Below are 57,671 nucleotides of genomic sequence, written 5' to 3'. Positions count from 1 at the left end.
GGGAGCACGCCCCAGGAGCGGGTGAGGGCCCTCGAAGCCGAGTTCAACCAACTCAACAGCAGCTTTCGACGCTGGCTGGATTCGCCGCTCGACTCGTTCAGCCTGAGCGCGGATGGCATTTCACAATGGCAGTCGCGCAACAATGTCTACCGGGCTATCAGAAGCTGCTGGCAACGCAGCGGCCCCCGCGATCTCGATGCCCAGGGCAACCCGAGTGGATGGAGCCTTGATCTGAGCAACATGCCTATGGGGCGGCACCTGGAAACCATGCCCAGGCTGGAGGCAAATTTCGAGCATGTCACCCGGCTGAAGTTGCCCGATACCGGATTGACCGATGCCAACGCCGGGTTTCTCGATCATTTTCCAAGACTGCGCTCCTTGAACATGAACAACAATGGGCTGACCCGACTGCCCACCGCTGTAGGCCGCATGCAATCGCTGACCGAGCTGTACCTGGCCAACAACCGGGTTGTGTTGACTGCAGAGGCCGTGGACAAGCTGCGCGATCTCATCCGTCTCGAATCCATTGACCTGCGCGGCAATCCTCTGGGCCAGGTTCCAGACATCGGTCGCATGCCTGTGCTGCACACGTTGATCCTGGGAGACACCGGCATCAACACCTGGCCCAGGGGCTTGTTTTCCTTGCCCCGGTTTAGGCACTTCTATCTGAGTCTGCAGCGCAATGTCATTGATTTTGTGCCTCAGGTGGTGCCCGGTTCCGTGGAAGCCGAGTTGCTGGCCAGAACGATCCTGAGCCGCGAGCCGCAGTGGATATCGGAAGAAAACCTGAATCAGCTCAGAGACTACATCCACTCCGTGGGCCTGGACCCTGATCGACCTTATCCATCCCGTGGCGTGCGCGACAGTCTCGACTGGGAGGAAGGCATGACGCGAGCGCAGTGGGTTGACCGACAGCCAATATGGAATCAGGTGGAGGATGAGATCGGTTCAGTGCCGTTTTTCGATCACATCAGATTGCTCACCAGATCCAGTCACTTCAAAAATGATCGGGCCTTCCGGGTGGATCTGACGGCCAAACTCTGGCGAATGCTGGAGGCCATGGAAAAGAACAGCGCACTGCGCAAGCAGATTTTCAGTATGGCGCGGGAACCGGTCAACTGCGTCGATGCCGGGGCGGCGCTGTTCAATGCCATGGGCCTTGAAGTATTGATTCACGAAGCCTACGAGTTGGCCAACCCGAGCCTGGTCGAAGCCGAACTGGTGTTGCTGGCCAGGGGAAAATCCCGTCTGGATGAGTTGAGCCGGATCGCCCATAGGGAAATTGCCCGGCGACTGGAGAACGGCGAGAGTTTCATGCGGATCGATGGGCAGGGTGAGGCCACTGGCAGCATCGACGAAGTCGAGACTCATCTGGCGTATATGACGGATCTCGCCAGCCGGCTGGATTTGCCGTGGCAGTCGCGGGACTTGCAATTCAGAGCGCTGTCGGGGGTCACCCAGGCGATGATCGATGACGCCTGCACCCGTGTGCTCGCGCTGGAGGAGGGCGATCTGCTGCGCGATTCGATCGTCGAACAGCCCTTCTGGGAGTCCTACATCCAGGGCTCCAATCGCACTGCGTTCAAGGCCATCAGGCGTCGGCTCGATGCGACGACAGAGTTTTACATGGCGCTGGAGAGACGGGCGACCGAGTCCCTTTCCGTGCAGGAAAAAGCGCAGTTGAAAGAAGAACTCAGGGTGCTCGCTGCGGAACTTGGCAAGCCGGAAAGCGAGATCGCCCCCGGACGCGTCATGACGACCGATGCGTATGAAATCGAGATGAATCTGCTCAATGCCCAAAAACTGACGTTGCTCAAGACGCTGACCCAACAGGCGATGGATCGGGCAAAACTGCAACGGGTCGAAATCCCCTTTACCCTGAAACCTTGACCGTTATCCCGGCATGAAGACTGACGATCTTCGTGTCGGCCCAATAACTCGTACATAAGGATATGTACCTTGCGAAATCAAAACGAAAGCCCTGAAAAAACGGCAGCGCCGTCACCGACTGCCGAACAACCAAGTGTTCACGCCGAGTTCATTGCCAAGGCCATCCCGGCCTGGCTTGTGAATGCCTCGCCCGCACGACGAGAAGCCGTGAAAAAGGCCCCGGTCGTTCTTCCCGATTGGTACCTGGCAGCCTCCCAGGGGCAGCGTCTGGTCTTGAACGCGCGGTTCGAGGCCAGTATCAAGTCCCAGAGCCTGCTTGATAAAACCATGTTGAATATGCAAGACATCAACGCCTTCGCCGAACCCTTGCTGGTCAGCGCGCTAAAGGACCGGTTCGCGGTGGAACTGGATGTCAACAAGACGTTTGTGCAACTGAAAAAGCCCCTGGAACTGGGCGTTTTCAAATACGAGGCCGGTACGTTCGAGGTGTTGACACTGCCGCTGCTGCAAGCGGCGATGCACAACTTCGAAGAGGATGAGTGTGGGGCCGGGCACTTTCACTCCTCTTCTGGTTTTGTTTCTGAATTGACGCCGGGCGTACTCGGCAAAGTGACCACCTCCCTGACGGTGGCGCAGTTTTTGACGCTGTGTCGGGAGCTGGATATCGGAGCGAAATACCAGGCTTACCTGAAGGACTTTCTGCAATCGCCAAATCCGGTGGCAGTGGCATTTCTGCGGCAACTGTTTGTGACCAGCCAAAAAGACGCGATGAGGGCTGCTGCCGAGATGGCCTTGCTGAAAAAGGACATCGAACCCAAGGATTACACAATGATCCTGTCGGTCATCGGCGGGGAGATGACCCCCCAAGTGGATGGCAAGCCGGTGTGGTTTCGTGACCTGGGACTGATGAAGAAAAAGATGACCGGCTGTGTGCTTTTTCTGATTGGTGAAAAATACAAATACTCCGATGAAATGATTCTCTACGTGCCCCACGATCCGGAGCATCCGTTGAAGCGCTACAAGGATCGTGAGATGGATGCGGAGCTCAAGCGCCAGTTCACGGCCAGGGATGCTGCACAGTCTCGGGACGACGGCTTGACCGAGTATCAACGATTTTTCAGCCAGTTCGTGGCTTATGCTGATCGCCCCTATTACTTCAGTCAGTTCACCCAGAAGGCTAAAGACGCACTGGCGGATCCGCTGGCCGCGCTGCGATCTCCCTGGCTGAAAGGGTTTGATGCGATCAATCCATTTTCTGTGCTTTACGCGCCCAGGGAACTGCCTCCGGAACAAGTGCCCAGACAGGAGCCGATTGAAGACCCCTACACACGTACCTCGAGTTTTGCCGAGCGAGGGTTGTGGGGCCCCAATGCTGATCTATGGGTGGACCTCTTTGATAAGAGCCGTGACAAGATCATGGCTGATGCCCGTCACTACGCTGTGCCTACCGCGCAAGTGGACGCCAATGTACGGGCACAGAAAATGGCGGTATTGCTGGAGGTCGGCATGCTGCTGTTGAACGGGGTATCCATGTTCGTCCCGGTGCAGGGTGAAGTCATGATGGGTGTCATGGCTGCTCAGCTCATGAGCGAGACGTTTGAAGGGGTGATCGAGTGGAGCGAGGGTGATCATCGCGCCGCCCTGGCGCACCTGGCCGACGTCGCAGAGAACCTTGCACTGATTGTCGCGATGCATGGCGCGAGCAAGGGCGTTGGCAAGCTCACAGCCGTCAAGCCCGAGCCTTTTGTCGAGGGTTTGCAGCCGGTGACATCGGCAACTGGCAAGCCACGTCTGTGGAAGCCTGACCTCGGGCCATACAGAGCCCCCCTCAAGCTGCCGGCGGGTTCAACGCCAAACGAGCTGGGCCTGCATCGTTACAAGGGGCAGGACATCCTGCCGCTGGGCGATGATCATTTTGTCGTCAAGCGGGATCAGGGCGTCGGGCAATTTCGTATCCGGCATCCGAACCGTACGGATGCCTATGCACCACGACTGGAACATAACGGTGCTGGTGCCTGGACCCACGAAGCCGAAGAACCCTTGAGCTGGGACGGGCCGATCCTGATGCGGCGCCTGGGCTATCGCGCGCAAGCGTTCACCGATGCGCAGCTGGAACAGATACGGGTCACCAGTGGTGTGGAGCCCGATCAACTGCGCCAGCTGCATGTCGAGCAAGGGCGGCCAGCGGCACAGCTGTCCGACACCCTCACACGTTTTCGAATCGACCGGGACATCGAAGTATTCAGGGAGCAGATCGCCAGCGAAAACCCCCAGGTATACGCCAAGGCCGATTTGGCCATGCAGTTCAGGGTCATGCGCAGTCAGGAACTATTGCCCGCTTCACCTGCGATCAAAGTCCTGGACAGTCAGTCACAGCTCATCTGGGAGGACCCGATAGCGCAGCGCGAAGGGGCGCGCAGGTTAACGTTCGTCGTGGGGGACCAGGAGGCAGCGAACGGCACCGTACTGACCTCGCTGCTGGACATGTTGAAGGCGCAGAGGGTCGACATCAAAAACGTTTCAGGGACATCGGATCTGACGCTGGATCAACGGGCCGTTGAGCTGCGCAAGGAAATCGCTCGCGCGGTACAGAATAAAAAACGCTCATTGTTCGAGTCTTTGTACCGCGCGCAGCAGGCGAGCGCGAGCAGTTCCGTGGCGCGGATCAAGGTCTTTTTCCCGCAGTTGCCCACTGTCGTCGTGGAACAGATTGTGGAGGAGGCGACTGAGGAAGATCTGCTGGCCTTGGGCAATTCAGGTCCCCTGCCTCGGCGTATTTATGAACAAGCCGAATGGGCCCGCCAGGATCTGCGTCTGGCCCATGCGTATGAGGGCCTCTACCTCGAGACTTCATCCGGTGTCGACAGCGAGCGCCTGGCGCTGCGCAGTCTTGAAGCGCTGCCGGGCTGGCCGAAGGGCGTGCGCTTCGAACTGCGCGAGTATGGTCCGCAAGGGACGTTACTGGACGTGATCGGTGCACCGCAAATACCGACACGCGCGGTACTGGTGGTTGATGAAAACACCCGGTTCGCCCAATCATCCTCTGCCAACCTTTATTCGTCTGTTTTGCAGGCCCTGACGGCAGAGGAGCGGCAGGCATTGGGCTACACGCTGGAGGAGGCCGAGCGATTGAAGCGGGCTGTGCAGCAGGCACCGCTGCCGCGGGAACAGTTCAGGGTGGTTCTTCAGAAGCGTCCATTGTTCAAACCGAGCGTCGAACCGGGCATGAAGTTGCTCGGTGGCGTAGGTCCGTTACTGCCTTCCGGGCAACAAGTGGCCAGCTTTTTCCGAACGCCGCGCGCGCGCGCGCTGAAGCTGTATCCCGATTTCAACGAAGCCGAGGTTGAGGCCTTCCTGCGCTCACTGGGGGACGACGTGCGAGGCGGTCTGACTCGACGTGAAGCCGAATACGCGACACTCAAGCAAGAGCTGAATAGCTGGGTTCAAGCCCGTGTCACGGCACAAAGCAATCCCGCTGTCGAGGGGCGAATCCCGGGTGGGCGAGAGCGTCAGGTCGCCAGCACTATCAAGCGCTGCTGGCGGCGACAGAGCGGAGCGGCGTTGACCATCGACTCCGCTGTAGAGCTGCCGCCCTTGAATGCCCAATTCAGTCATGTCGAGACACTGGCGCTGGCGAGTACAGGTGCAGGCAACCTCAATGCCTTTCTCAAGGGGTTCACCGGGCTCAAGACGCTAAAGCTGGAGCGAATGGCCCTGCTCAAAGACCTCCCCGAGGCGATCGGTGATATGAAAGGCCTGACCCGCCTGAGCCTCAGGGGCAGCCGGGTTCGATTCAATGAACACAATGCGGCAGTGCTCGGAAAATTGAGTGCACTTGAAGAGCTCGATTTGTTGAAAAACCCGTTGGGTCTCCCGCCGGACTTGAGCACGATGCCTCGACTGAGGAAGATCAGCCTCAATGGCACGGGCATCGATCTATGGCCGGAGGGAGCGCAAAGCCTGCCCGACCTGCAGGAGCTGGACCTGCGAAATAACCAGCTCACTGAAGTACCCCGGGCGATGCTCTCCATGGTGGGGGAGCCGCTTGAGGCGAACGCGAGAGTCAATCGTGTCACGCTTCTTGAGGGTAACCCGTTTACGCGTCAAGGCTGGGAGCAGCTCAAGGATTATCGGGAGCAGCTGCAAGCGCTGAGGCCTGACCTGTTGGAGGGCAGTCTTCCCGGTGCATTCAAAGTGCTCGACTCGATGAGCGCCAGAATTCGTCAACTGTACCCTGACTTCAACGAATTCGAGATTGCCGAATTTCTGCAAACCCATGGGAGCGAGGCAAGCTCCGAGCTGGCTCGCCTTGAGAGTGAGTATGAAACCTTGAATCGGCAGTTGTCGGCCTGGTCGTTTTCGGGAGGTGGCGCCCGTCAACGTTACATTCGCGCCGGTCAGGCTCCTGCCGGGCTGTCCGAGCGGGCAGACCGATACACCGCTGCTGACCGGATTCGCCGCTGCTGGAGGCGGCAAGCCCCGCAAAAGAATGCCAACGACGGAACCCCGATCGGTTTTGAACTTGATCTGAGTCGCCAGACACTTGATAGCGTTCCAGATATCGAGGCCGATTTCAGCCATGTGGGTTCGCTCAAACTCAACAACATGGGCTTGAGTGTGTCTCCAGAGGGCTTTCTTGCGCATTTCAGAGGCGTGCGTTGGCTGGATCTGTCGAATAACCGGCTGACCGCGATACCCCCGGCGCTGGATGAAATGCATGGGCTGACGCGCTTGTTTCTCCAGGACAACCGTATTCGGTTGACCCCCGAGACCGCCCAGTTGCTGGCGAGGCGCAGCACGCTCCGGTCGTTGAACCTGTCTCGGAACCCTTTGGGCATGCTGCCGGATTTCAGCGCGATAACGGACATGCGCTCGCTGGCGTTGAACACGATCGGCGTTGATAGCTGGCCAGTCGGCTTGGGTGAGCAGCCGTTGCTGGATGTTATCGATCTGAGAAACAACCAGATCACGACGATTCCGCAATCGGTCATTGCCCCGCCGGACGCGCAACTTGAGGAGGCGGCACGAATCAACAACTTCACTTACATTGGTGGCAATCCATTGTCGGAAGTCAGCCGGCGACAGCTTCGTGACTACTGGACGCGTCTTGAGCGAGAACGACCCGATGTTTCAGCGTTACGGCGACCGGGAGTCTTTGAGTACCAGGCCCGTGTGGCACCCGTGGATCGAGGTAGCGTCGGAGGGCGAAATCCGACAGCCCTGCAGCGCTGGACCACCGGCCTGGCCGCCGAGCGGATTCCGGCCAGACAAGCGCAATGGCAGACGCTGCTCGCGCAGGAGGGTTCCAACGGCTTCTTCCAGGTACTCAACGACCTTACCCCTGCCGCTTCCGGCCTCGCAGACCTTCAGCGGCGCGTGTGGGAGGTCATCGACGCCATTACCGAAGCCAACCCTGAATCCGAAGCCCTTCGTGATCAGATGTTCGAGTGGGCCGGGCGACCAGCCTGCTGTGACCGTGCAGCGTTGTCATTCAGCAATCTGGAAATCATGGCAATGGTGTACCGGGCCCGGACACTGGCCTTGGATGGGGATCAGGCTGCGACGCTCCTGAAATTGTCCCGAGGGCTGTTCCGCCTGGACGAGGTTGAGAAAATCGCCCTGGCGGATATCCAGCAACGCACCACCGCGATCAATGACATGCCGGGTTTGACGGCTGCCGAAAAGCTACGGCGGATCAGTGCTCTGGAAGAGGTCGAGATAAAACTGGCCTACCGTTTCGGCCTCAAGGACCGGCTCGAATTGCCGGGCCAGCCGCAGCAAGTCAGGTTCACAGGCCTTGGCAACGTTACCCCGGTGATGCTGGACAGGGCATACAACCAGGTCGTGGCACTGGACAGTTCACCTGAAGAGTTTCAGTCGCTGGTGGCGAAAGACTTCTGGAAGGACTTTGTGACGAACAAATACCGGGCGCAATTCGAAGCGCAACGCGAGCCCTATCAGGATCGCCTGGCCAATTTGCGAGAAAACCTGCAGGCAGGGGAATTATCAGAAGCGCAGTACAAGACGCAATCCGACGAACTGGACGCTCAACTCCAGATCGAAGAGGCGTCGCTGATCGAGAAATGCACTCGCGAGGAGTTGGCCAAGCACCCGCTCTGATGCCGTCATTAAACGAAGAACAAAGGCCTGGGTCTGCGCAAGCATCCAGGCCTTTTCCTTGCGTTGCTCAGTCGATCAGAACAGGAAGTAACGCTGGGCCATCGGCAACACATCCGCCGGCTCGCACCACAGCAAAATGCCGTCAGCCTTGACCTGATAAGTCTGCGGATCGACCTCGATGTCTGGCAGGTAATCGTTGTGGATCAAATCGGTTTTCTGCACCTTGCGACAACCTTTGACCACGGCGATTTTCTTCTTCAAGCCCAGGGCTTCAGCAAGCCCGGCCTCCTGCGCCGCCTGGCTGATAAAGGTCAGGCTGGTGGCGTGCAGGGATCCGCCATAACTGGCGAACATCGGCCGGTAGTGCACCGGTTGCGGCGTTGGAATCGAGGCGTTGGCATCACCCATCAGGCTGGCCGCGATAGCACCGCCCTTGAGGATCAGCGTGGGTTTGACCCCGAAGAACGCTGGACGCCAGAGCACCAGGTCGGCCCATTTACCCACTTCGATCGAGCCCACTTCATGGCTGATGCCATGGGTGATCGCCGGGTTGATGGTGTACTTGGCGATGTAGCGTTTGGCGCGGAAGTTGTCGTTGCCTTCGCCGTCCAGGGGCAGCGGGCCGCGCTGCTTTTTCATCTTGTCGGCAGTTTGCCAGGTGCGGGTGATCACCTCACCGACACGGCCCATGGCCTGGCTGTCGGAGCTGATCATCGAGAACGCGCCGAGGTCGTGGAGGATGTCTTCGGCGGCGATGGTTTCGCGGCGAATGCGGCTTTCGGCGAAGGCCACGTCTTCGGCAATGCTCGGGTCCAGGTGGTGACAGACCATCAGCATGTCGAGGTGTTCGTCGATAGTGTTGCGGGTGAACGGCCGGGTCGGGTTGGTAGAGCTCGGCAGCACGTTCGCGAAGCCGCAGGCCTTGATGATGTCCGGGGCATGGCCACCGCCCGCTCCTTCGGTGTGATAGGTGTGGATGGTACGACCCTTGAAAGCGGCGAGGGTGGTTTCCACGAAGCCCGACTCGTTGAGGGTGTCGGTGTGGATCGCCACCTGCACGTCGTACTGGTCGGCGACACTCAGGCAGTTGTCGATGCTTGCCGGGGTGGTGCCCCAGTCTTCGTGGAGCTTGAGGCCGATGGCGCCGGCCTTGACCTGTTCTATCAGCGGCTCGGGCAGGCTGGCGTTGCCCTTGCCGGTCAGGCCGATGTTCATCGGGAAGGCGTCGGCGGCCTGGAGCATGCGCGCCAGATGCCATGGCCCGGAGGTGCAGGTGGTGGCGTTGGTGCCGGTGGCAGGCCCGGTGCCGCCGCCGATCATGGTGGTGACACCGCTCATCAGCGCTTCTTCGATCTGCTGCGGGCAGATGAAGTGGATGTGCGTGTCGATGCCGCCGGCGGTGAGGATCATGCCTTCGCCGGCGATCACTTCGGTGCTGGCGCCGATGGCGATGTTGACGTCGGGCTGGATGTCCGGGTTGCCGGCTTTGCCGATGGCGGCGATGCGACCGTCCTTAAGGCCGACGTCCGCCTTGACGATGCCCCAGTGGTCGATGATCAGCGCGTTGGTGATCAGGGTATCGACGACTTCAGCGGCCAGTAACTGGCTCTGGCCCTGGCCGTCACGGATAACCTTGCCACCGCCGAACTTCACTTCTTCGCCGTAGGTGGTGAAGTCTTTTTCCACTTCGACCCATAGCTCGGTGTCGGCCAGGCGGACCTTGTCACCGACGGTGGGGCCGAACATGTCGGCGTAGGCTTGTTTTGAAATTTTCATGCGCTTGCCTTGGGATTCAATGGTTTTCGAGACCGCTCGCGTAGCTCGCTATCGCTGGCAAGCCAGCTCCTACAATTTCCGTTGAAATACGATCCCCTGTAGGAGCTGGCTTGCCAGCGAAGGGGCCGGTACAGGCTGCACATCACTTAAAGGTCGCCCATGATCCGTCCGGCAAAGCCGAACACCCGGCGATGCCCGGCCAGATCGACAAGCTCGACCTCGCGGCTCTGGCCCGGTTCAAAACGCACGGCGGTGCCGGCGGGGATGTTCAGGCGCATGCCGCGACTGCTGGCGCGGTCGAAGGTCAGGGCGTCGTTTGTTTCGAAAAAGTGGTAGTGCGAGCCAACCTGGATCGGCCGGTCGCCGCTGTTGGCCACTTTCAAGCTGACAGTACGGCGGCCGACGTTGAGTTCGATGTCGCCGGGCTGGATCTGGTATTCACCGGGAATCATCAATGGGCTCCCTGGAGAATCTTGTAATAGAGGGCGGTGGGCTTGTAGAGGCCGCTCGGATCGCAGGCGTAGTCGGGGATTTCGCCGGCGCGGGTGTAACCCAGTGCCTTGTAGAAATCCTCGGCAGGTGAGCCGGCCTCGGTATCAAGGTAGAGCATGCCGCGTTTGTGCTGCAGGGCCGCCTGTTCCAGTGCGCTCATCAATTGTTGGCCCAGGCCGCGGCGCCTGGCGTCCTCGCGCACCAGCAGTTTCTGCACCTCAGCGCGGTTCAGGCCATTGGCTTTCTGGCACAGGGTCAGCTGTACACTGGCCTGGACCTGCTCGTCCTTGACCACCACCCACAGCAGTACATTGCCCTTGTTCAGGTTCTCCTGGACTTCATCGAAATAGGCGCGGGCCTGCGTCGCGTCCAGATTCGCCATGAACCCGACACTGGCGCCATAGCCGACGGCGTCGAGGAGCAAATCGATCAAACCCTGACGATAGTGCGCAAAGCTTTCAATGTTGACGCGTCGCAGTTGGGCGGCGTTCATCAGGTGTTACTCCTTGTTGGCGGGCGGCGGTTCGGCGCCAGGATTGAGTGTCAGTTGCATGAAGGTCAGGTCCAGCCAGCGACCGAACTTGGTGCCGACTTGCGGCATCTGGCCGGTGGTCACGAAACCGACGCGTTCATGCAGACGAATGGAAGCGGCATTGCCGCTTTCGATGGCGGCGACCATCACATGTTTGTTGCAGTCTTTGGCGCGCTCGATCAGCACGTCCATCAATCGTGGGCCCAGGCCATTGCCGCGCTGGTCGCTGCGCACGTAGACCGAATGCTCGACGGTGTGGCGGAAACCATCGAACGGTCGCCAATCACCAAACGAAGCGTAGCCCAGCACGCTGTTCTCGCCGTCGACGATCACCAGGATCGGATAACCCTGGGATTGCCGGGCGCTGAACCAGGCCTGGCGGTTGCCGAGGTCCACGGCCTGTTCGTTCCAGATCGCCGTGGTGTTGAGCACCGCGTCGTTGTAGATGTCACGGATCGCCGGCAGGTCGGCATGCACCGCATCGCGGATGTGATAAGTCATGGCGCGTCCTCAGGCGATGGGTTGGTGAACGGTGACCAGCTTGGTGCCGTCGGGGAAGGTGGCTTCCACCTGGATCTCCGGGATCATTTCCGGGATGCCTTCCATCACTTGTTCGCGGCTGAGCAGGGTCGTGCCGAAGTGCATCAGCTCGGCCACGGTCTGGCCGTCACGGGCACCTTCGAGCAGCGCCGCGGAAATGTAGGCCATGGCCTCCGGATAATTGAGCTTCACGCCGCGGGCCAAACGCCGTTCGGCGACGAGGCCGGCGGTGAAGATCAGCAGCTTGTCTTTTTCGCGTGGGGTCAGGTCCATCGTTGGAGTCCATCTGGGCAGATAAAAATTCGGATCTGTAAATACATCACCTGTAGGAGCTGGCTTGCCAGCGAAGCTTTTGGCGACATTGAGTACGCCTTCGCTGGCAAGCCAGCTCCTGCAGGGGGAGCGGTGTTCAGGTGCTCCATATTCTGGGGGGGAGGGCTTCTCGGCCGAGCAGTGCAGGGCGCAATAACCGCCACAAATCAATCAGCCAGCCTCGCGCCAGCAGCGCTTCGCTGGCCAGGCAACGAGCAACCAGAAGCCCCGGCAACTGGGTCAAATCCCCGCGCACATCGTTGGGCAATGAACGGCATTGCTCCAGCAGATCGCTGTCAATTTCCCCGGTCACCAGCAGGGTGGCAAACACCGGTTGCCCATCCAGCCCGATCGGCGAGTCGAGCAAGCCATCACCACCGACAATGCGCTGGCGTTCGTGCCAGAGCAACTGGCCGTCGCGGCGGATATCCAGTTGCCCCTGGAAATGGCCGAGATCGAAACGCTCGCCACTGGCCGGGCGACCCAGCGCCACCACATCCCAATAAAACAGCCGCGCATCACCTTGCAGATCAATGGTCGTGCTGAGTTCGGCCCGGGCATCGCTGAAGATGATCGTCTCTTGTGGCAGCCATTCCAGTGTCGCGCCCTGGGCCACTTTCAGGTCAAGTTTCTGATAAGCCGGGCCTGCCGCGCGATACCACTTGGCCGCGCCGGGGCTGGTGATTTGCGCCCACGCCTCACGGCCGACACTGGCGCTGATGTCCAAGCGGTCGCCGCCGGCGATCCCGCCCGGCGGATGCACGATGATGTGCTGGCACACTTCGGGCCCTTCGGCATACAGGTGCTTCTGCACCCGCAGCGGGCCTTTGTGCCGTCGCTGGACCGGGCGTGTGCTGTCGCCGAAGCGGGCGTAGCCCAGCTCCAGCTCGGCATGCCAGCTCGGGGTAAACAGGGCAGTAGGTAGTGGTAGATTCATAGTTTCTGATTATCGTCAGGACGCCACAGATTAGATCGTAACCAGGCCGCGGACACCTTCGGCTTCCATGTTTTCGCCGCGGCCCTGCTGCACGATCTCGCCGCGGGACATCACCAGGTACTGATCGGCCAGTTCGGCGGCAAAGTCGTAGAACTGCTCCACCAGCAAAATCGCCATGTCACCGCGCGCCGCAAGTTTCTTGATCACTGCGCCGATTTCCTTGATCACCGACGGCTGGATGCCTTCGGTGGGCTCGTCGAGAATCAACAGGCGTGGGCGGCTGGCCAACGCCCGGCCAATCGCCAATTGCTGCTGTTGGCCGCCGGACAAGTCACCGCCGCGCCGTTGCTTCATCTGCAGCAGTACCGGAAACAGTTCGTAGATGAACGCCGGGACTTCCTTGGCCTCACCGCCGGGAAAGCGCGACAACCCCATCAGCAGGTTTTCCTCCACGGTCAGGCGGCCGAAGATCTCCCGGCCCTGGGGCACGTAGGCGATGCCGGCATGCACCCGCTGGTGCGGCTTGAACGCGGTGATCGGTTTGCCCTCCCAATTCACCGCGCCTTCCTTGGCCGGCAGCAGGCCCATCAGGCACTTGAGCAGGGTGGTCTTGCCCACGCCGTTACGGCCGAGCAGGCAGGTGACTTCGCCGACCTTCACGTCAAACGTCAGGCCGCGCAGGATGTGGCTACCGCCGTAGTATTGGTGCAGCTTGTCAACTTGCAGCATGTTCAAACTCTCCTCAAATCCCTGTAGGAGCTGGCTTGCCAGCGAAGGCGTACTGAATGACGCCAAAAGCTTCGCTGGCAAGCCAGCTCCTACAGGTTCGGTGTTCGCAAATCTCAGCGGCCGAGATACACGTCGATCACCCGTTCGTTGTCCTGCACCTGCTCCAGCGATCCCTCGGCCAGCACGCTGCCCTGGTGCAACACGGTGACGTGGTCGGCGATCGAGCCGACGAAGCCCATGTCGTGCTCCACCACCATCAGCGAGTGCTTGCCGGCCAGGGTCTTGAACAGTTCGGCGGTGAATTCGGTTTCGGCGTCGGTCATGCCGGCCACCGGTTCGTCGAGCAGCAGCAGTTGCGGGTCTTGCATCAACAGCATGCCGATTTCCAGGAACTGCTTCTGGCCGTGGGACAGCAAGCCAGCGGGACGATTGACCGAAGCGGTCAGGCGAATGGTGTCGAGCACCTCGGCGATCCGGTCTTTCTGTTCGCCACTCAAGCGCGCCCGCAGACTGGCCCACACCGACTTGTCGGTTTTCTGCGCCAGCTCCAGGTTCTCGAACACACTCAGGGCTTCGAACACGGTCGGTTTCTGGAATTTGCGGCCAATGCCGGCCTGGGCAATCTGCACTTCGCTCATCTGCGTCAGGTCCAGGGTTTCGCCGAACCAGGCCTTGCCGTGGCTGGGGCGGGTCTTGCCGGTGATCACGTCCATCAGCGTGGTCTTGCCCGCGCCGTTGGGGCCGATGATGCAGCGCAGTTCGCCGACGCCGATGTACAGGTTCAAGTCGTTCAGCGCCTTGAAACCATCGAAGCTGACGCTGATGTCTTCCAGGGTCAGGATGGTGCCATGGCGGGTGTTCAGGCCTTTGCCTGCACGCTGGCCGAGGCCGATGACATCGCGGCTGGTGCCGGCGTCCTTGTTCGGCTCCACGGGAAAAAACGCCGGTTCGAGCATGAATTCAGCGGTCGCAGTGACTCTCATTGTTCACCTCTTTTCTTCAGCAAACCGATCACGCCCTTGGGCAGGTACAGGGTCACGACGATGAACAGCGCGCCGAGGAAGAACAGCCAGTATTCCGGGAAGGCCACGGTGAACCAGCTCTTCATGCCGTTGACCACGCCGGCGCCGAGCAATGGACCAATCAAGGTGCCGCGACCGCCGAGGGCGACCCATACCGCTGCTTCAATCGAGTTGGTCGGCGACATTTCACTCGGGTTGATGATGCCCACTTGCGGCACGTACAACGCACCCGCCAGGCCGCACAACACCGCGCTCAACACCCACACGAACAGCTTGAATCCGCGCGGGTCGTAGCCGCAGAACATCAAGCGGTTTTCTGCGTCGCGCAATGCGGTCAGCACTCGACCAAACTTGCTCTGGGCCAGGCGCCAACCGATGTACAGGCTCGCCACCAGCAATAGCACCGTGGCGAAAAACAGTACTGCACGGGTGCCAGGTTCAGTAATGCCAAAGCCGAGAATCGTGCGGAAGTTGGTGAAGCCGTTATTGCCGCCAAACCCGGTTTCGTTGCGGAAAAACAGGAGCATGCCGGCGAAGGTCAGGGCCTGGGTCATGATCGAGAAATACACGCCCTTGATCCGCGAGCGGAAGGCGAAGAAACCGAACACCAGCGCGAGCAATCCCGGCGCCAATACGACAAGACACATGGCCCAGAGAAAGCTGCTGGTGCCGGTCCAGTACCAGGGCAATTCGCTCCACGACAGGAACGTCATGAAGGCCGGCAAGCCATCGCCGGAGGCCTGGCGCATCAGGTACATGCCCATGGCATAACCGCCGAGGGCGAAAAACAGCCCGTGACCCAGGGATAGCAAGCCGGCATACCCCCAGACCAGGTCCAGCGCCAGGGCAACGATGGCGTAGCAAAGGATCTTGCCCACCAGGGTCAGGGTGTAGGCGGAGACGTGCAGCGCACTGTCGGCGGGCAACAATGAGAGCAGCGGCAACGCCAGGAGCAAAACGAGGATCACCGCGCCAACGGCAATCGTGACTTTCGGGCCGGCTTTTTGTGTCGCGGTAACGAGCAGGGGCTGGTTCATCAGTCGATCACCCGTCCTTTGAGTGCGAAGAGGCCTTGCGGACGTTTCTGGATGAACAAAATGATCAGCGCGAGGATGAGGATCTTGCCGAGCACGGCACCGATTTGCGGTTCGAGAATCTTGTTGGCGATCCCCAGGCCGAATGCGGCAAACACGCTACCGGCCAGTTGCCCGACACCACCGAGCACCACTACCAGGAACGAGTCGATGATGTAGCTCTGGCCGAGGTCCGGGCCGACGTTGCCGATCTGGCTGAGCGCCACGCCGCCGAGGCCGGCAATGCCCGAGCCGAGGCCGAAGGCGAGCATATCCACGCGCCCGGTGGGCACGCCACAGCAGGCCGCCATGTTGCGATTCTGAGTGACGGCGCGCACGTTCAGGCCCAGGCGCGTCTTGTTCAGCAGCAGCCAGGTCAGCACCACCACAAACAGCGCGAACGCGATGATCACGATGCGGTTGTACGGCAGCACCAGGTTGGGCAGCACTTGAATCCCGCCCGACAACCACGCCGGGTTGGCCACCTCGACGTTTTGCGCGCCGAACACCAGGCGCACCAACTGGATCAACATCAGGCTGATGCCCCAGGTGGCGAGCAGGGTTTCCAGTGGACGGCCGTAGAGGTGGCGAATCACCGTGCGTTCCAGCGCCATGCCGATCCCGGCGGTGACGAAAAACGCCACCGGCAGCGCGATCAGCGGATAGAACTCGATGGCCTGCGGGGCGAAGCGCTGGAACATCAGCTGCACCACGTAGGTCGAGTAGGCGCCGAGCATCAGCATCTCGCCATGGGCCATGTTGATCACGCCGAGGAGGCCGAAGGTGATCGCCAGTCCCAGGGCGGCGAGCAACAGGATCGAGCCCAGGGACATGCCGCTGAAGGCCTGGCCAAGGAGTTCACCCACCAGCAATTTACGTTTGACCTGGGCGAGACTGGTTTCGGCGGCGGTGCGTACATTTGCGTCGGTTTCAACGCCCGGCGCCAGCAGATTTTCGAGGCGGGTGCGGGCCAGTGGGTCGCCGGTTTCGCCGAGCAGGCGGATGGCGGCGAGTCGCACTGCCGGGTCGGCGTCGACCAATTGCAGATTGGCCAGGGCCAGGCTGAGGGCGGCGTGAACGCTCTCGTCCTGTTCTCCCGCCAGTTGTTGGTCAAGGAATTTCAGCTGCGCGGGTTTGGCGCTTTTCTGCAACTGCTGTGCGGCGTCCAGACGGATTTTGGCGTCGGCGGCAAGCAATTGGTGGCTGGCCAATGCGGTGTCGATCAGACCCCGCAGGCGGTTATTCAGGCGCAAGGTTTTCGGCTGGCCGTCGATGGTCAATTCGCCTTGTTGCAGGGCGTTGATCAGCTCGATACGGGCCGGATCGGGCTGCGCGGCCCAGGTTTCCAGCAATTTGGCTTGCTGCACGGGATTGGCGGCGACGAAGTCTTCAGCGTCACCGGCGTGGGCCAGCATGGGCAGCAGGAGTGCGACGGCGAGAAATAAACGGTAAAGGGCAATGGGCATAAAAAGTCGCCTTGCTCGGACTAATTGTGGGAGCGGGCTTGCTCGCGAAAGCGGTGGGTCAGCTTGCATCCAGGTTGAATGACATACCGCTTTCGCGAGCAAGCCCGCTCCCACAGGGGGGTTGTGTCGGGTCGGAAATGCTCATCAGCCCGACATCCAGTGGCTTAGTTGCTCTTCACCGCATACTCCGGCTTCTTGTCGTTGCCCGGGATGAACGGGCTCCACGGCTGGGCACGGATCGGTCCTTCGGTCTGCCACACCACGTTGAACTGACCGTCGGCCTGGATCTCGCCGATCATCACCGGCTTGTGCAGGTGGTGGTTGGTCTTGTCCATGGTCAGGGTGTAGCCGGACGGTGCGGCGAAGGTCTGGCCACCCAGGGCTTCGCGGACTTTGTCGACGTCGGTGGACTTGGCTTTTTCAGCCGCTTGCGCCCACATATGGATGCCGACGTAGGTCGCTTCCATCGGGTCGTTGGTCACGGCTTTGTCGGCACCCGGCAGGTTGTGTTTCTTCGCGTAGGCTTTCCAGTCGGCGACGAATTTCTTGTTCGCCGGGTTCTCCACCGACTCGAAGTAGTTCCAGGCCGCGAGGTTGCCCACCAGCGGCTTGGTGTCGATGCCGCGCAGTTCTTCTTCGCCCACCGAGAACGCCACGACCGGCACGTCGGTGGCTTTCAGGCCCTGGTTGGCCAGTTCTTTGTAGAACGGCACGTTGGAATCGCCGTTGACGGTGGAGATGACCGCCGTCTTTCCGCCGGTCGAGAACTTCTTGATGTTGGCAACGATGGTCTGGTAGTCGCTGTGACCGAAGGGGGTGTAGACCTCTTCGATGTCTTTGTCGGCTACGCCTTTGGAGTGCAGGAACGAACGCAGGATCTTGTTGGTGGTTCGCGGGTAGACGTAGTCGGTGCCCAGCAGGAAATAGCGTTTGGCACCGCCCCCTTCTTCGCTCATCAGGTATTCAACGGCGGGGATCGCTTGCTGGTTCGGCGCAGCGCCGGTGTAGAACACGTTCGGCGACATCTCTTCGCCTTCGTACTGCACCGGGTAGAACAGCAGGCCATTGAGTTCTTCGAACACCGGCAGTACCGATTTGCGCGACACCGAGGTCCAGCACCCGAACACCACGGCAACCTTGTCCTGGGTCAGCAGCTGCCGGCCTTTCTCGGCGAACAGAGGCCAGTTCGACGCCGGGTCCACTACTACCGCTTCGAGCATCTTGCCGTTCACGCCGCCCTTGGCGTTGATCTCGTCAATGGTCATCAGTGCCATGTCCTTGAGCGACGTCTCGGAGATCGCCATGGTGCCGGACAACGAATGCAGGATACCGACCTTGATGGTCTCGGCGGCCTGGACAGTCCAGGTCATGCCCATCGCGGCAATGCTTGCCGTGAGTGTGAAAGCCTTGATCAAACTGCGACGCTTCATTGTGCGATCTCCATGAACATTGGATATTTTTCTTGGTTGGCAGATGCGGACTACTGAAGGGTCGTTAGCAAGGGCTGTGCCTGGTCGTACAAAGGCAGGGGAATGTCGTGTTAGAGCGGTTGCACGGATATTTTGCGCACCATCAAGGCACGCAGTGGACGCACTGGTGCGTTGAGGTGCGCCAGATTGGGGCGTAATGAGGGATGACGGGCAAGCACGATTCGCTGCTTGCCCAGGTATCGCTCAAGCTGCCGAATCGGGCTCAGCTTGCCGGTTGAGGCGAGCCAGCAGCAGCTTGTCCAGTACCCACACCACCACCAGTGACGCACCCACCAACGGGAAGGCTACCGCCAGGGCGAACATGATCACCATCGCGGTTTTCCATTTCGGCAGGTCGTGGCGCAGCGGTGGGACACCGAACTTGCCTTGCGGACGACGTTTCCACCAGATCACCACGCCGCTGACCGCGCTGAGCAAAATCATCAGGCAGATGAGCAGGACGATGATCTGGTTGAGCGTGCCGAACATCTTGCCTTCGTGCAGCATCACGCCGATTTCCGTGGCGCGGGCGACGGCGCCGTAGTGCTCGTAACGTACGTCGGCGAGGACGTTGCCGGTGTATTGATCGACATGCAGGGTGGCGTCGTTGCGTGGGTCATCGGCGAACACGGCGATGGTGAACACACCGGTGGCCGTGCTCGGGAAGGTGATGCTGTAGCCTGGCTCGACCTTGCGTTGCACGGCGATGTCCTGCACGTCCTGCAGGCTGATGGTGGGTGCAGCCGGACCGGCTGGCGCACCACCGTGGGCCATGTGTTCGGCGTGGCCGCCGGACATCGGCATCGGCGTATTTTCCATGGCCCACGGCACGGTCTGGCGAGTCGCACTGTTGAGGCTGCGCGCTTCGACATCGGATTGGGGCACGTTGTCCCACATCGCCGCCGGAAACACGTTCCAGACGGCAGCGTACTGCTTGCCCCAGAACCCGGTCCAGGTCATGCCGCTGAGCAGCATCACCAGCAACAACGAGGCACCCCAGAAGCCGATGACGGCGTGCAGGTCGCGCCACAACACCCGGCCTCGACTGCTCAGGCGCGGCCAGAGAATGCCCGCCGCCTGACCGCGCGGCCACCACAGGAACACCCCGGATACCACCAGCACCACCCCCCAGCCAGCAGCCAGTTCCACCAGTCGGTCACCGACGGTGCCGATCATCAGCTCGCCGTGAATCGCGCGCGCGACCGCTTGCAGGTTCTTCTTGGCGTCTTGCTCGCCAAGGATGTCGCCGTGGTAAGGGTCGACGAACACATTCAGCTCGGTACCGCCGTTGAGCACGACATACTGGGCACTGCGCTCGGCGTTGATCGGCGGCAGGTACTGTTTGATGGTTGCTTGTGGATAGGCGCTTTTCACCCGGTCGAGCAGGTCATCGGCCGGCACCGTGTGGTGACCGGCCGGGACGTTGAGCAGACTGCTGTACATCAGCGAGTCGAGTTGCGGTTTGAACAGATAAATCGTGCCGGTCAGGGCCAGCATCACCATGAATGGCGCAACGAACAGTCCGGCATAGAAATGCCAGCGCCAGGCCAGGTTGTAGAAATTCACTTTGGGCTGTTTCATCACGTGTGCTCCGCTTGGCTTGGATCTTTTGGTTGTGTGTTGGCGGTTGCTGCGCAACCGATCGCGAGCAGGCTCGCCCCTACAGTGGAGCGGGCTTGCCGCGGTGCTCTTAGAAGCTCATATCCACCTTGGTCCAGAGCGTACGCCCCGGTTCCTTGATGGCTTGCGGGTCATTGGCCGGGTAACCGAAGCCGGCGTTGCCGGCCAGGTTCAAGTGCTCGGCATAGGCTTTGCCGAACAGGTTGTCGATGCCGCTGCTGACCGTCCAGTGCGGGTTGATCCGATAGGCACCGTTGAGCGAGAACACGCCAAAACCCGGGGTCTTGTCGAAGTCCTTGCCGACCACGTTGCCTTTGTTCTGGTCGATACGGTTTTGTGCGGCAACCACTCTCCACAGTGCGCCGGCGCTCCAGTTGTCTTCGCTGTAGGTCAGGCCGAGGCGGGCATCCAGCGGTGGCATTTGCGGCAATGCGCTGCCATCACTGCTGTTCTTGCCCCAGGCGTAGGCCAGGGTGGCGTCGGCTTTCCATTGCTTGGTGAGTTTGTAAGCGGCGCCCAGTTCGCCACCCATGATTCGCGCGTCGATGTTTTCGGCTTGCGAGGTCATGCCCATCATCGCTGGCGTGTAGTTGAACAGGATGTAATCGCGCACCTGGCCGAGGTAAGCCGAGGCCCAGGCATCAAGTTCTTCGGTCTTGTATTGCAGGCCGACGTCGAGCTGGGTGGTTTTCTCCGGCTTGATCGAGTCGAAGGCGTTCACTGATCCCGCGGGGCCGGAATTGGCCGAAAACAGTTCCCAGTAATCCGGGAAACGCTGGGTGTGACCGAGCCCCGCATACAGCGTGGTCGGGCTATTGGCCAGGTCGTGTTCGTAGCGGATGAAACCGCTGGGCAGCGTGTCGGCGCGGGTGTCGTCTGCGGTTGGGTTGGGTCGGGTCATCATTCCCGAACCGATGGTTTGCCGGTAATCCTTGGCCGAAGCACGGTCCAGGCGTGCGCCGCTGATAAGTCGATCGCGCTCGGCGGCGTACCAGGTCAATTCGCCGAATGCCCCGTAGTTGTGGAAGTCGGCGTCCTTGGTGTACGGCAGGTCCTTATAGGTGTCGATGCCCATGGCGCTGCGCTGGCGGTGTTCGTTGGTCTGCGCGTCGATGCCGCCGATCAACTGCACGTCGGCCCAGCGCCAGGTGGCCTTGACCCGCGCGCCGAGTGTGCGACGGTCGACGTTGGACGCCATGGGGCCGGCCATCATCCCGGTGCCGGACGGCGTGCGCAGCGTGTAGTTGTCCATGACATGGTCGGCGTAGTTGTAGTAGACCTGCGCCTCGAGCGTTTCCAGCACGTCGCTGATGTTGGACTTCTCGAAGCGCAGGCCGAGGCTCTCGCGCTTGAACTGCGAACCGTCCATGCTGCGTCCTGCGTAGCGCGCCTCACCGTCACCCTTGCCAGCGGTCAGCTCCAGCAGGGTATCTTCGTCCGGGGTCCAGCCGAGCGCGACGTCGCCGTTCCATTTGTCATAACGCGATGCCACGGTGTCGTTGTTGCCATCCTTGTAGTCATCGGCCTGGGCGGTGTTGCCGATCACTCGCACGTAGCCCAATGGGCCGCCAGCCGCCGCGTCCACCACTTTGTCGAAACGGCCGTTGGAGCCGGCCAGCACACTGGCGTTTACGCGCGTGCCGAACTCGCCGAAGCTCTGCGGTTCGCGGTCGAAGAGGATGGTGCCGGCCGAGGCCCCCGGCCCCCAGAGCACGGTCTGCGGACCCTTGATGACGGTCAGTTTGTCGTACGTCTGCGCAGAGATGTATGAAGTCGGTGCGTCCATCCGGCCAGGACAGGCACCGAGCATCATGCCGCCGTTGGTGAGGATGTTCAGGCGCGAACCGAACATGCCACGCAGCACCGGGTCGCCGTTGGTGCCGCCATTGCGCACTTGGGCGAACCCCGGAATGGTTTTCAGATAATCCGAACCGTCGCTGGCCGGCACAGGTTGGCGCGGGTCCCTGGGGTCGGTGACGATGGTCAGTGGCGAGCTCGGGGCAATGGCGGTGATCACTGTCGGGCTCAATTCTTCGTTATGGCCTGCGTGTTCATCGGCCAGCGCGGAGGGCGCCAGCAAGGCACCGCACAGGATGGCGGTGGCGTGCCTGAAACGAATGCCGGATTCGTTCAGGGCTAGGGGGGCTTGGGCAGCGCTCAAGCAGGGGGCAGCAGAAAACCTGGACATGACAATTTCCATCGAACAGTCGTAAACGACACGGCCGACAGCCTTAAGCTGCCTGCTCAACCGTGTGAAATCAGCGGTGAGTGTTTACGTGACGACGGGCGGGGCGCGGGTGCGGGCGCCGGGGAAGAAGGTTTGCCGGGCATGGCCCAAGCGAGGGGAGGGTGCGGTGAAAGTGCTGGCGGGCGGGGTGTCGAATGCTGTGAATGAACCGCCACCCGTGAGTGCCGGGCAGTTGAACAGCAGGCTGCAATAACCGCATTTTTCCCAGATTGCATGGTGCCCGGATGCTGGCGGGCAATGCTCGGCAGCCGGTTGCGCGCCGTGATCCGCGTGCTCCATCGCCGACATGTCCATGCTCATGTCCATCGACATGTTCATGGACGTTGAAGCGTGCTGATCCATCGGCATCGACTGAGAAATCAGTGGACCGATAAAGATCATCAGCATGGCGAACAGGCTGATCCAGCTGCCGCGTGTCAGGCCCAATGGCTGACGACGGGGGGTGGGTGACCTGGTGCCTGGCGGGCGCATGGGCGGCGTCGCGATAGCGGATTACTGAGCGTGCGCGTGCTTTTGCGTGGACTCGGGCGCCTGCTTCTGCACCGCCACTTCCACTGTCACGTCTCCGGACTTCTCGAAATGCAGGGTCATCGGGAAGCGCTTGCCATCGCTGAGCAGGCTGCGGTCCTTCAACCCCAGCAGCATGACGTGGTAGGCCATCGGTGCGAACGTGACATCGCCGCCGGCGGGGATTGCCACGTTGGCTACTTGCTGCATTTTCATCAAGTCGTTTTGCATCACATGCTCATGCAACTGCGCTTCAGCCGAGATCGGCGAGTCGACACTAAGCAGGCGGTCAGCTGTGTTGCCCGAGTTGTGGATCACGAAATACGCGGCGACGTTGGGTGCATTGGGCGGCAGTTCCTGCGACCACGGGTGAGCGATTTCCAGTGCGCCGATCTTGTATTCGTGGGCATTGGCAAAGCAGGCAGGCAGCAGCAACGCGGCCAGAACGATAAGTCTGTTCAACATGGCAGTTCTCCAGAGCGATTCGAAACGCAGGTCAATTGCGAGCAGGAATCACACCAGAGGGGAAGCACGGGGGTTGAGGCTTGGCCATTGCTGGCGCGGTGTCGGGGTGCTGAGAGAGGCGGGGGGTAAGGCTCGATTGGCTTCGAAGCTTGCGAAATACAGGTGCGGTTCATGCCCGGGCAAGGCCACCAGTGGCGCAGAGCCAGAGCAGCACCAGCAATGCTGCATGTTGGAGTGATCGTCGCTTTGCGTTTTTTTCTGCTCGATGTCGCCCAGGGAAATCGCCACCATCCTGGTGCCGCTGGACGAGCAAAAACTACCCCACAACAATTGTTCGGCGGGTGCCGTCTGCGCCATCGCTCCGGACATCGGCATGGCGAGCATGTTGAACAGCACTGCGAAGCAGGCTATCCAGGCAATTGCGAGCCGTTGTCGGGACATGGGACAAATCCGTTGGGTGGGCGATCAGGCGCTGGCTATTTAGCCTGATCAGGGCCGATAAGTAAAAAGACTGCGTGCGGTGTGGTGTCGCAGCGCAATCAGATAGCAATGGCATGCAAACGCAGGCCCAAGGCTTTCATAACCTTCATGATAGTCGCGAATTCCGGATTGCCACTACTGCTCAGCGCTTTGTAGAGACTCTCGCGTCCCAGGCCAGCATCGCGGGCAATTTGTGTCATACCTTCGCACGGGCTATGTCGTTCAGCGCTGCGCGTATCAGCACATCGTCGCCAGCATCCTCTTCGAAGCAGGCGTCCGATAAGCCGCCATTTCTTCCGGCGTTTTGAGAAACTCGGCGGCGTCAAAACGGGTGAATCGTTCGGCCATGACTTACTCCTCATTACCGATGTTTTGTGCCATTTGAACAGCACGCTTGATATCTCTTTTTTGAGTCGATTTGTCGCCACCGATCAACAGCAAGTAGATCACTTCATCTTTGCGAGTGAAGTACAGCCTGTAGCCAGGACCGTAATGAACGCGCATTTCATGAACAGCAGCGCCCACGGATTCACAATCACCAAAATTTCCGTGCTCTCTGTAAATAGGGGGCGCTTGATAGAATCAGAAGGAAGAGGACTATAGGATTAGAGTCCTGGTGGGGTAAGTCAGATCTGTCCGAGAGTATTGCCAGCAAAATCGCAGGGTTCAGTAGGACTCAGCAATGGCCTGACTTCGATAGGGCAGCCAATGTCTCTGCCACCGACTCAAACTCCCGCGCTACCATCGGCAACTCCGGCCGCTTCAACACCAGCACCGGCACCCCGCGCTCCCGCGCCACTTCAAGCTTCGGCTCGGTCGCCGCACTGCCACTGTTCTTGCTGATCAGCACATCGATCTGCCGACGCTCGAACAGCTCGCGCTCGTCGTCGATCATGAACGGTCCACGTGCGCCGATCACTTCGCAGCGATCATTACCGGGATAAACGTCCAGCGCACGCAAGGTCCAGAATTGCTCCGGGGGAATCTCGTCCAGATGTTGCAAAGGCTCGCGGCCCAAGGTGAACAGCGGTCGCCGAAAAAGCTTGAGGGCCTGGATCAGTTCGGCCCAATCACGGACCTCACGCCAGTCATCGCCGGCCTGTGGTTGCCACGCCGGACGGCGCAGCGCCCAGCAGGCGATGCCGTTTAACCGAGCTGCGGTCGCGGCGTTCTGACTGATTTGGGCGGCGTAGGGATGAGTCGCATCCAGCAACAGATCAATCCTTTCATCGCGGATGAATTGCGCCAGGCCTTCGGCACCGCCATAGCCACCCACACGAACCTGGCAGTTCAAATCCGTCGGCACCCGACCGATACCGGCCAGGCTATAGATGTGTTGCGGTCCCAGGGTTCGCGCAATCGCCAGGGCCTCGGTCACGCCGCCCAGCAACAGAATACGTTTCATTGAGAAGCTCCCGCATGGCCGACGATCCCGCCTTGGCGATCGATGGCGAACACTTCGACCTGAACCTGCGCCGGTACCACGCTGCGGGCAAAATCCAAAGCGTGCTGGCACACCGCATCGCCGAGGGCGACTCCCGCGGCGCTGGCCATTGCCAGCGCTTGTTGACTGGTGTTGGCTTCGCGGATGCCTTGCTGCAACGCCGTATCGGCGCCCACTGCGGCTGCCCATTCAGCCAGTTGCGGCAGATCGATGCTCGAGTGCCGACTGTGCAAATCCATGTGGCCGGCTGCCAGTTTGCTGATCTTGCCGAAGCCGCCGCAAATGCTCAGTTTAGCCACTGGCACTTTACGCAGGTGTTTGAGCACCGCACCGACGAAGTCGCCCATTTCGATCAGGGCGATTTCCGGCAGGTTGTAGACCCTGCGCATGGTGTCCTCGCTGGCGTTGCCGGTACAGGCGGCGATGTGCAGGTATCCGTTGGTTTTGGCGACGTCGATGCCCTGGTGTATCGAAGCGATGTAGGCCGCGCAGGAGAATGGCCGGACGATGCCGCTGGTGCCCAGGATCGACAGCCCGCCGAGAATGCCCAGGCGCGGATTCATGGTTTTCAGCGCCAGGGCCTCGCCGTCCTCGACGTTCACCGTGACCTCGAAACCGCCGCTGTAGCCGAGTTCCGTGGCGAGCAGCGTCAGGTGATCACTGATCATCCGGCGCGGTACCGGATTGATCGCCGGCTCGCCAACGCCTAGCACCAGCCCTGGCCGGGTGACCGTTCCGACACCGCGTCCGGCACAAAAGCGAATACCTGGCTCGCCCAACAGACGCACCTGGCTATAGAGCAACGCACCGTGGGTCACATCGGGATCGTCCCCGGCATCCTTGATCGTCCCGGCCTCTGCACCGTCCTGGGTAAGGCGGCAGAACTCCAGGCGCATCTGTACCTGCTTGCCTTTGGGCAGGACGATTTGCACGGCATCCGAGCTCATGCCGCCGAGCAGCAGGCGGGCCGCCGCCAGGCTGGTCGCGGTGGCGCAGCTGCCCGTGGTCAGGCCGCTGCGCAGCGGGGCGGGTTGTTCGGCGGTTTCGTCACGCATCGAAAGGTTTCATCACATCCAGCAGGGTAATCGGCAGTGCCTGGCGCCAGGTGTCGAAGTCACCCAGCGGTTGCGCCTGGGCAACATGAATACGCGTCAGCTCGCCGCCGTATTGGTCGCGCCAGGCCATCAGGGTCAGTTCACTTTGCAACGTGACCGCGTTGGCAATCAGTCGGCCGCCGGGTTTGAGCGCTGCCCAGCAAGTGTCCAGCACGCCTTCGCGGGTGACCCCGCCCCCGATGAAAATCGCATCCGGACGTTCAAGCCCTGCCAATGCTTGCGGCGCACTGCCGCGGATCAGTTGCAAGCCGGGCACGCCGAGGGCGTCACGGTTGTGCTCGATCAACTGCTGGCGGCCGTCATCGGCTTCGATGGCAAGCGCCCGGCAACTGGGGTGGGCACGCATCCATTCGATACCGATCGAACCGGAGCCGGCGCCGACGTCCCACAAGAGTTCCCCCGGGGTCGGGGCGAGGCGGGCGAGGGTGATGGCGCGCACGTCGCGTTTGGTCAGCTGGCCGTCGTGCTTGAAGGCCGAGTCGGGCAGGCCGGCCAGGCGTGACAGGCGTGGCGTACCGGGTTCGGCGATGCATTCGATGGCGATCAGGTTCAAGTCGGCGATCACAGGATCGGGCCAGTCGTTGGCGATGCCGTCGATGCGGCGTTCGGCTTCGCCGCCCAGATGTTCCAGCACGCTCAGGCGGCTCGGACCGAACCCACGTTCGCGTAAAAGTGCAGCGACCGCAGCAGGGCTTTGGCCGTCGTTACTGAGTACCAGCAAACGAACGCCGCTGAATAACTGTGCGTTAAGTGTGGCGATGGGGCGGGCGACTATCGACAGGGTGATCAGATCCTGCAGCGGCCAGCCCATTCGCGCGGCGGCGAGTGAGCATGAGGAGGGCGTCGGTAACACCAGCATCTGCTCAATGGGAAGCAGGCGAGCGAGGCTGGCGCCCACACCAAAAAACATCGGGTCGCCGCTCGCCAAGACACACATCGGCGTGCCGCGCATGGCTAGTAACGGCTCCAGGGAGAACGGGCTGGGCCAGAGAACGCGCTCACCGCCAATACACTCTGGAAGCAGATCCAATTGACGTCGGGCGCCGACGATTCGAGACGCACCGAGCAAGGCATGTCGAGCCGTTTTTCCCAGGCCTTTGAAACCCTCTTCACCGATGCCTACTACTGTCAGCCAGGGCGTCATGCCGTTCCTCTGCTCAAAAGCGGTCTATAGGAGCGCGATGATAACTCAGCTTGGTTGTCGTGATGGCCCAGACGTTTTTGTTGTACCTCCGGTGATGCAGATGTGCACGGCAACAGATCCAATCAGGTGCCCGGAAGGGACATGGACACCTGTTGTTAATAATGCGCGGTTGTGTGGCTAAATGGAGGTGACTAGTTTTAAGCCTGGAGAAAAAAATATTATTCCTGGAAAAATAGATAGCGGTTAATGGAATCAAGGATGAAATTTAATGATAAAACCGGACGATAAAACAAGCAGCGCGACGATAATCGATAATGCACTTATTACTTTCGTAGGAGGGCTTTCCCGGGATGAACGACGCGATGCCAAATTCAGTATACGGTTGGCCCGCTGGGCGGCTGACAGCAAATATCAATTCGCTACCCACCTTGATGACTGGTTTTTGCATTTCGCTGCCACGTTGAAGTTTTTAGGATGGATTCCCTTTGGTGACGTCATTACTGAAATCCGTCACCCGATCTTCCATGGCGCTGTTGCCAACGCCTATTTAAGTCACCTTGTCTCGCATGAGAGTCCGCAACAGATAAAGATTACTCAGTCGGCTTTCAACGCCTTGCAAGCTGATGATGCCGCGCTTTCAATGTTTTCCCTGGAGGGCCAGGGGGGGAACTTTCAAATACTTCCAGTGGAGCGAAACGCTCGACAGCAGCTGAAGTTAACAGTCAATAACTTCAGGCTTTATTCGAGGTCCGCAGTGGAGGATTTTCTTTTCTTCGAGTCGGAGGAAACAGAGACAAAATTGATTCAGCATTATTGTCGATTTCTTTTGGATCGAACGGTCTTCGAGGATAAAAGGGCATTTTTGGAGAGGCGTATCAAGGAGATCAGTCTTTCCGAAATCGAGCTCAAGCTCCAGTAGAGGATTCGGCATGGCCGAGCAAGGGGGCTATTCGTCGACTCTGAGAGCAGGCATTTTCATGCCATCGAACAAAGCAGGCATAATACGGCCCCTCCGTCCGCGAAGGACTATTAACCCTTGATGGTCACCTCTTTGAACGAAATCCCGATGTCTTGTGCCTTACGCCCCTCGGCCTGTCCGGGGTTGCTACGTATTGTGCAGGCGCTGGATGGCGGTATCTGCCGGATCAAACTGGACGGTGGCTCGATCAGTAGTTCGCAGGCAGAAGCCGTTGCGCAGGCGGCCGAATCTTTTGCCAGCGGGGCGATTGAAGCCACCAATCGGGCGAATCTGCAGGTCCGCGGGATTGCTGGTGAGCAACTCGAATTGATCGACAGTCTGATGGCCGCAGGTTTGGGGCCACGCACTGCAGGGGGCGATGATGTACGCAACGTGATGCTCAGTCCTGGCGCAGGGATTGATCGCCAGATGCTTTTCGACACGCGTTCACTGGCGCACCGGATACTCTCCACCCTGCAGAGTCACCAGCCTTTTCATGACCTCAGTGCCAAATTCGCCGTGCAACTCGATGGCGGCGAAGCCCTGGCAATGCTCGAACATCCCCATGACTTATGGCTTTCGGCATTTGAGCAGGACGGCGAACGACGGTTGGCTTTTGGTCTGGCGGGCTGCCCGCCGGACATGCCCTCCGGTTCGGTCGCCCTCGACGACGGCCACTCACTGGTGGTCGCGGTTCTTGAGTTGTTCCTGGAGCTTGCACGCCCCGAGCAAACGCGGATGCGTCATCTACTGAATGAATGTCCGGTCGAGGATTTCATGGCTCGACTGGCGGAGCGGGTGCCGATGCAGGCCGTCGTCGATTGGCAGCGAGGGGCGGGTGCAAGTGCGCTGCACATTGGCGCTCATCCCCAGATAGAAGCGGATTTCGTCTACGTCGGCGCTGTGCCGCCATTGGGTCGGCTCGATCCTGTGATGTTGCGCGGCGTAGCACAATTGGCACGTGAGTTCGGAGACGGCCATCTGCGTTTCACCCCTTGGCAAAGTCTGCTGCTACCTAATGTACGCATTGCCGACAGCGCAGAAGTGATCCGGCAATTGCAGTGGCTTGGACTCATATGTGAGTCCGGACCGCCGTTATCCCGAATGATCGCCTGTACTGGTTCGACCGGCTGTGGGAAAGGATTGGCCGATACCAAGGGCGATGCCCTCCAACTGGCCGCGCTGCTGCAACGTCACAGGCATTCGCTCAACGTGCACTTGAGCGGGTGCTCACGTTCCTGTGCCGCCGCGCATATCGCACCGGTCACACTGCTGGCCGTTTCACCCGGTCAATACGACCTCTATTTTCGCGAAGCAGGGCAGCCGGGTTTCGGCGCGCTGCACGCACGCAACCTTACTATTGAAGCGGTTAGCGTCCTGCTTGACGCCCGCTTACGGAGCCCCCTTGATGCTTGATTACATCCGCGACGGTCAGGAGATCTATCGCAACTCTTTCGCGATCATTCGCGCCGAGGCCAATCTCGACCGAATCCCGGCGGACCTGGAAAAACTCGCGGTTCGTGTCATTCATGCCTGTGGCATGGTCGAGGCCATCGATGGTTTGCAGTTTTCCGAAGGCGCGGGCAAGGCCGGACGCGATGCCCTGGCCCGTGGTGCGCCGATTCTGTGTGATGCACGTATGGTGTCCGAGGGCGTGACCCGGGCGCGGCTGCCGGCGAACAACCCGGTCATATGCACCCTGCGTGATGAAAGCGTTCCGGACCTTGCGCGTGAACTGGGCAACACCCGATCCGCCGCCGCACTGGAGTTGTGGCGCCCGCACCTGGAGGGCAGCGTAGTGGTCATCGGTAATGCACCGACGGCGCTGTTCTATTTGCTGGAGATGCTTGACGCCGGAGCACCGAAACCGGCACTGATCCTTGGCTTTCCGGTGGGCTTCGTCGGTGCGGCCGAGTCCAAGGCAATGCTCGCAGCGGACAGTCGCGGCGTGCCCTTCGTCATCATGCAAGGCCGGTTGGGCGGTAGCGCCATGGCCGCCGCTGCCGTTAATGCCCTCGCCACGGAGATCGAATGATGCAGAAACCTGGACGTTTGATTGGCCTCGGCGTCGGCCCTGGTGATCCTGAGCTTATTACCGTCAAAGCCTTACGCCTGCTGCGCGAATCGCCGGTGGTGGCGTACTTCGTCGCCAAGGGCAAAAAGGGCAACGCTTTTGGTATCATCGAGGCCCATTTGCAGGACGCACAAACCCTGCTGCCGCTGGTTTACCCGGTGACTACCGAGGCACTGCCGGCGCCTCTGTCCTATGAGCAAGTGATCAGCGATTTCTACGATGCGGCTGGCGAACAACTGGCTGCACATCTGGACGCCGGCCGTGATGTGGCGGTGATCTGTGAAGGCGATCCGTTCTTCTACGGTTCCTACATGTACCTGCATGATCGTCTGGCCGAGCGTTATGACGCCGAAGTAGTGCCAGGTGTCTGCTCGATGCTCGGCGGTGCGTCGGTGCTGGGAGCGCCGCTGGTGTATCGCAATCAGAGTTTGTCGGTGCTGTCCGGTGTGCTGCCGCACGACGAACTCAAGCGCCGTCTGGCTGATGCCGACGCGGCGGTTATCATGAAGCTGGGCCGCAACTTCCCCAAAGTTCGCCAGGTTCTGGAAGAACTCGGTTTGGGCGAGCGCGCCCTGTACGTCGAACGCGCGACCATGGCCAATCAGAAAATCGTGCCCCTGGATGAAGTCGAACCGATGTCCTCACCGTACTTCTCGCTGATCATCGTTCCCGGCGAAAGGTGGCAAGGCTGATGCTCCGTCCAATTCCGGCAATTGTCATTCTCGGCAATGGCAGCCTCGCGACCGCGCGAAAAATTCAACAGATCTACCCGGATGCGCTGATCCATGGCTTGGCCGAGCGGGTTGAAGGCGCGGATCGCCTCTATCGCGAGTTCGGTGCAACGTTGCGCGAACTCTATCTGCAAGATACGCCGATCATTGCGCTATGCGCGGCCGGGATCGTGATCCGCACGCTTGCGCCATTGCTGCTTGAAAAGGGCGCTGAGCCGCCAGTGCTTGCTGTCGCCGAAGACGGCAGCGCTGTGGTGCCGCTGCTCGGTGGTCTGGGTGGCGTGAACGTCCTGGCACGAGAGATTGCGGCTCATCTCGACGTGGCGCCCGCCATCACCACCAGTGGTGAGCTGCGTTTCGGCACCTGCCTGCTCAATCCACCGGCTGGCTATACCTTGGGCGATCTTGAGCTGGGCAAGCGCTTCGTTTCCGATTTGCTGGCGGGAGAAACGGTACGCATCGAAGGTTCTGCGCCGTGGTTGGCGCAAGCGCAGTTGCCACAAGACAAGGAGGCGCGGCTGACCGTTCATGTAGGTCATGCCGAGCGAATGGCTTGTGCCGATGAACTGTTGATCTATCCACGCAATGTGCTGATTGCGGTGGCGGCCGGCACGGACGATTTGTCAGGAGCCATTCGCCAGGCGTTGCATCAGGCCGGAATCGCCGTGCAGTCTGTGGCGTGTCTTTTGGCCGTCGACACTGACATGGCCAACGTGACGTTGCGTGAAACATCGCTTGAGCTGGGCGTGCCATTACGCTTTGCCGATGCGGTTGCTGATGTCGGAGAGTTGGTTCGCGGCGTGATTGCTCATCCTGTCTGCCTTTTTGGTAACGACGCCATTGCGATTGCAGTCGCCGAGGAGCCTCTGGACCCGTTGCAGATTGGCCGACCTCGCGGGCGCCTGGCGGTTATTGGTCTGGGGCCGGGGGCTTGCGAGTTGATGGTGCCGGCGGTGAAGGCGGAACTGGCGCGTGCCAATGATGTGCTGGGCTATGAAACCTATGTGCGCATGGCCGGGCCATTTCGCGCGGATCAAGTCATGCATTGCACCGACAATCGCGAAGAAATGCAGCGCGCCCGTCACGCCTTCCAACTGGCTGCTCAAGGACGTTCGGTGGTCGTGGTGTCGTCTGGCGATCCGGGTGTTTTTGCCATGGCCGCAGCTGTGCTGGAAGCACTTCACGAGTCCACTGATCCCGCGTGGCACAGTGTCGATCTCGAAATATTGCCGGGTGTCTCCGCTTCTCTGGCGACTGCCGCCCAGGCCGGAGCGCCGTTGGGCCATGACTTCTGTGTGCTTTCGCTTTCCGACAACCTCAAGCCCTGGTCGATCATCGAGAAGCGCCTGGATCTGGCGGCGCAAGCTGACCTGGCGCTGGCGTTCTATAACCCGATTTCGCGTTCGCGCCCGTGGCAACTGGGACAGGCGCTGGACATTGTTGCCCGACATCGGGTGCCTGAGACACCTGTGGTACTGGGGCGGGATATCGGCCGCCCCGGGCAGACACTGCGGGTTACGACTCTGAGGCAGTTGACAGTGGATCAAGTGGATATGCGCACCATGGTATTGATCGGTTCATCCACAACCTGTGTGTTCCCGCGTTCCGATGGCGGACAATGGGTGTACACGCCTCGCTGGTACGGCAGCAAACCAGAATAGTTTTTCTGGCGGCCCTGATGGGCCGCTTTTGTATGAGGTTGGTTAAACAATCCGGTTTTTCTGAAATCAATTGAATCTCTTGATACTTGATTCGCATAAGTGCAGGCGTTAGGTTCTTGTTACGCCAAGGTGGCGTTAACCCTATTGAAAGGAATCAATAAATGACTGGATTGAATGATCATAAAATATCTGCTGTCGAGCGCGTTGCTATTATTGAAGAGAGCAACAAGTTTATTACTCAGCATTTGGCATCTCGCCGGATTGCAGGATTTTCCTCTGCTCAGCTACCCGTCGATAAGGATGAGCTGAATGCAGCCATCATGGGGGCGGGCATTGCCGGGTTTCATGAAAGCATGTCCAAACGAAGCAAGCGTATTGTAAAAAATACCTATATGTATGCCGACCTTTTCGCGCTACTTAAATATCCGTCATCCAGGGATAAACAGAAGCGCTACGCCGAATTCATGAGGATCATGAAAATAGCGGGATGGTTTGCATTCAATGAGCCTTACAATCGCTACAAGGCAACCTCGCAAAAGCTGAGCATGGACAATGTTGCTCTCGGTATTATTCATACGGCGATCGGTACTGCCGTTAGTAACGGTGCGGCAGCGGCAAAAGTACTTTCCAGTGTGGCCGATGCGACGATGGAAGCGCTAAAAAATGAACCCGAAGCGTTGAAGCTGTTTGAGGATAACTCCAAAAAAGCAGATGGTGGCAACTTTTGCATGTCGAGTTCCATGCAGGGCAAGGACGATGACATCACCATGGCAATCGCAGCTGTACAATACTTTGCCCACGCTCAACCCACCAAAGTGCTGTTTGTTGACTGGAGCACTTCTAGCATCGAGATCTATAACGGTGCTGCCACCATGCACATGGATGAAGAGGACTACTTGGCGGTTGAGCCAAAGATTGAAAAAATATTGAGCGAGCATCGTCAAAGGGCACTCACTTACGAGTTCGGCAAAGCCTGAGCACTACTGAGACGCGGAGGAGCAAGTTAAATATTGGTGCCATTACGGCACCAGATACCCCTTCACACCCGTGAAGATAATTTGCGCCGCCAACGCACACACGAACAACCCCATCAATCGGCTGACAATCTGCAAGCCTTGGTCTCCGAGAATGCGTTCGATACGGTTGGACAGGTACAGCACGACCCCCACGGTGAAGCTGGCCAGGGCAATACTGACGATGGCCGTGAGTTTGTCGTCCCAGTGTGGCTGACTCACGCCCATCACCAGCAAGGCACCAATGGTGCCCGGGCCGACGGTCAGCGGGATGGTCAGGGGGACAATGGTCACGTCCTGTTGCACGTTGTCGGTCTGCACCGCCGACTTGCCTTGGGCCATGCCCAGCGCCGAGATGAACAGCACGCTGCCGGCGCCGATGCGGAAGGCATCGACGGTGATGCCGAACACGCTGAAAATCACCCGCCCGAACAGGTACAGCAAGACGCTGGAGACCAGCGTGGCGATGGCCACTTTCCAGGCCAGTCGGCGTTGTTCCCTACGCGAATAACCGCGGGTCAGGCTGATGAAGCAGGACAACACGAAGAACGGGCTGTAGAGCACCAGCATCTTCAGGTAAACGCTGAACAACACGTGGAGCATGGGTCAAGCTCACTGGCGAGGGAAGTCGTGGGGAGTCTAACAGGCGCCGTGGAGTCTGTCGGCTCAGGACGTTGGCGTCGTCGTGCGGTTTTGATCGCGCTGGGCAACCCAGTGTTCGATCAACTCGCGCAACTGCGAGAGCTCGACCGGTTTTGCCATGTGCCCATCCATGCCGGCTTGGCGTGCACGTTCCTTATGCTCGGCGAGGATGTGCGCGGTCAACGCCACCACCGGGGTGCGGGTCCGCTGGTTGCCGACTTCCCAGGCGCGCAATTGCTGGGTCGCCGAAAAACCGTCGAGGATCGGCATTTCGCAGTCCATCAGCACCAGGTCGTAACGTTGCGCTTTCATTGCCACCAAGGCTTCTTCGCCATTGCTGGCGGTGTCCGGTTGCAGATTGAGCTTGCCCAGCATGCCGCGGATGACCTTGGTCGAAATGCTGTTGTCTTCGGCGACCAGAATGCGGAAATCGCTGGGAACCTTGATCGGCGGAGGCGGGCCTGAAGGCAGATGCTGCGGAGCCGCGAGCCCTTTGTTGCGCTGGGTCAGTTCGTCGGCCAGGGTGGTCTTGAGGGTATAGCCGGCCACCGGTTTGGCAAGGATGCGCTTGATCCCCGAGTTGCGCGCGATGATCTTGCTCGGCGCATTGCTGATGCCTGTCAGCATGATCAGCAGGATGTCGTGGTTCAGGCTCGGGTCTTCCTTGATCTTGGCCGCCAGTTGCATGCCGGTCATGCCGGGCATGTTCTGGTCCAGCAGGACCACATCGAAGTAATCACGCAGGTGTGCCTTGGTGCGCAACAGCGCCAACGCCTCCTTGCCCGAGGGCACGGCGCTCACGTTCAGGCCCCAGGCGCTGCACTGCTGCACCAGCACCTTGCGACAGGTGTCGTTGTCATCCACCACCAGCACCCGTGCGCCCTGCAGCGGGCCATCGAGGTCCGATGTCGGGTGCTCCAGGCGGTCAGGATCCAGCGGCAAGGTCAGCCACAAGGTACTGCCCTGGTTGTTACCACTCTTGATGCCGAATTCGCCTTGCATCAGGCGAATCAGTTGACGGGCGATCACCAGTCCCAGATTACCGCCCAAATGGTTGGTCGAGAGGAAATGCTTGCTGTGCAGCTCGGCGTGCATCAGTGCGTCGCGCTCTTCGGCGTCCATCGGTTCGCCGCTGTCTTGCACGGCGATGCGCAGGCGCGGATGGCTGCTGCGTTCGTCGAGGGCGACGACGATCAGGATCTCGCCTTCGTCGGTTTTCTTCAGGGCGTTTTCCAGTAGGCTCAGCAATGTCTGGCGCAAGCGCGTCGGGTCGCCACTGATGACGCGCGGTACTTGTGGCTGGATGAAGCTGATCAGCTCGACGTTCTGCTGCTCGGCCTTGGCGCGGAAGATGCTCAGGCAGTCGTCGATCAGAGCGTTGAGATCGAATTGCACATCGTCCAGTTCGATCTGTCCGGACTCGAGTTTGGAAATGTCGAGAATTTCGTTGATCAAGGTCAGCAGTTCGTTGCCGGCGCTGTGGATGGTCTGCACATAGTCTCGCTGCTTGACCGACAGTGGCGTGCCCAGCAGCAACTCGGTCATGCCCAGTACGCCGTTCATCGGGGTGCGGATCTCATGGCTGATCTTCGCCAGGAACTCGGCCTTGGCATTGATCTCGGCGTTGCTGGCCGCCAGGTCGCGACTGATGCTGAAACGAGCTTCGGTGATGCTGCGCTGGCGTTCGCTCAGGGCAATGCTCATCAACAGGCCACTGATGCAGATGAACGCCAGCAGGGTGGTGATCAGGTCATGGGGTTCGATCAGGGTCAGTCCCAGCAAGGCGGGCAGGATGATCAGGGTGCCCAGGTTGAACACCACCATGGCCGCCACGAATAGCCGTGCCGGGCGATAACCTTTTTGCCAGTGATAGCAGCTGACGAACAACATGCTCAGGCCGGCCAGGGCAACCAGCGCATAGGTGATGATATTCAGCGGCAGCGTGTTGACGAACAACAGCAGCAGGCTGCAGATCATGATGAACAGGATGTCGCCCACGATCAGCTTGTTCAGCGGATGCGGTCCGAGGGGCTTGAAGAAACGATAGGTAAACATCAGGCCGCTGGGGGCCGTCAGCAATAAGGCCAGGTAGGCGCCAGGCGTTTGCACGGCCTGCCAGTCCGGGATCCAGGGCCCCGCCAGGTTCAACAACAACACCAGGCTGAGCATCAGCAAGGCTTCGCACACCGCTAGCCAGACACTGCTGGTCGAACGGGTATAGGCGTAGCGGATGAGGTTGTGCAGGATCAGCATGGCAATGCAGCCCAACAGCAGTCCATAGATCAGCGTCTGGTTCTGATTGGCTGCGGTGACGACCGCCGATTGCAAGGTGATGTAGGGCCTCAACTGGTGTTCGGAAACCAGTCGCAGGTAGACGTCCAGGGTCTTGTCGCTTTGCGGCAGCGGGAGCATGAAGTCGCTGCTGGGCAATGGTCGGTCTGCCAGGGGTTGCTCATTGCCGGTATGGGACTGCTCGATCAGCTTGTCGCCGTCCAGCACATACAGGTTGAAGTGCACCAGATCGGGTGCGAACACCCGCAGCAGTTGCTCATGCCTGCCCGGCGCAAGCCGGAAACGCAGCCATAGCGCGCCGTCGGGCTCGGCCGCCGTGAGGTGGTCGAGTTCGATCGGGCTGAATTGATTGGTGTAGCGAGCGGAGCGGATGTCGCTCAGCTGCAGGTCACCCTGTTCGTCGAGCAATACAGCCCAGCCACTGCCTTGTGCGGCCTGGGCCGGGAGCATGCAGAGCAAGGTCAGCACTGTGACGGTTAGAGTTATGGCAATCCTGAGCCAGCGCACGGCGAAATCCCTTCGTAGGTTAATGCCAGAATATAACTATGCGCGGCGCCGCAATAGCCAGGCAAGGGCTGCAAGCCCCTGCCTGTCGCAATGTTGCTTATTCCTGTTCGCCACGCTCGCGGGCAATGGCGCGGTAGCCAATGTCCTTGCGATAGAAACAGCCTTGCCAATCGATCTTTGCCGCCAGTTTGTAAGCCTGCTGTTGGGCGGCATCGACGCTGGCACCCATGGCCGTGGCGCAGAGCACCCGGCCACCGGCGGTCACGACTTGACCGTCCTTGAGCGCGGTACCTGCGTGGAAGACTTTGCCTTCCAGTGCCGCGGCTGCATCCAGGCCAGTGATGGCCACACCCTTGGTGTAGTCACCAGGATAGCCGCCTGCCGCCAGGACGATACCGACGCTCGGACGTGGATCCCATTGCGCTTCGACCTTGTCCAGCGCCTGCGCCAGGGCTGCTTCGACCAGCAGTACCAGGCTCGACTGCAAGCGCAGCATCACGGGCTGGGTCTCCGGGTCACCGAAACGGCAGTTGAATTCGATGACTTTTGGATTGCCAGCCTTGTCGATCATCAGGCCGGCATACAGGAAGCCCGTGTAGACATTGCCTTCCTCGGCCATGCCGCGCACGGTCGGCCAGATCACCAGGTCCATGACGCGTTGGTGTACTTCGCTGGTCACCACCGGGGCAGGGGAGTAGGCACCCATGCCGCCTGTGTTCGGGCCAGTGTCGCCGTCGCCGACGCGCTTGTGGTCCTGGCTGGTGGCCATTGGCAAGACGTTCTTGCCGTCGACCATGACGATGAAGCTGGCTTCTTCGCCATCGAGGAACTCTTCGATAACCACGCGCGAACCGGCATCGCCGAACGCATTGCCGGCGAGCATGTCGCGCACCGCGTCCTCGGCTTCGGCCAGGGTCATGGCAACGATCACGCCTTTACCGGCAGCCAGGCCGTCGGCCTTGATCACGATCGGTGCGCCTTTTTCACGCAGATAAGCCAGGGCTGGCTCGATCTCGGTGAAGTTCTGGTAGTCGGCGGTCGGGATCTTGTGGCGAGCCAGGAAGTCCTTGGTGAAGGCTTTCGAACCTTCAAGCTGAGCGGCGCCGGCGGTCGGACCGAAGCAGTCCAGGCCACGGGAGCGGAACAGGTCGACCACGCCGGCGACCAGCGGCACTTCCGGGCCAACAATGGTCAGGGAAACGTTTTTCTCGGCAAAGTCTGCGAGCTGCTCAAGGGCCAGCACGTCGATGGCGACGTTCTCGCACTTGGCTTCGATGGCGGTGCCGGCGTTGCCCGGTGCCACGAACACTTTCTGCACGCGTGGATCCTGGGCTACTTTCCAGGCCAGGGCGTGTTCACGGCCACCGCTGCCAATGATCAAGACATTCATTTCAAAAACCTCGGATGACGCTAATTCTGTGGGGACTGATCGTTCCCACGCTCTGCGCGGGAATGCCTCAGCGGACGCTCCGCGTCCGAGGGACGCGGAGCGTCCCGGGCTGCGTGCCCACGCAGAGCGTGGGTACGATCAAGCAAAGAAATCAGTGACGGAAGTGGCGCATGCCAGTAAAGACCATGGCGATGCCGGCTTCATCCGCCGCAGCAATCACTTCAGCATCACGCATCGAGCCGCCTGGCTGGATCACCGCGGTGATGCCAACCTTGGCCGCATTGTCCAGACCGTCGCGGAACGGGAAGAAAGCGTCGGATGCCATCACCGAGCCGGCTACCTGCAAGCCAGCATGCTCGGCCTTGATCGCGGCGATACGCGCGGAGTTCACGCGGCTCATCTGGCCCGCGCCGACACCGATGGTCTGACGGTTCTTGGCGTAGACGATGGCGTTGGACTTCACGTACTTGGCGACTTTCCAGGCGAAGATCAGGTCGTTGATTTCCTGCTCGGTCGGTGCGCGCTTGGTCACGACCTTCAGGTCATCGGCGCCGATCATGCCGATATCGCGGCTCTGCACCAGCAGGCCACCGTTGACGCGCTTGTAATCCCAGGCAGCGGCGCGATCCGCCGACCACTCGCCGCAAGCCAGCAGGCGTACGTTGGCCTTGGCCGCGACAATGGCGCGGGCTTCTTCGCTGACCGACGGGGCAATGATCACTTCGACGAACTGACGCTCGACGATGGCCTTGGCGGTCTCGGCGTCCAGTTCGCGGTTGAAGGCAATGATGCCGCCGAACGCGGATTCGGTGTCAGTGGCGTAGGCCAGGTCGTAGGCCTTGCGGATGCCGCCTTCGGCGTCCGGGCTAACGGCCACGCCGCACGGGTTGGCGTGCTTGACGATCACGCAGGCCGGCTTGACGAAGCTCTTCACGCATTCCAGCGCGGCATCGGTGTCGGCCACGTTGTTGTACGACAGTTCCTTGCCTTGCAGCTGGGTCGCGGTGGCGATGCCGACTTCGGCAGGCTTGGCTTCCACGTAGAACGCCGCGCTCTGGTGCGGGTTCTCGCCGTAGCGCATTTCCTGGGCCTTGATGAACTGGCTGTTGAAGGTGCGCGGGAATTCGCTGCGACCTTCTGTGCTGAGGGTCTCGGCAGCCTGGTTCACGGTGCCCATGTAGTTGGCGATCATGCCGTCGTAGGCGGCAGTGTGTTCGAAGGCCTTGAGCATCAGGTCGAAACGCTGGGCGTAGGTCAGGCCGCCGGCCTTGAGGTTTTCCAGGACGCTGGCGTAGTCGCTGGCGTTGACCACGATGGCCACGTCCTTGTGGTTCTTGGCTGCCGAACGAACCATGGTCGGGCCGCCGATGTCGATGTTCTCGATGGCGGTCGGCAGGTCGCAGCCAGGCTTGTTGATGGTGGCTTCGAACGGGTACAGGTTGACCGCTACCAGGTCGATCGGCTTGATGCCGTGCTCGTTCATGATGGCGTCGTCGATACCGCGACGACCGAGGATCCCGCCGTGGATTTTCGGGTGCAGGGTTTTTACCCGACCGTCCATCATTTCGGCGAAGCCGGTGTAATCCGCGACTTCCACTGCGGCAACGCCGTTGTCCCGCAGCAGCTTGAACGTTCCGCCGGTGGAGAGGATCTCGACACCCAGGGCTTCAAGCTCCTTGGCGAATTCGAGGATCCCGGTCTTGTCGGAAACGCTGATCAAGGCGCGGCGGATCGGCAGGCGGGTAGTCTGGTCGGTCATCTCAATTTCCATCAAAAGCAAAGGAAGTCAGCAAAAAAGGCGACCGGTGTTACGCGGGCGCCTTTCTGGTTTGATTGAATGCTTACAGCAAATCGTACTGCTTGAGTTTCTTGCGCAGCGTGCCCCGGTTCAGTCCGAGCATCTCGCTGGCCTTGGTCTGGTTGCCCTTGACGTAGTTCATCACGCACTCGAGCAGGGGAGCCTCGACTTCGGAGAGCACCAGGTTGTACACGTCCGTGACGGCAGCGCCCTCTAGGTGGGCGAAATAATTGTGCAGCGCCTTCTCGACACTCCCGCGAAGGGTCTGGCCTTCTTCGCTTGGCGTATTGAGGTGCTGTTTCAAATTCACGTTGTCGCTCACGGGTGCAGTTCCACTCACTAAAGTCTCGGTCATCATCGTCATGCGGCCACCCCTTTTGCGTCCCCTGTCAGGCTCTTGAAACGTCCGGCAAAGAATCCCTGGACGTTGGCGCATTGTGCTTCCGTATCTTCCAAACGATTGAAGTGGGCGCGAAACTCCCTGGCGCCCGGCAAGGTTGCGAGATACCAGCCCACATGCTTTCGAGCGATGCGTACGCCCATCACGTCTCCATAGAAGGCGTGCAGTGCAGCAAGATGCTCTAGCAGGATGCGTTCCACCTCGATCAGGTCCAGCGCCGGGAGCTTCTCGCCGGTGCGCAGGAAATGGTCGATCTCGCGAAAAATCCATGGCCGCCCCTGGGCAGCCCGGCCCACCAACAGGCCGTCGGCACCGGTCGCGTCGAGCACGTACCGGGCCTTTTCTGGTGAATCGATATCGCCGTTGGCAAAGACCGGCATCGACACCGCCTGCTTGATCGCGGCGATGGTGTCGTACTCGGCTTCGCCGGTGTACAGGTCGGCACGGGTGCGGCCATGTACTGCCAGCGCCGTTATGCCTGCCTGCTCGGCGATTTTCGCCACCGTCAGGCCGTTCTTGTTGTCCCGGTCCCAGCCGGTACGGATCTTCAGGGTAACCGGCACATCGACCGCAGCCACGACGGCCTGCAGGATCTCGGTTACCAATGCTTCATCCTTCAACAGTGCGGAGCCGGCGGCTTTGTTGCAGACCTTCTTGGCCGGGCAGCCCATGTTGATATCAATAATCTGTGCACCCAGTTCGACGTTGGCCCGGGCCGCATCCGCCAGCATCTGTGCGTCACCACCGGCGATCTGCACCGAGCGTGGCTCGGGATCACCTTCGTGGATCATGCGCATGCGTGACTTGCGGGTGTTCCACAAACTCATGTCGCTGGTGACCATTTCCGAGACTACTAGCCCCGCGCCCAATCGCTTGCACAGCTGACGAAAGGGTTGGTCGGTGACGCCCGCCATCGGGGCGAGAATCAAGCCGTTGTGTAATGTGTATGGACCGATGCGTACCGCCGACATAGGACTTCCCTGTTGTGGGGCCGGATCATGAGAGTTCGAAAAAGGGTTGGCATGATACCCGCTCTCGATGACTGGATAAAGGCTGAATTGAACAAAATCTGAACAGTTATTCTGTTATCGCCAGCGGTTTGGTCCGGGCAGGCAAAGTCAGGAAGCTGTCGTCAATTACCGAACAGTGAATCGATTCATTCGGGCGAGTGGAAGCTCAGGCTGTAGTTCACCGCCTTGGCGCCAGGGTCGAGGATGTCCAGGGCGATGTGGATGGGCGTTTGCGGAGGCATTTCCACCCGGCCTTCGAGATCGCCGTTGAGGTACTCGCCGGGTTTGAAGCGGCGGCTGGCGATCAGGTGGCCGTTGAGGTCGGCAAAGCGCAGCTCCAGCAGCGGGAAGGGCTGCGAGAACGTGGCGCGGTTGTAGATGATCGCATCGACGACCAGGGCGCCGCTGAACTCCGGGTGACTGCGAACCACCAGGTTGCTGCTCTTGATTTTTGCGATGTCGACCTTGGAAGGCACCGTGCAGCCGATTTGCGGGCACAGTTGCTGGAACCAGGGGCGGTACTGGTCCTGGCGCGCCAGTTCGTCGAAATGATAGGCGACGTACTGCCCGACGAGTGCGCCTGCACCCAGCAGGATCAACAACAGCCAGAACAGGCGACGACCCCATGGCGAACGACGTTTTTGCCAATCCAGTTGCAATGGGTCGTCGGTCAGGTCCTGCAGCACTTCTGCGCGGACCCCAGGCTCGCTGCGTTCGCGACGCTTGCGCGGCGGCTCGATCGAAGGCAGTTCGTCGTCGATCTCTTCAGTCGCCGTCAGGCGTGGGTGATGCGTCGGGGTATCGAGCGGATCGTTCAAGCGCAGCTGCGGGGGCTGCGGTTCATCATCCAGGTCCACCGGTTCCAGAGATAGCGACGGTTCGGTGCGCGAGGGTTTGCTTGGCTCGCTCGGTGGCTCCGGTGGCTCTGGAGTATCGAGCGCGTCGAGTGCTTCCAGCGTTTCCAGTGTGTCGGCCGCCTGGGCGCGATCGGCAGCCGATTCGCTGAACAGGCTGTCGGGCCAGGGAGCTTCGTCGTGCTCGGCGTTATCGCGACGAGCGCTGAGCGTGTCTTCGCGGTGCCGGCCGAACTCGGTGGTCGGCTGGATCTCCCGCTGTTCAAGCCGGGCAAGCTCTTCGTCCAGGTCGAGGCTGTCCAGGTCCAGCTCGGCGGCGCTCCATTGCTTTTGGCTGATGGCGCGCGGCGGAGGCGGTTCGACGGTCTCCCGGGGTGCCGGCGTCGGCACGGGTGCTTCCTTGCCGGCCTGCTCCAGCAGCTGCTTGGCGGCGTTGAACACCTGCAGGCAGGAACCACAGCGAACAACCCCGCGGGCCACGCTCAATTGGGCATGGCTGACGCGAAAGCTGGTTTGGCAATGTGGGCACTGGGTGACGAAGCTGTCGGTCATGCGGCGATCCGGTAGATGCAGGCGCTCATTCTAGCGCCGACGGCCAGTGATGCGCACCCAGCCATCGCGATTGGCGATCGGATCCAGATCGAAGTCCTTGGCGTAGGCCGCGGCCACTTCGTCGCCTTGCTCGGCGAGGATCCCCGACAGCGCCAGGCGACCGCCCGGCTTGACCAGGCCCGACAGCTGCGGCGCCAGGGAAACCAGCGGGCCGGCGAGAATGTTGGCCACCAGCACATCGGCCTGAACCTGCGGCAGGTCTTGCGGCAGATACAACGGGAACAGGTGCTCGGCGATGTTATTGCGCCCGGCGTTATCACGGGAGGCTTCCAGCGCCTGCACGTCGATATCGGTGCCCACGGCTTCCTTGGCGCCCAGCAGCAGGGCGGCAATGGCCAGAATCCCCGAGCCGCAGCCGAAATCCAGCACATTGCAGTCCTTGAGGTCCTGGCCGTCGAGCCATTCCAGGCACAGTGCGGTGGTCGGGTGGGTGCCGGTGCCGAACGCCAGGCCCGGATCCAGCAACAGGTTCACTGCATCTGGCTCGGGAGCTGCGTGCCAGCTCGGCACGATCCACAGGCGCTGACCGAAGCGCATAGGCTGGAAATTGTCCATCCAGCTGCGTTCCCAGTCCTGGTCTTCGATCACTTCGCTGTGATGTTCGGGCAGCGGGCTTCCAGTCAGCAGTTCAAGGTGGGCCAGTACCGGGCCGGGCTCGGTGCCTCCTTCGAACAGTGCCAGCAGGTGGGTGTGCGACCACAGCGGCGTGGTGTTGAGTTCCGGCTCGAAGATCGGCTGATCTTCGGCGTCCATGAAGGTCACCGACACGGCGCCCACTTCAAGGAAAGCGTCTTCGTAGGTTTCGGCTTGTTCTGGGCTGATGGCGAGGCGTACTTGCAGCCAAGGCATGGCGGGCACCTTTGAAAAATATTGATTGCAGCCTAGCGGGCTGCGAGAAGCGCGCAAGTTTACGCGAGCGCGAAGGGTTTGTGGGAGTGGCTTGGTTTGAGCATCAGTGCATACCCGGTGGGAGCGGGCTTGCTCGCGAATGCGGTGGCACATCCAAAATGGATGCCGACTGACCCACCGCTTTCGCGAGCAAGCCCGCTCCCACAGGGGGGGGGCTGTGGTTCGGGTGAAATGTCCAGAAACAACAAAGCCGCCCGAAGGCGGCTTTGTCAGGCAGGGTCGAAGCTTAGTGCTTCTCGCCAGCCAGCTTGTGCTCGAGGTAGTGAATGTTCACGCCCCCTTTGCAGAAGCCTTCGTCGCGGGTCAGGTCGCGGTGCAGCGGGATGTTGGTCTTGATCCCGTCGACCACGATCTCGTCCAGCGCATTGCGCATGCGCGCCATGGCTTCGTCACGGGTTGCCCCGTAGGTGATCAGCTTGCCGATCAGCGAGTCGTAGTTCGGCGGAACGGCATAACCACTGTACAGGTGCGAATCGACGCGAACGCCGTTGCCGCCTGGAGCGTGGAAGTGCTTGACCGTGCCCGGGCTTGGCATGAAGGTCTTCGGGTCTTCAGCGTTGATCCGGCATTCCAGCGCGTGACCGCGGATGACTACGTCATCCTGGGTGAACGACAGCTTGTTGCCGGCGGCGATGCTGAGCATCTCCTTGACGATGTCGATGCCAGTGACCATTTCCGAAACCGGGTGCTCTACCTGGACACGAGTGTTCATCTCGATGAAGTAGAAGCGACCGTTCTCGTACAGGAACTCGAAAGTACCTGCACCACGGTAACCGATGTCGATACACGCCTTGACGCAGCGTGCCAGAACTTCCTGGCGAGCCTCTTCGTCGATGCCGGGTGCCGGCGCTTCTTCAAGAACCTTCTGGTGGCGACGTTGCAGCGAGCAGTCGCGGTCACCCAGATGGATGGCTTGGCCCTGGCCGTCGGAAAGCACCTGGACTTCCACGTGGCGCGGGTTGGTCAGGAATTTTTCCAGATAGACCATCGGGTTGCCGAACGCTGCGCCCGCTTCGGAGCGGGTCAGTTTCGCCGAGGAAATCAGGTCTTCTTCCTTGTGCACGACGCGCATGCCGCGACCACCACCGCCGCCAGCGGCCTTGATGATCACCGGGTAGCCCACTTCGCGACCGATGCGCAGAGCGGTTTCTTCGTCTTCCGGCAGCGGGCCGTCGGAACCCGGAACGGTTGGAACGCCAGCGGCGATCATCGCGTGCTTGGCCGAAACCTTGTCGCCCATCAGGCGGATGGTTTCAGCTTTCGGGCCGATGAAGGCGAAGCCGGAGTTCTCGACCTGTTCGGCGAAGTCGGCGTTTTCCGCGAGGAAACCGTAGCCTGGGTGAATGGCGGTAGCGCCCGTCACTTCGGCCGCGGCGATGATGGCCGGGATGTGCAGGTAAGAGTGGGCGGCCGATGCCGGACCGATGCAGACGGACTCGTCTGCCAGGCCCAAGTGCATCAGTTCCTTGTCAGCCTTGGAATAAACGGCGACGGTCTTGATGCCCATCTCTTTGCAGGCGCGCAGAATCCGCAGTGCGATCTCACCGCGGTTGGCGATCAGAACTTTTTCCAACTTCGCAGTCATCAAAGGCTCTCCGCGGTTCAAACGATGGTGAACAGCGGTTGGTCGTACTCAACCGGCTGGCCGTCTTCGACGAGGATGGATTCGATCACACCGCTGGTTTCAGCTTCGATGTGGTTCATCATCTTCATGGCTTCAACGATGCACAGGGTGTCGCCTTTCTTCACGGTCTGGCCGACTTCCACGAAGGACGGCGAGGTTGGCGAAGACTTGCGGTAGAACGTACCGACCATTGGCGAACGGGCAACGGTGCCGTTCAACACTGGAGCGGCCGGAGCTGCAGGAGCGGCAGCGGCAGCCGGAGCGGCGGCAGCGACAGGCGCGGCAGCCGGAGCAGGCATAGGAGCCGGTGCGTAGTACTGCTGGGCCGGGGTCTTGCTATGACGGCTGATGCGTACGGACTCTTCGCCTTCCTTGATCTCGAGCTCGTCGATGCCGGACTCTTCCAGCAATTCGATCAGTTTCTTAACTTTACGGATATCCATGAATCATCAACTCCCAAGGGTCGGTCAGGGGCGTTTAACGCTTGTTGTTCAAGCTGTTGCCGGTCTTTCAAGCTGCTCTAGGGCGGCCTCCAGGGCCAGTCGGTAACCGCTGGCGCCAAGGCCGCAGATCACTCCCACCGCTACATCGGAGAAGTAAGAGTGATGGCGGAAAGGTTCGCGTTTGTGCACGTTAGACAAATGCACTTCGATGAATGGGATGCTCACCGCCAGCAGCGCGTCACGTAATGCGACACTTGTATGCGTAAAAGCTGCTGGGTTGATCAGAATGAAGTCCACGCCTTCGCTGCGGGCGGCATGGATGCGGTCGATCAATTCGTACTCGGCATTGCTTTGCAGGTGCAGCAAATGGTGGCCGGCTTCACGGGCGCGGCGTTCCAGGTCCTGGTTGATCTGCGCCAGCGTCGTGGCGCCATAGGTGCCCGGTTCGCGGGTACCGAGCAAGTTCAGGTTGGGTCCGTGCAGTACGAGTAGCGTGGCCATCGGCTGTTCCTTGGTTATCCGTGTGCATTTGTCAGAACCCGGCGACTATGCCGCAAAGCCTTTGTGACTGTCCAGTTCTCTGCAATAGCCAGCACGATGACCGATGTTTGCGCGAAATATATGACCGCGTGATTAAATCCGGTCATTCGCCCTGGCGACACGTTCGGCGAAGTCCGCCGCCTTGATTTCGCCGATCACCCGAAGATCGACACGTTCGACTCCGTCCGTGCCGAAAAACATCAGCGCCGGAGGGCCGAACAGTTGGTAACGATCTAGCAGGGCGCGTTGTTCGGCATTACTGGCAGTGATGTCGAAGCGGATCAACCGATAGCCTTTCAGGCGTTCGACGACGATCGCATCCTTGAGCACCTGGTGTTCGATGACTTTGCAGCTGATGCACCAATCGGCGTACCAGTCGAGCAGCAGCGGGGTGCCGGACGCCCGGGCTTCGGCGAGCACACGGTCGAGGTCGGCCGGGGTGCTGACGGTTTGCCAGGCGCCGGTGTTTTGCGTGGGCTCGTTGCCAGCCACCGTGCGCGGCTGGCCGATCGGGTTGAACGGATCGGTCTGGCCGCTGAAAGCGCCGTACCAGCAGGCCAGCGCATAAAACAGCAGGAACATCCCGAGCAATTGGCCCAGGCGTTTGCGCGGCGGTTTGTAGACGAACTCCAGTGCCCCCATGAACAACCCGACGCCAGCAGCCAGCAGGCCGATCAGCAGCAAGGTGATCTGTCCCGGCAGGACCCGGCTGAGCAGGCCGATCGCCAGCCCCAGCAACAGGACGCCAATCGCATTTTTCACGTAGATCAGCCACGGTCCGCTTTTCGGCAGCCAGGCGGCACCGCCGGTGGCCACCAGCAACAGCGGTGCCCCCATGCCCAGGCCGAGCATGAACAGTTTCAGGCCACCGCCCAGTGCGTCGCCGCTGGCGCTGATGTAAAGCAGCGCACCGGCCAGCGGCGCCGAGACGCAAGGCGAAACCAGCAGGCTGGAGACCACGCCCAATACCGCAGCGCCCCATAGCGAACCGCCTTCGGTGCGGCCGGCAATGCGGTCCAGTCGGCTGCTGATGGCGTGCGGCAACTTGAGCTCGAACACGCCGAACATCGCCAGGGCAAACAACGCAAAAAACATCGCGAACGGCACCAGCACCCAGGCCGATTGCAGGCGTGCCTGCAGATTGAGCTGCGCGCCGAACAATCCCATGAGCGCACCCAGCAAAGCGAAACAGGCGGCCATCGGCAGCACATAGGCCAGCGACAGATTGAAACCACGCCAACCCCCGACCTGGCCACGCAATACTACGCCGGAAAGGATCGGCAGCATGGGCAGTACGCACGGGGTGAAGGTCAGGCCCACGCCAGCAAGGAAAAACAGCGCCAGTTCGCGCCAGCTCCAGGCCTGTGCTGTGGTCGGGCCGTTGCCGTCAATGCTCAGTCGCTCGGTTTCCGGTGGATAGCACAGGCCTTTGTCGGCGCAGCCCTGGTAGGTCACGACCAGCGTGAAGGCACGCTGGTCGGTGCGCGGCAGCTCTACATCGAGTACGCCGTGGTAGACCTCGACATCGCCGAAGTACTCATCGTGCTTCTGTTCGCCCGTGGGCAATTGCGCCGGGCCCAGGCTGACATCGGCCGGGTCTGCGCGGAACTGGAAGCGGTGCCGGTAAAGGTAATAGCCCTCGGTGGCGACGAAGCGCAGTTTGATCGACTGCGGCGTGCTGTCTACCAGGCTCAACTGAAAGGCTTCGCGCACCGGCAGGAAGTCGGCGCTGTTGTTGATCGAGCCCAGGGTCGAACTGGGGCGACTCTCCAGCAACCCGGCGGCGGAGGCCGGCAGGGCGAGCACTAACAGCAGCAGGCAAAGCAAACGGCGCATGACGATCTCGCGTATCGGAATTGGGGGGATGATAGCGGACAGTGATGCGGTGTGCAGAACCTGGGATGTGTGGTGATTGAACTGACGCCATCGCGAGCAGGCTCGCTCCCACATTTGATTTGCGCACGACGCAATCCACTGTGGGAGCGAGCCTGCTCGCGATGGCGGCCTGTCAGACGCGGAAAGCCTGGACGGCTGTATGCAATCTTCCACCCAATACCAACAGATTCTCCCCTTGCTCGCGCCCCTGGCCGATACGCAGCAAGTTATCCCCACCCAATTGATGGATTCGCTCACTGTGATCGCGGATTTCGCTGACAGCACCGCTCTGCTGGGCGGTAACATCGGCGATACGCACCGCGGTGTCGGAAATGGTCTGGATCGCCCCGACGATTTTATCCAGCGCCCCATCCGCCGCCTGCGCCTGGTTGGCGGTGGCTTCGGCGTGTTCGACCTGGGCGCGCATGCCTTCCACCGATTGGCGCGCCGCGGTCTGCAGGCCGGCGATCAGGGTCTGGATCTCGGCCGTGGCCCCGGCGGTGCGTTGTGCCAGCGAGCGTACCTCTTCGGCCACTACGGCAAAGCCGCGGCCCATTTCCCCGGCTCGGGCCGCTTCGATGGCAGCGTTCAAGGCCAGCAGGTTGGTCTGGTCGGCGATCGAGCGGATCACCGTCAGCACACCACCGATGGTCGCGGACTCTTCGGCCAGGTGCTCGATCATCTGCGCATTGCCCTGTACTTCTCCCACCAGCGCATGCAGGCCGGTGAGGCTCAGGCCAATGACTCTCTGGCCGTGTTCGACCGCCTGGCCGGCATGGCGACTGGCGTCGGCGGCCTGGCTGGCATCGCCGGCAACTTGCTGGATGGTCGCTTCCAGTTCGCCGAGGGAATCGCGGATCATTGCCGTGTCGCCGGCCTGATGCTCGGCGCCACTGTGCAGGTCGTTGCTCAGTTCGGCCAGGGTTCGACTGCTGCCGGCGACCTGCTCGGCATTGAGGCGAATGGTCCCCACCAGATCCACCAGATAGGCGCGCAGACGATTGAGCGAGGCTTCAATGTCATGCAGTTCGCGGTTGGTATTGCCCAACTCAATGTCACGGCTGAAGTCGCCTTCGGCCCAGGTCGACAGCGCCGGGGAGAGTCTGGTCAGGGTGCGCGCGAGTTTGCGTTGCAGGGTGTCGATCAGCAGGGCGATCAGCAGAATCAGACCGATCATCACCCCTTGCATCAACCGCACTTCACTCTGGATCTGCCCGTGCTGGGCGCGTACCACCGGTTCCAGGCCGGCGATAGACTGTTGCACGGCGGCGATTTTCAGGTGCGTCGCGGCGCTCAGTTCGGCGCGTTTCTGGATTTGCTCGCGAGTGCGGGCCAGTTCCGCCGGGTAGCGGCCGAGCAGGCTGTTGAGCTCACGCTTGAAACCCACGCCGGCATCTTCGGCCGCGGCTTTCTCGGTGTTCTCCAGGCCCATCATCGCGGCGAAATCATCAGTGTTCGATTCGCTGCTGGCTGCCACGCCCAACAATGGCAGGGCGTCCAGTTGTTCGGCCTGGCTGCGGATGTTGGTGACTTCGCGCTCGGCATCGGCGGCCAGTTCGCTGCGGCCGCTGCTGACCAGTTTGTCCCGGGCCAGCGACAGCTTGCCCAGGTGCTGGGAGGCCATCAGAAGGGGCGTCAGGTAGCTCGCATTGCCACTGGCGTACTGGCTGAGTTGATCAAGGCTGGCGCCCAGCTCTCGTTCGGCTTGCACGAGCAGGGCCTGTGGGTCGCCCGCGAGCTTGCCGGCGGCCAGCAGATCGGTTTTGCTGAATTCGTCCAGGTTGTTCAGGCTCGGGCGCAAGGTTTCAGCCAGGGCGGGTGGCAACTCGGCGAGTTCCCCGTGCAGGTTGTCGATGGCCTGGCTGGCGCTGCTCAAGCGCAACGCATCGCCGCTGGCGAGGTATTCCACGATGTTGCGCGCCACTTCATTCTGGAACTGCTGGGACAACCCCAGATAACGCTCCATTAACAGGTACGGGCGTTCGAGGGCTTTTTGCGACCACCAGAGTGTGGCGCCCAAGGCTACGCACACGGCAACTAAAAGAAGGGTGTTGAGATTGGTCAGCAGCTTCAGGCGCATCAGGGACTACCAACGGCAGAAATGGTAAGTGCCTGAAGTTATTGCGTTTGTGTTACAGGGTTATGACCGTATCGGTCTCTTCCGATGAAATAGTGGCATTTTGCCTTGGCGCCCTGGCGGCTTGTACACGGTTGCGTCCCGCGCCTTTGGCACGGTACAGCGCCTCGTCCGCCTGGCTGGCCATCAGCAGGCTGTCGGAGTGTTCGCTCAGGTCCACCACCCCGGCGCTGAACGTGCACCATAGATCCTGGGGTTGAGCGGGGTAGTGAATCTCGGCAAAGCGCTGACGGATTTCGTCGAGTACCTTGACGGCCGATTCGAGGTCGGTGTCGGGCATGACGATGGCGAACTCTTCGCCACCGTAGCGGCCGATAAAATCGGTCTTGCGCAAGCGTTGCTTGAGAAACAGCGCCAGGCTCTTGATCACCCGGTCGCCCATGGGGTGACCGTGGCTATCATTGACGCGCTTGAAGTGGTCGATGTCGAGCATCGCAAAACTCAGCGGCTTGCCCTCGCGGCGCGCGCGAAAGCTGCAGTCTTCGAGCAATTGCAGGATGTGCGTGTGGTTGTACAGGCCAGTGAGGCTGTCGCGCACCATCCGCGCCTTGAGGTTGCGTGCTCGCGCCGCACGGTTGCGCACGGTGGTGATCAGGTGCCGGGGCTTGATGGGTTTGGTCAGGAAGTCGTCGCCGCCCTCGCTCATGGCGTCGAGTTGCTTGTCGAGGTCGTCCTCGGCCGACAGGTAGATGATCGGCACGCTGACATAGCGGTCGTTATGGCGGATCACCTTGGCCAGTTCCGTGCCGGTGCAGGCCGGCATGTACATGTCGAGGATGATCAGGTCCGGTTGAAAGTCCGCCAGTTCGGCCATGGCCTGGATCGGCTCGATCAGGGTCCGGGTGATGATCCCCGCGCTGTTGAGCAGGCGCTCGGTGTGCAGGGCTTGGGCGCGCGAGTCGTCGATGATCAGCACTTTATAGGGCTCGTACTGGGCAACGCAGGTCAGGACCTCGATTTTTTCCAGCAGGCTCGACGCTTCCAGGGTGCCGGTGAGGAACTCCTGGCCGCCGGCGCGCACGGCGGCGAGGCGGGTCGGGGTGTCGGTTTCATGCAGGCTGAAAAATAGCAGCGGCAAACGCTGATCGAGACCTTCCTGGGCTTCGGCCGCCAGTTTCAGGCCGACGCCTTGGCCACTGAAGTCGACGTCCATGACGATTGCTGCGGGCAGGCGCTCGACCATCGAAGAGCGGAAGGCCGACACGCTCTCCAGGGACTGGGCGCTGAGCCCGAAAAACTCCAGCTGCTTGGCCAGTCGCTCGGCCCGGTCATGATCCTGCAGCATCACGTAGATGGGTTTGCGCAAGGGCGGCAGGAATGTCTGGTCGAGCTGATCGCCTTGGCGCAGGCCAGTGCGGGACAGGCGTTGCATCAACCGGTTGAGGTCGCTGATCAGGCCGCTGCTCAGGCGTCCGCGATTGGCGTCGACAGCCTCCAGGGACTGGCCGATCTGACGCGCCAGCTGGCTGTGTTCCGGTTGTTCGAAGCGTTCGGCGAAACGCAGCAAGCGCAGGTTGGCCTCACTCAGTTCCGCCAGTTCTCGGGTCGACCATTCACTGCGCTGCAGGCGCTGCCAGATCTCAAGAACCTGACGTGCTTGATGAATTACCCGCTGGGCAAAATGGAGCTTGAGGCGCTCGCGGCTGGGCTCTTCGGGCTCGGTCATATCCTGACTACTGGTTAGGGGGCAAGCTGAGGTCGACTGGTGGCTCTATGCTAGCATCTCTTTTCCGTTACATGACTCTTGTACGTTAATAATCTTTGGCATCACTCTGTCCGGCTTCTGACCGGGCGGTCGCCAATTGCCTGCCAATTCCTGCGAGAGTCCCGCCAGCCGTGGCATCGGCCCGTTTCGAGTGGAGTCCCGAGGTCGTTGGCGTCAGGTACGCAGGGTTGCCGCGCCCGGTTGTCCATGGCCACAAAGCGGGCGCCTTTTCGGCCTTGTCGGGCTAGGGGATTCCCTTAGAAGCCATTGAATAAATTTCGCTGTAGAGCCCACGGCGGGTGCCGGGCAAAGGCACGTTGTTGTATGGTTGTGGTCGAATCGATGAACTCAAGTAATTGAAAGGATATCGCCATGCTGGACTGGAAGAACCGCGCCGGTAGCGCGCCTGAACGTGCCGCTGAACCGAAGTCGGCTACCCGCAGTTATCTGGGCGGCCTGTTTTTCAGCCGGGCGCTGGCCACACTGATTGGCCTCTACCTGCTGGTGACGATTGCTCTGGGTTGGTACTGGAGCGCGGAACCTGACCTGTTTCCGGTGCAGCAGAATGCGCAGTTGGCCGCCGAACGGGACGGCAAGCAGATGGTGGTCGGCTATACCACGGTGGAAACCCTCAAGAGCGTCGCCGGTACCCTGCTGAACAAGCCCGGCGGCTACATCTCCAACGACCGCCTGCCGCCGGGCCTTTGGATGGACAACATGCCGAGCTGGGAGTACGGCGTGCTGGTGCAGGTGCGCGACCTGAGCCGTGCGCTGCGTAAAGACTTCGCCCGTTCGCAGTCGCAGTCCACCGAAGACGCCGACCTGGCCAAGGCCGAGCCGCGTTTCAACTTCGACAATAAAAGCTGGGTGCTGCCTTCCAGTGAGTCCGAGTTCCAGGAAGGCATCAACTCCCTGACCCGCTACCAGACTCGGCTGTCCGATCCGAACCAGAAGAGCGCGCTGTTCTATGCCCGTGCCGACAACCTGAACAATTGGTTGGGCGATGTCGGTACCCGTCTGGGTTCGCTGTCGCAACGCCTGTCGGCCAGCGTTGGCCGGGTCAAGCTCAACACCGCGCTGAAAACCGAAGTCGTCGCGCCAGGGCAGGTGCCGCAGGTCGACGAAGAAATCGTCGAAACCCCATGGCTGCAGATCGACAACGTGTTCTACGAAGCTCGTGGCCAGGCCTGGGCCTTGTCCCACCTGCTGCGCGCCATCGAAGTGGACTTCGCCGATGTGCTGGCCAAGAAGAACGCCACGGTCAGCGTGCGCCAGATCATTCGTGAACTGGAAGCGTCGCAGGAAGCGGTCTGGAGCCCGATGATCCTCAATGGCAGCGGCTTCGGCGTGCTGGCCAACCACTCGCTGGTGATGGCCAACTACATTTCCCGGGCCAACGCCGCCGTGATCGATTTGCGTCAACTGCTGAATCAGGGCTGAGCCATGGCCGATAGCCCCATCGATAGCCTGCGCGAAGCCGCCCATCGGGCGGCCTCGGATGCCGAGCAGATCGCCTGGGTCGACGAGCAGGACAATCTGCTCGGCGCCTTGGTACGTTCCGACCTGCGCGAGCGCGGGCTGATCGGGCGCGGCACCTACATCATGTTGTTCAACTCCGCCGGTGAGCTGTGCGTCCACCGGCGCACCCTGAGCAAGGCGATCTATCCGGGCTATTGGGACGTGGCGGCGGGTGGCATGGTGCTGGCCAGCGAAACCTATGCCGAGTCGGCGGCCCGGGAGCTTGAAGAGGAACTGGGTGTGAGCGGGGTGGAGTTGTCCGTTCATGACCACTTTTTCTTCGAGGACACCGGCAATCGCCTCTGGTGTTCGGCGTTTTCGGCAGTGTGGGATGGTCCGCTGGTGTTGCAACCGGAAGAGGTGCTGGAAGCGCGCTTCATGCCCATCGAAGAAGTGCTGCGCGATATCGAGCAAAAGCCTTACTGCCCGGACTCTTTGGCCGCCTTAAAGCGCTATCTGCGTGCCCGCGGCGAAGACGTCGCAAAAGAGGCATAAATTGGCGCCGATTGGCTCTTAGCAATCGGCGTTTTTGCCGTTACACTGCGCGACCTTTTCAAACTGAACCGGTATTGCTCTTTTGTAGGAGCTTGCTCGCTCCTACACAGGTTGTACCGTTTCAGTAGCGCTGCCCCTGCCTGAGTGGGGCTTCGCGGTCGATGGCACCTGCCCAGGTTGCCGCGACCAGTCTTTGTCCTCCCAAGAGGATTGCCGGTGGCCAAAAAAGCCGCATCCTTCGCCGCCCTTGGTGGCCTGGTATTTTCCACCGACGCAGGTCGTCATTGCCCGGAATGCAGTAAACCGGTGGACGCCTGCATCTGCAAACAGACCGTTATCCCGGCCGGCGACGGCATCGCTCGCGTGCGTCGCGAAAGCAAGGGCCGTGGCGGCAAGACGGTGACCACCATCACCGGCGTGCCCTTGGCTGAAGACGCGCTCAAGGAACTGGCCACGACGTTGAAAAAGCGCTGTGGCACCGGTGGAGCGTTGAAAGACGGGATCATTGAAATCCAGGGCGATCATGTCGAGCTACTCTTGGCTGAACTGATCAAGCACGGTTTCAAGGCGAAGAAGTCCGGCGGCTAGCAGCCTCTGTGAAAACCACCCGCGGCTTGATCCAGACCTGCCTGACAGCAGACCTGGCGTCGTCTCCATGGTTTTCACAGAGCCTGTTCATGACCGGTTTCTAAACTCACTGCGGTCAGCGAGGTCTATCCCTTCGTTGACGAACCGTCATTTTCATTCTTTAGACTGCGCCGGCCTGAATCCAGGCGACGCACTATGACTTCTTTATAGGGGACTTCAATGTCCGTACGACGCACACGCAAAGACGATGGCAGCCAATGGACAGTTGCGGACAGCCGCAGTGTTTACGGAATTCGCCATTGGGGGGCCGGGTATTTCGCGATCAATGACGCCGGTCGCGTCGAAGTTCGTCCCAACGGTCCGAGCAGCTCACCCATCGATCTGTTCGAGCAAGTCGACCAGTTGCGCAAGAGCGGCCTGTCCTTGCCATTGCTGGTACGTTTCCCGGACATCCTGCAAGACCGCGTGCGTCAGCTGACCGGTGCGTTCGACGCCAACATCGAGCGTCTGGAATACCAGAGCAAGTACACCGCGCTGTACCCGATCAAGGTGAACCAGCAAGAAGCGGTGATCGAGAACATCATCGCCACCCAGAACGTCTCCATTGGCCTGGAAGCCGGCTCCAAGCCCGAGCTGCTGGCGGTGCTGGCGCTGGCGCCCAAAGGCGGCACCATCGTCTGCAACGGCTACAAGGACCGCGAGTTCATTCGTTTGGCATTGATGGGCCAGAAGCTTGGCCACAACGTGTTCATCGTGATCGAGAAAGAGTCCGAAGTTGGCCTGGTGATCGAAGAAGCCGCCTCGCTCAAGGTCAAGCCACAGGTCGGCCTGCGGGTGCGCCTGTCGTCCCTGGCTTCGTCCAAGTGGGCGGACACCGGTGGTGAGAAATCCAAGTTCGGCCTGTCGGCGGCACAACTGCTGTCGGTGGTCGAGCGCTTCCGCGCGGCCGGCCTGGACCAGGGCATTCGCCTGTTGCACTTCCACATGGGCTCGCAGATCGCCAACCTCGCCGACTACCAGCATGGCTTCAAGGAAGCGATCCGTTACTACGGCGAGTTGCGCAACCTCGGCCTGCCGGTCGATCACATCGACGTCGGTGGTGGCCTGGGCGTGGACTACGACGGTACGCACTCGCGTAACGCCAGCTCGATCAACTACGACATGGACGACTACGCCGGTGTCGTGGTCGGGATGCTCAAGGAGTTCTGCGACGCGCAGAGCCTGCCGCACCCGAACATCTTCTCCGAAAGCGGCCGCTCCCTGACCGCTCACCACGCCATGCTGGTGATCCAGGTGACCGACGTCGAGAAACACAACGACGACGTGCCACAGATCGAGAACAAGGAAGCGCTGCCGGAAACCGTGCAGTGGCTGGTGGACCTGCTTGGCCCGACCGACATCGAGATGGTCACCGAAACCTACTGGCGCGCCACGCACTACATGAGCGACGTGGCCGCCCAGTACGCCGATGGCAAACTGACCCTGGCTGAAAAAGCCCTGGCCGAGCAATGCTACTTCGCTGTATGCCGTCGCCTGCACAACTCGTTGAAGGCGCGTCAGCGTTCCCACCGCCAGGTGCTGGACGAACTCAACGACAAGCTGGCCGACAAGTACATCTGCAACTTCTCGGTGTTCCAGAGCCTGCCGGACACCTGGGCCATCGACCAGGTACTGCCGATCATCCCGCTGCACCGCCTGGACGAAGAGCCTCTGCGCCGCGCGGTGCTGCAGGACCTGACCTGCGACTCCGACGGCAAGATCAACCAGTACGTCGACGAGCAGAGCATCGAGACCAGCCTGCCGGTGCACGCCTTGAACGAGGGCGAGGACTACCTGCTGGGCGTGTTCCTGGTCGGTGCCTACCAGGAAATTCTCGGCGACATGCACAACCTGTTCGGTGACACCGACTCGGTGAACATCTACCAGAATGCCGACGGCAGCATTTATCACGCCGGTATCGAGACCCACGACACCATCGAAGACATGCTGCGCTATGTGCACTTGTCGCCGGAAGAACTGATGACCCACTACCGCGACAAGTGCGCCAGTGCCCGCATCAGTGCCAGCGAGCGCACCCAGTTCCTCGATGCCCTGCGCCTGGGCCTGACCCGTTCGTCTTACCTGTCTTCCTGAGGTAAGCACTGCTCTCATCAGGTTGTCTGAAAATTTACCGTTTGCGTCGGAAATTTCAGATGACCTGGTGCGACATTTCTCTTTTTTTCAGCGAAATGGACCGCTTCTCGGCTATCCAAGTTATTTCGTCCTCTTTTCGCGTAGGCCTTTTCCTAAGTTGTATTTCGCCTCTCTACTCGGCCATGTCTCTCGGCGAGAATCCCCGGCTGTCCCTCCTGTAGAGAAAAGCCCATGGTCGATCCAGTCAACGAGCCGTCATTTCGTCTGGACGTAGCAGGTCTGTCCAACGCCTTCGAGGTTCTGTCCTTTGCCGGTAGAGAATCCATCAGCGAGCCTTTCGTGTTCGACGTGGACCTGCTGATCGACGACCCGTCGCTCGAC

The 57,671-nt window shown here is 60.6% G+C and carries 46 protein-coding genes and 2 pseudogenes (2 of these 48 cut by a window edge); 13 read left to right on the top strand and 35 right to left on the bottom strand.

Annotated features, from left to right (window positions below):
* Both BKX96_RS20810 and BKX96_RS20805 read left to right on the top strand, forming a co-directional pair.
* A protein-coding gene (locus BKX96_RS20810; RefSeq protein ID WP_077185374.1) for an NEL-type E3 ubiquitin ligase domain-containing protein crosses the window boundary here: on the top strand, window positions 1–1,890 show its 3' end. 3,387 nt of this gene lie to the left of the window's left edge; only the last 1,890 of its 5,277 coding nucleotides appear in the window; its start codon lies off the left edge, out of view; the stop codon is at window positions 1,888–1,890.
* Between the two features lie 69 nt (window positions 1,891–1,959).
* Window positions 1,960–8,010, top strand: a complete 6,051-nt coding sequence (locus BKX96_RS20805) for an NEL-type E3 ubiquitin ligase domain-containing protein (protein ID WP_077185373.1) — start codon at window positions 1,960–1,962, stop codon at window positions 8,008–8,010.
* Window positions 8,011–8,085: 75 nt separating this feature from the next.
* Here the strand turns inward: BKX96_RS20805 and ureC are convergent, their stop codons facing one another.
* The 21 genes and pseudogenes from ureC to BKX96_RS20700 all read right to left on the bottom strand — a co-directional run bounded on the left by ureC (window position 8,086) and on the right by BKX96_RS20700 (window position 27,381).
* Window positions 8,086–9,786 carry an urease subunit alpha gene (gene ureC, locus BKX96_RS20800; protein ID WP_077185371.1) on the bottom strand — a complete coding sequence of 567 codons (1,701 nt, stop codon included), beginning with the start codon at window positions 9,784–9,786 and terminating at the stop codon, window positions 8,086–8,088.
* 146 nt (window positions 9,787–9,932) lie between these two features.
* The gene (locus BKX96_RS20795; RefSeq protein ID WP_046819725.1) at window positions 9,933–10,238 is read right to left on the bottom strand and encodes an urease subunit beta; all 306 of its coding nucleotides are present in this window, start codon (window positions 10,236–10,238) and stop codon (window positions 9,933–9,935) included.
* Window positions 10,238–10,771 carry a GNAT family N-acetyltransferase gene (locus BKX96_RS20790; RefSeq protein ID WP_046819724.1) on the bottom strand — a complete coding sequence of 178 codons (534 nt, stop codon included), beginning with the start codon at window positions 10,769–10,771 and terminating at the stop codon, window positions 10,238–10,240. The genes BKX96_RS20795 and BKX96_RS20790 overlap by 1 nt, the downstream gene beginning before the upstream one ends.
* A gap of 6 nt (window positions 10,772–10,777) precedes the next feature.
* Complete coding sequence (locus BKX96_RS20785; protein ID WP_046819723.1) at window positions 10,778–11,311, bottom strand: GNAT family N-acetyltransferase; 534 nt, start codon at window positions 11,309–11,311, stop codon at window positions 10,778–10,780.
* A 9-nt stretch (window positions 11,312–11,320) separates the two neighbouring features.
* A complete protein-coding gene (gene ureA, locus BKX96_RS20780; RefSeq protein ID WP_007907366.1) occupies window positions 11,321–11,623 on the bottom strand; it encodes an urease subunit gamma in 303 nt (100 codons plus the stop codon).
* A 136-nt stretch (window positions 11,624–11,759) separates the two neighbouring features.
* A complete protein-coding gene (locus tag BKX96_RS20775) occupies window positions 11,760–12,599 on the bottom strand; it encodes an urease accessory protein UreD (RefSeq protein ID WP_046819722.1) in 840 nt (279 codons plus the stop codon).
* Window positions 12,600–12,629: 30 nt separating this feature from the next.
* Window positions 12,630–13,328, bottom strand: a complete 699-nt coding sequence (gene urtE / locus BKX96_RS20770; RefSeq protein ID WP_046819721.1) for an urea ABC transporter ATP-binding subunit UrtE — start codon at window positions 13,326–13,328, stop codon at window positions 12,630–12,632.
* A 113-nt stretch (window positions 13,329–13,441) separates the two neighbouring features.
* The gene (gene urtD, locus BKX96_RS20765; protein WP_046819720.1) at window positions 13,442–14,311 is read right to left on the bottom strand and encodes an urea ABC transporter ATP-binding protein UrtD; all 870 of its coding nucleotides are present in this window, start codon (window positions 14,309–14,311) and stop codon (window positions 13,442–13,444) included.
* Complete coding sequence (urtC, locus tag BKX96_RS20760; RefSeq protein ID WP_046819719.1) at window positions 14,308–15,387, bottom strand: urea ABC transporter permease subunit UrtC; 1,080 nt, start codon at window positions 15,385–15,387, stop codon at window positions 14,308–14,310. Before urtC ends, urtD begins: the two co-directional genes overlap by 4 nt.
* Window positions 15,387–16,889, bottom strand: coding sequence for an urea ABC transporter permease subunit UrtB (gene urtB / locus BKX96_RS20755; protein ID WP_046819718.1), 1,503 nt, complete (start codon window positions 16,887–16,889; stop codon window positions 15,387–15,389). The genes urtC and urtB overlap by 1 nt, the downstream gene beginning before the upstream one ends.
* Before the next feature lie 164 nt (window positions 16,890–17,053).
* Window positions 17,054–18,319: an urea ABC transporter substrate-binding protein gene (urtA, locus tag BKX96_RS20750; protein WP_077185364.1), complete on the bottom strand. Its 1,266-nt coding sequence runs from the start codon at window positions 18,317–18,319 to the stop codon at window positions 17,054–17,056.
* A 243-nt stretch (window positions 18,320–18,562) separates the two neighbouring features.
* Window positions 18,563–19,939 (bottom strand): PepSY-associated TM helix domain-containing protein, encoded by a 1,377-nt coding sequence (locus tag BKX96_RS20745; RefSeq protein WP_077185362.1) that lies wholly within the window; start codon window positions 19,937–19,939, stop codon window positions 18,563–18,565.
* Window positions 19,940–20,048: 109 nt separating this feature from the next.
* Window positions 20,049–22,166, bottom strand: a complete 2,118-nt coding sequence (locus tag BKX96_RS20740; RefSeq protein ID WP_077185360.1) for a TonB-dependent copper receptor — start codon at window positions 22,164–22,166, stop codon at window positions 20,049–20,051.
* Window positions 22,167–22,250: 84 nt separating this feature from the next.
* The gene (locus tag BKX96_RS20735) at window positions 22,251–22,697 is read right to left on the bottom strand and encodes a DUF2946 domain-containing protein (RefSeq protein ID WP_077185358.1); all 447 of its coding nucleotides are present in this window, start codon (window positions 22,695–22,697) and stop codon (window positions 22,251–22,253) included.
* Window positions 22,698–22,718: 21 nt separating this feature from the next.
* Window positions 22,719–23,198: a copper chaperone PCu(A)C gene (locus BKX96_RS20730; RefSeq protein ID WP_046819713.1), complete on the bottom strand. Its 480-nt coding sequence runs from the start codon at window positions 23,196–23,198 to the stop codon at window positions 22,719–22,721.
* A gap of 48 nt (window positions 23,199–23,246) precedes the next feature.
* Entirely contained in the window at window positions 23,247–23,639 is a 393-nt protein-coding gene (locus tag BKX96_RS20725) for a DUF2946 domain-containing protein (RefSeq protein ID WP_077185356.1), read from the bottom strand.
* Between the two features lie 98 nt (window positions 23,640–23,737).
* A pseudogene (locus BKX96_RS20720) lies at window positions 23,738–24,026 on the bottom strand (addiction module antidote protein).
* Window positions 24,027–24,029: 3 nt separating this feature from the next.
* Window positions 24,030–24,233: pseudogene (locus BKX96_RS20715) on the bottom strand (type II toxin-antitoxin system RelE/ParE family toxin); the annotation flags it as partial.
* Window positions 24,234–24,354: 121 nt separating this feature from the next.
* Complete coding sequence (locus tag BKX96_RS20710; RefSeq protein ID WP_046819712.1) at window positions 24,355–25,083, bottom strand: cobalt-precorrin-6A reductase; 729 nt, start codon at window positions 25,081–25,083, stop codon at window positions 24,355–24,357.
* Complete coding sequence (locus tag BKX96_RS20705) at window positions 25,080–26,177, bottom strand: cobalt-precorrin-5B (C(1))-methyltransferase (RefSeq protein WP_046819711.1); 1,098 nt, start codon at window positions 26,175–26,177, stop codon at window positions 25,080–25,082. The genes BKX96_RS20710 and BKX96_RS20705 overlap by 4 nt, the downstream gene beginning before the upstream one ends.
* The gene (locus tag BKX96_RS20700) at window positions 26,170–27,381 is read right to left on the bottom strand and encodes a bifunctional cobalt-precorrin-7 (C(5))-methyltransferase/cobalt-precorrin-6B (C(15))-methyltransferase (RefSeq protein ID WP_046819710.1); all 1,212 of its coding nucleotides are present in this window, start codon (window positions 27,379–27,381) and stop codon (window positions 26,170–26,172) included. Before BKX96_RS20700 ends, BKX96_RS20705 begins: the two co-directional genes overlap by 8 nt.
* A gap of 268 nt (window positions 27,382–27,649) precedes the next feature.
* Here BKX96_RS20700 and BKX96_RS20695 point away from each other — a divergent pair, with 268 nt between their 5' ends.
* The 6 genes from BKX96_RS20695 to BKX96_RS20670 all read left to right on the top strand — a co-directional run bounded on the left by BKX96_RS20695 (window position 27,650) and on the right by BKX96_RS20670 (window position 33,782).
* Complete coding sequence (locus BKX96_RS20695; RefSeq protein ID WP_046819709.1) at window positions 27,650–28,300, top strand: hypothetical protein; 651 nt, start codon at window positions 27,650–27,652, stop codon at window positions 28,298–28,300.
* Between the two features lie 147 nt (window positions 28,301–28,447).
* Entirely contained in the window at window positions 28,448–29,755 is a 1,308-nt protein-coding gene (cobG, locus tag BKX96_RS20690) for a precorrin-3B synthase (RefSeq protein WP_077185468.1), read from the top strand.
* Window positions 29,748–30,374: a precorrin-8X methylmutase gene (locus BKX96_RS20685; RefSeq protein WP_046819708.1), complete on the top strand. Its 627-nt coding sequence runs from the start codon at window positions 29,748–29,750 to the stop codon at window positions 30,372–30,374. Before cobG ends, BKX96_RS20685 begins: the two co-directional genes overlap by 8 nt.
* Window positions 30,374–31,105 (top strand): precorrin-2 C(20)-methyltransferase, encoded by a 732-nt coding sequence (locus BKX96_RS20680; protein ID WP_046819948.1) that lies wholly within the window; start codon window positions 30,374–30,376, stop codon window positions 31,103–31,105. The genes BKX96_RS20685 and BKX96_RS20680 overlap by 1 nt, the downstream gene beginning before the upstream one ends.
* Window positions 31,105–32,805, top strand: a complete 1,701-nt coding sequence (gene cobJ / locus BKX96_RS20675) for a precorrin-3B C(17)-methyltransferase (RefSeq protein WP_077185354.1) — start codon at window positions 31,105–31,107, stop codon at window positions 32,803–32,805. Before BKX96_RS20680 ends, cobJ begins: the two co-directional genes overlap by 1 nt.
* 161 nt (window positions 32,806–32,966) lie before the next feature.
* Window positions 32,967–33,782 (top strand): hypothetical protein, encoded by an 816-nt coding sequence (locus tag BKX96_RS20670; RefSeq protein ID WP_046819706.1) that lies wholly within the window; start codon window positions 32,967–32,969, stop codon window positions 33,780–33,782.
* A gap of 42 nt (window positions 33,783–33,824) precedes the next feature.
* Here the strand turns inward: BKX96_RS20670 and tspR are convergent, their stop codons facing one another.
* The 14 genes from tspR to BKX96_RS20600 form a co-directional block, all read right to left on the bottom strand.
* On the bottom strand, window positions 33,825–34,421 hold the full coding sequence (gene tspR, locus BKX96_RS20665) for a type III secretion system genes modulator TspR (protein WP_046819705.1): 597 nt from the start codon (window positions 34,419–34,421) through the stop codon (window positions 33,825–33,827).
* Between the two features lie 63 nt (window positions 34,422–34,484).
* Window positions 34,485–37,259, bottom strand: coding sequence for a hybrid sensor histidine kinase/response regulator (locus BKX96_RS20660; RefSeq protein ID WP_046819704.1), 2,775 nt, complete (start codon window positions 37,257–37,259; stop codon window positions 34,485–34,487).
* A gap of 97 nt (window positions 37,260–37,356) precedes the next feature.
* Window positions 37,357–38,649 carry a phosphoribosylamine--glycine ligase gene (gene purD / locus BKX96_RS20655; RefSeq protein ID WP_046819703.1) on the bottom strand — a complete coding sequence of 431 codons (1,293 nt, stop codon included), beginning with the start codon at window positions 38,647–38,649 and terminating at the stop codon, window positions 37,357–37,359.
* Between the two features lie 151 nt (window positions 38,650–38,800).
* Window positions 38,801–40,408 (bottom strand): bifunctional phosphoribosylaminoimidazolecarboxamide formyltransferase/IMP cyclohydrolase, encoded by a 1,608-nt coding sequence (gene purH / locus BKX96_RS20650; RefSeq protein ID WP_046819702.1) that lies wholly within the window; start codon window positions 40,406–40,408, stop codon window positions 38,801–38,803.
* Between the two features lie 82 nt (window positions 40,409–40,490).
* Window positions 40,491–40,811, bottom strand: a complete 321-nt coding sequence (gene fis, locus BKX96_RS20645; protein WP_046819701.1) for a DNA-binding transcriptional regulator Fis — start codon at window positions 40,809–40,811, stop codon at window positions 40,491–40,493.
* Window positions 40,808–41,818: a tRNA dihydrouridine synthase DusB gene (dusB, locus tag BKX96_RS20640; RefSeq protein ID WP_046819700.1), complete on the bottom strand. Its 1,011-nt coding sequence runs from the start codon at window positions 41,816–41,818 to the stop codon at window positions 40,808–40,810. The genes fis and dusB overlap by 4 nt, the downstream gene beginning before the upstream one ends.
* 185 nt (window positions 41,819–42,003) lie before the next feature.
* Window positions 42,004–43,263, bottom strand: a complete 1,260-nt coding sequence (locus tag BKX96_RS20635) for a DUF3426 domain-containing protein (protein ID WP_077185352.1) — start codon at window positions 43,261–43,263, stop codon at window positions 42,004–42,006.
* 30 nt (window positions 43,264–43,293) lie between these two features.
* Window positions 43,294–44,172 carry a 50S ribosomal protein L11 methyltransferase gene (prmA, locus tag BKX96_RS20630; RefSeq protein WP_077185341.1) on the bottom strand — a complete coding sequence of 293 codons (879 nt, stop codon included), beginning with the start codon at window positions 44,170–44,172 and terminating at the stop codon, window positions 43,294–43,296.
* A gap of 286 nt (window positions 44,173–44,458) precedes the next feature.
* A complete protein-coding gene (accC, locus tag BKX96_RS20625) occupies window positions 44,459–45,817 on the bottom strand; it encodes an acetyl-CoA carboxylase biotin carboxylase subunit (RefSeq protein ID WP_046819697.1) in 1,359 nt (452 codons plus the stop codon).
* A gap of 17 nt (window positions 45,818–45,834) precedes the next feature.
* Entirely contained in the window at window positions 45,835–46,299 is a 465-nt protein-coding gene (accB, locus tag BKX96_RS20620) for an acetyl-CoA carboxylase biotin carboxyl carrier protein (RefSeq protein ID WP_034149717.1), read from the bottom strand.
* A gap of 48 nt (window positions 46,300–46,347) precedes the next feature.
* A complete protein-coding gene (gene aroQ, locus BKX96_RS20615; RefSeq protein ID WP_020797556.1) occupies window positions 46,348–46,800 on the bottom strand; it encodes a type II 3-dehydroquinate dehydratase in 453 nt (150 codons plus the stop codon).
* A 132-nt stretch (window positions 46,801–46,932) separates the two neighbouring features.
* Window positions 46,933–48,675: a protein-disulfide reductase DsbD gene (locus tag BKX96_RS20610; protein ID WP_077185340.1), complete on the bottom strand. Its 1,743-nt coding sequence runs from the start codon at window positions 48,673–48,675 to the stop codon at window positions 46,933–46,935.
* 172 nt (window positions 48,676–48,847) lie between these two features.
* Window positions 48,848–49,576, bottom strand: coding sequence for a methyl-accepting chemotaxis protein (locus tag BKX96_RS33585; protein ID WP_410454542.1), 729 nt, complete (start codon window positions 49,574–49,576; stop codon window positions 48,848–48,850).
* A gap of 1,270 nt (window positions 49,577–50,846) precedes the next feature.
* A complete protein-coding gene (locus BKX96_RS20600; RefSeq protein WP_077185338.1) occupies window positions 50,847–52,517 on the bottom strand; it encodes a response regulator in 1,671 nt (556 codons plus the stop codon).
* A 411-nt stretch (window positions 52,518–52,928) separates the two neighbouring features.
* Here BKX96_RS20600 and BKX96_RS20595 point away from each other — a divergent pair, with 411 nt between their 5' ends.
* From BKX96_RS20595 to BKX96_RS20575, 5 genes are all read left to right on the top strand, one after another.
* Window positions 52,929–53,996, top strand: a complete 1,068-nt coding sequence (locus BKX96_RS20595) for a DUF2333 family protein (protein WP_046819693.1) — start codon at window positions 52,929–52,931, stop codon at window positions 53,994–53,996.
* 3 nt (window positions 53,997–53,999) lie between these two features.
* Window positions 54,000–54,569, top strand: a complete 570-nt coding sequence (locus BKX96_RS20590) for an NUDIX hydrolase (protein ID WP_046819692.1) — start codon at window positions 54,000–54,002, stop codon at window positions 54,567–54,569.
* Between the two features lie 216 nt (window positions 54,570–54,785).
* Entirely contained in the window at window positions 54,786–55,157 is a 372-nt protein-coding gene (locus BKX96_RS20585; protein WP_007914613.1) for a translation initiation factor Sui1, read from the top strand.
* A gap of 219 nt (window positions 55,158–55,376) precedes the next feature.
* The gene (gene speA / locus BKX96_RS20580) at window positions 55,377–57,290 is read left to right on the top strand and encodes an arginine decarboxylase (protein ID WP_077185337.1); all 1,914 of its coding nucleotides are present in this window, start codon (window positions 55,377–55,379) and stop codon (window positions 57,288–57,290) included.
* A 231-nt stretch (window positions 57,291–57,521) separates the two neighbouring features.
* Window positions 57,522–57,671, top strand: partial view of a type VI secretion system Vgr family protein gene (locus tag BKX96_RS20575; protein WP_077185336.1) — the 5' portion only. 1,185 nt of this gene lie beyond the right edge of the window; the window shows 150 of its 1,335 coding nt (coding positions 1–150); its start codon is at window positions 57,522–57,524; the stop codon falls past the right edge of the window.

The sequence above is a fragment of the Pseudomonas putida genome (genome assembly GCF_001976065.1).
Lineage (GTDB): Bacteria > Pseudomonadota > Gammaproteobacteria > Pseudomonadales > Pseudomonadaceae > Aquipseudomonas > Aquipseudomonas serbica.
This window is presented reverse-complemented; position numbering and strand designations above follow the sequence as displayed.

Coding starts and splice junctions, on each gene's coding strand:
- dusB (WP_046819700.1), bottom strand. CDS start 41,818: ATGTCGGCGGTACGCATCGGTCCATACACATTACACAACGGCTTGATT.
- cobJ (WP_077185354.1), top strand. CDS start 31,105: ATGCTCCGTCCAATTCCGGCAATTGTCATTCTCGGCAATGGCAGCCTC.
- BKX96_RS20795 (WP_046819725.1), bottom strand. CDS start 10,238: ATGATTCCCGGTGAATACCAGATCCAGCCCGGCGACATCGAACTCAAC.
- speA (WP_077185337.1), top strand. CDS start 55,377: ATGTCCGTACGACGCACACGCAAAGACGATGGCAGCCAATGGACAGTT.
- purH (WP_046819702.1), bottom strand. CDS start 40,408: ATGACCGACCAGACTACCCGCCTGCCGATCCGCCGCGCCTTGATCAGC.
- BKX96_RS20740 (WP_077185360.1), bottom strand. CDS start 22,166: ATGTCCAGGTTTTCTGCTGCCCCCTGCTTGAGCGCTGCCCAAGCCCCC.
- BKX96_RS20745 (WP_077185362.1), bottom strand. CDS start 19,939: ATGAAACAGCCCAAAGTGAATTTCTACAACCTGGCCTGGCGCTGGCAT.
- cobG (WP_077185468.1), top strand. CDS start 28,448: ATGTCTTGTGCCTTACGCCCCTCGGCCTGTCCGGGGTTGCTACGTATT.
- urtC (WP_046819719.1), bottom strand. CDS start 15,387: ATGAACCAGCCCCTGCTCGTTACCGCGACACAAAAAGCCGGCCCGAAA.
- BKX96_RS33585 (WP_410454542.1), bottom strand. CDS start 49,576: ATGATCCGCGATTCCCTCGGCGAACTGGAAGCGACCATCCAGCAAGTT.
- ureC (WP_077185371.1), bottom strand. CDS start 9,786: ATGAAAATTTCAAAACAAGCCTACGCCGACATGTTCGGCCCCACCGTC.
- BKX96_RS20735 (WP_077185358.1), bottom strand. CDS start 22,697: ATGCGCCCGCCAGGCACCAGGTCACCCACCCCCCGTCGTCAGCCATTG.
- BKX96_RS20790 (WP_046819724.1), bottom strand. CDS start 10,771: ATGAACGCCGCCCAACTGCGACGCGTCAACATTGAAAGCTTTGCGCAC.
- BKX96_RS20705 (WP_046819711.1), bottom strand. CDS start 26,177: ATGCGTGACGAAACCGCCGAACAACCCGCCCCGCTGCGCAGCGGCCTG.
- tspR (WP_046819705.1), bottom strand. CDS start 34,421: ATGCTCCACGTGTTGTTCAGCGTTTACCTGAAGATGCTGGTGCTCTAC.
- BKX96_RS20725 (WP_077185356.1), bottom strand. CDS start 23,639: ATGTCCCGACAACGGCTCGCAATTGCCTGGATAGCCTGCTTCGCAGTG.
- BKX96_RS20635 (WP_077185352.1), bottom strand. CDS start 43,263: ATGACCGACAGCTTCGTCACCCAGTGCCCACATTGCCAAACCAGCTTT.
- BKX96_RS20785 (WP_046819723.1), bottom strand. CDS start 11,311: ATGACTTATCACATCCGCGATGCGGTGCATGCCGACCTGCCGGCGATC.
- purD (WP_046819703.1), bottom strand. CDS start 38,649: ATGAATGTCTTGATCATTGGCAGCGGTGGCCGTGAACACGCCCTGGCC.
- urtD (WP_046819720.1), bottom strand. CDS start 14,311: ATGAGAGTCACTGCGACCGCTGAATTCATGCTCGAACCGGCGTTTTTT.
- BKX96_RS20680 (WP_046819948.1), top strand. CDS start 30,374: ATGCAGAAACCTGGACGTTTGATTGGCCTCGGCGTCGGCCCTGGTGAT.
- accC (WP_046819697.1), bottom strand. CDS start 45,817: ATGACTGCGAAGTTGGAAAAAGTTCTGATCGCCAACCGCGGTGAGATC.
- BKX96_RS20600 (WP_077185338.1), bottom strand. CDS start 52,517: ATGACCGAGCCCGAAGAGCCCAGCCGCGAGCGCCTCAAGCTCCATTTT.
- urtA (WP_077185364.1), bottom strand. CDS start 18,319: ATGAAGCGTCGCAGTTTGATCAAGGCTTTCACACTCACGGCAAGCATT.
- BKX96_RS20590 (WP_046819692.1), top strand. CDS start 54,000: ATGGCCGATAGCCCCATCGATAGCCTGCGCGAAGCCGCCCATCGGGCG.
- prmA (WP_077185341.1), bottom strand. CDS start 44,172: ATGCCTTGGCTGCAAGTACGCCTCGCCATCAGCCCAGAACAAGCCGAA.
- BKX96_RS20595 (WP_046819693.1), top strand. CDS start 52,929: ATGCTGGACTGGAAGAACCGCGCCGGTAGCGCGCCTGAACGTGCCGCT.
- urtE (WP_046819721.1), bottom strand. CDS start 13,328: ATGCTGCAAGTTGACAAGCTGCACCAATACTACGGCGGTAGCCACATC.
- aroQ (WP_020797556.1), bottom strand. CDS start 46,800: ATGGCCACGCTACTCGTACTGCACGGACCCAACCTGAACTTGCTCGGT.
- fis (WP_046819701.1), bottom strand. CDS start 40,811: ATGACGATGATGACCGAGACTTTAGTGAGTGGAACTGCACCCGTGAGC.
- BKX96_RS20685 (WP_046819708.1), top strand. CDS start 29,748: ATGCTTGATTACATCCGCGACGGTCAGGAGATCTATCGCAACTCTTTC.
- BKX96_RS20730 (WP_046819713.1), bottom strand. CDS start 23,198: ATGTTGAACAGACTTATCGTTCTGGCCGCGTTGCTGCTGCCTGCCTGC.
- BKX96_RS20700 (WP_046819710.1), bottom strand. CDS start 27,381: ATGACGCCCTGGCTGACAGTAGTAGGCATCGGTGAAGAGGGTTTCAAA.
- ureA (WP_007907366.1), bottom strand. CDS start 11,623: ATGGACCTGACCCCACGCGAAAAAGACAAGCTGCTGATCTTCACCGCC.
- BKX96_RS20695 (WP_046819709.1), top strand. CDS start 27,650: ATGATAAAACCGGACGATAAAACAAGCAGCGCGACGATAATCGATAAT.
- accB (WP_034149717.1), bottom strand. CDS start 46,299: ATGGATATCCGTAAAGTTAAGAAACTGATCGAATTGCTGGAAGAGTCC.
- BKX96_RS20670 (WP_046819706.1), top strand. CDS start 32,967: ATGACTGGATTGAATGATCATAAAATATCTGCTGTCGAGCGCGTTGCT.
- BKX96_RS20710 (WP_046819712.1), bottom strand. CDS start 25,083: ATGAAACGTATTCTGTTGCTGGGCGGCGTGACCGAGGCCCTGGCGATT.
- BKX96_RS20775 (WP_046819722.1), bottom strand. CDS start 12,599: ATGAATCTACCACTACCTACTGCCCTGTTTACCCCGAGCTGGCATGCC.
- urtB (WP_046819718.1), bottom strand. CDS start 16,889: ATGCCCATTGCCCTTTACCGTTTATTTCTCGCCGTCGCACTCCTGCTG.
- BKX96_RS20610 (WP_077185340.1), bottom strand. CDS start 48,675: ATGCGCCGTTTGCTTTGCCTGCTGCTGTTAGTGCTCGCCCTGCCGGCC.